The sequence below is a fragment of the Kitasatospora sp. NPDC048298 genome, assembly GCF_043201465.1.
In the GTDB taxonomy this organism is placed as follows: domain Bacteria; phylum Actinomycetota; class Actinomycetes; order Streptomycetales; family Streptomycetaceae; genus Kitasatospora.
Genome location: NZ_JBICYZ010000003.1, coordinates 115,344 through 171,235 on the forward strand (window position 1 = coordinate 115,344; position 55,892 = coordinate 171,235).

General features: G+C 73.8%; 49 protein-coding genes (2 of these 49 cut by a window edge). 21 read left to right on the top strand and 28 right to left on the bottom strand.

All coding sequences use genetic code 11. The features are described from left to right. Together ACGF0D_RS03425 and ACGF0D_RS03430 are read right to left on the bottom strand one after the other, a co-directional pair. Positions 1–1,527, bottom strand: partial view of a sensor histidine kinase gene (locus ACGF0D_RS03425; RefSeq protein ID WP_392913799.1) — the 5' portion only. Its footprint begins 225 nt before the window's first position; the window shows 1,527 of its 1,752 coding nt (coding positions 1–1,527); it begins with the start codon at positions 1,525–1,527; the stop codon falls past the left edge of the window. 407 nt (positions 1,528–1,934) lie between these two features. Next, positions 1,935–3,212 carry an acyl-CoA dehydrogenase family protein gene (locus ACGF0D_RS03430; RefSeq protein WP_392872152.1) on the bottom strand — a complete coding sequence of 426 codons (1,278 nt, stop codon included), beginning with the start codon at positions 3,210–3,212 and terminating at the stop codon, positions 1,935–1,937. Between the two features lie 413 nt (positions 3,213–3,625). On the opposite strand from ACGF0D_RS03430, the gene ACGF0D_RS03435 reads away from it, so the two are divergent. The 3 genes from ACGF0D_RS03435 to ACGF0D_RS03445 all read left to right on the top strand — a co-directional run bounded on the left by ACGF0D_RS03435 (position 3,626) and on the right by ACGF0D_RS03445 (position 9,437). Further along, complete coding sequence (locus ACGF0D_RS03435; protein WP_392913800.1) at positions 3,626–4,699, top strand: GAF domain-containing protein; 1,074 nt, start codon at positions 3,626–3,628, stop codon at positions 4,697–4,699. A 369-nt stretch (positions 4,700–5,068) separates the two neighbouring features. Beyond that, the gene (locus ACGF0D_RS03440) at positions 5,069–6,661 is read left to right on the top strand and encodes a lipase maturation factor family protein (RefSeq protein ID WP_392913931.1); all 1,593 of its coding nucleotides are present in this window, start codon (positions 5,069–5,071) and stop codon (positions 6,659–6,661) included. A gap of 289 nt (positions 6,662–6,950) precedes the next feature. Further along, positions 6,951–9,437, top strand: a complete 2,487-nt coding sequence (locus tag ACGF0D_RS03445; protein WP_392913801.1) for a hypothetical protein — start codon at positions 6,951–6,953, stop codon at positions 9,435–9,437. A gap of 87 nt (positions 9,438–9,524) precedes the next feature. On the opposite strand, the gene ACGF0D_RS03450 is transcribed toward ACGF0D_RS03445, so the two are convergent. Next, positions 9,525–10,352 (bottom strand): M55 family metallopeptidase, encoded by an 828-nt coding sequence (locus ACGF0D_RS03450; protein ID WP_392913802.1) that lies wholly within the window; start codon positions 10,350–10,352, stop codon positions 9,525–9,527. A 12-nt stretch (positions 10,353–10,364) separates the two neighbouring features. Further along, positions 10,365–11,186: a helical backbone metal receptor gene (locus tag ACGF0D_RS03455; protein WP_392913803.1), complete on the bottom strand. Its 822-nt coding sequence runs from the start codon at positions 11,184–11,186 to the stop codon at positions 10,365–10,367. Positions 11,187–11,431: 245 nt separating this feature from the next. Here ACGF0D_RS03455 and ACGF0D_RS03460 point away from each other — a divergent pair, with 245 nt between their 5' ends. The 4 genes from ACGF0D_RS03460 to ACGF0D_RS03475 all read left to right on the top strand — a co-directional run bounded on the left by ACGF0D_RS03460 (position 11,432) and on the right by ACGF0D_RS03475 (position 14,944). Further along, positions 11,432–12,532 carry an ABC transporter substrate-binding protein gene (locus ACGF0D_RS03460; RefSeq protein ID WP_392913804.1) on the top strand — a complete coding sequence of 367 codons (1,101 nt, stop codon included), beginning with the start codon at positions 11,432–11,434 and terminating at the stop codon, positions 12,530–12,532. 3 nt (positions 12,533–12,535) lie between these two features. Next, entirely contained in the window at positions 12,536–13,624 is a 1,089-nt protein-coding gene (locus ACGF0D_RS03465) for a FecCD family ABC transporter permease (RefSeq protein ID WP_392913805.1), read from the top strand. Further along, positions 13,621–14,421: an ABC transporter ATP-binding protein gene (locus ACGF0D_RS03470; protein ID WP_392872134.1), complete on the top strand. Its 801-nt coding sequence runs from the start codon at positions 13,621–13,623 to the stop codon at positions 14,419–14,421. Before ACGF0D_RS03465 ends, ACGF0D_RS03470 begins: the two co-directional genes overlap by 4 nt. A 91-nt stretch (positions 14,422–14,512) precedes the next feature. Then, entirely contained in the window at positions 14,513–14,944 is a 432-nt protein-coding gene (locus tag ACGF0D_RS03475) for a hypothetical protein (RefSeq protein ID WP_392913806.1), read from the top strand. Between the two features lie 53 nt (positions 14,945–14,997). Here ACGF0D_RS03475 and ACGF0D_RS03480 read toward each other — a convergent pair whose 3' ends face one another. From ACGF0D_RS03480 to ACGF0D_RS03495, 4 genes are all read right to left on the bottom strand, one after another. Next, positions 14,998–15,975 carry an L-tyrosine/L-tryptophan isonitrile synthase family protein gene (locus tag ACGF0D_RS03480; RefSeq protein WP_392872129.1) on the bottom strand — a complete coding sequence of 326 codons (978 nt, stop codon included), beginning with the start codon at positions 15,973–15,975 and terminating at the stop codon, positions 14,998–15,000. 109 nt (positions 15,976–16,084) lie between these two features. After that, on the bottom strand, positions 16,085–17,419 hold the full coding sequence (locus ACGF0D_RS03485) for a cytochrome P450 (RefSeq protein WP_392913807.1): 1,335 nt from the start codon (positions 17,417–17,419) through the stop codon (positions 16,085–16,087). An 87-nt stretch (positions 17,420–17,506) separates the two neighbouring features. After that, complete coding sequence (locus ACGF0D_RS03490; RefSeq protein WP_392913808.1) at positions 17,507–18,877, bottom strand: MFS transporter; 1,371 nt, start codon at positions 18,875–18,877, stop codon at positions 17,507–17,509. Between the two features lie 221 nt (positions 18,878–19,098). Beyond that, complete coding sequence (locus tag ACGF0D_RS03495) at positions 19,099–19,701, bottom strand: sigma-70 family RNA polymerase sigma factor (protein ID WP_392913809.1); 603 nt, start codon at positions 19,699–19,701, stop codon at positions 19,099–19,101. A gap of 16 nt (positions 19,702–19,717) precedes the next feature. Between ACGF0D_RS03495 and ACGF0D_RS03500 the strand changes: the two genes are divergently transcribed. After that, positions 19,718–19,984, top strand: a complete 267-nt coding sequence (locus tag ACGF0D_RS03500) for a zf-HC2 domain-containing protein (RefSeq protein WP_392913810.1) — start codon at positions 19,718–19,720, stop codon at positions 19,982–19,984. Between the two features lie 325 nt (positions 19,985–20,309). Here the strand turns inward: ACGF0D_RS03500 and ACGF0D_RS03505 are convergent, their stop codons facing one another. After that, positions 20,310–21,245, bottom strand: a complete 936-nt coding sequence (locus ACGF0D_RS03505; protein ID WP_392913811.1) for a hypothetical protein — start codon at positions 21,243–21,245, stop codon at positions 20,310–20,312. An 813-nt stretch (positions 21,246–22,058) separates the two neighbouring features. On the opposite strand from ACGF0D_RS03505, the gene ACGF0D_RS03510 reads away from it, so the two are divergent. Next, on the top strand, positions 22,059–23,246 hold the full coding sequence (locus tag ACGF0D_RS03510; protein WP_392913932.1) for a cytochrome P450: 1,188 nt from the start codon (positions 22,059–22,061) through the stop codon (positions 23,244–23,246). A 108-nt stretch (positions 23,247–23,354) separates the two neighbouring features. On the opposite strand, the gene ACGF0D_RS03515 is transcribed toward ACGF0D_RS03510, so the two are convergent. Both ACGF0D_RS03515 and ACGF0D_RS03520 read right to left on the bottom strand, forming a co-directional pair. Continuing rightward, a complete protein-coding gene (locus tag ACGF0D_RS03515) occupies positions 23,355–24,062 on the bottom strand; it encodes an N-acyl homoserine lactonase family protein (protein WP_392872111.1) in 708 nt (235 codons plus the stop codon). A gap of 57 nt (positions 24,063–24,119) precedes the next feature. Beyond that, complete coding sequence (locus ACGF0D_RS03520) at positions 24,120–24,578, bottom strand: Lrp/AsnC family transcriptional regulator (protein ID WP_392913812.1); 459 nt, start codon at positions 24,576–24,578, stop codon at positions 24,120–24,122. A 141-nt stretch (positions 24,579–24,719) separates the two neighbouring features. Here ACGF0D_RS03520 and ACGF0D_RS03525 point away from each other — a divergent pair, with 141 nt between their 5' ends. The 3 genes from ACGF0D_RS03525 to ACGF0D_RS03535 all read left to right on the top strand — a co-directional run bounded on the left by ACGF0D_RS03525 (position 24,720) and on the right by ACGF0D_RS03535 (position 27,649). Further along, positions 24,720–25,349 (top strand): LysE family translocator, encoded by a 630-nt coding sequence (locus tag ACGF0D_RS03525; protein ID WP_392872105.1) that lies wholly within the window; start codon positions 24,720–24,722, stop codon positions 25,347–25,349. Between the two features lie 103 nt (positions 25,350–25,452). Then, the gene (locus tag ACGF0D_RS03530) at positions 25,453–26,931 is read left to right on the top strand and encodes a CoA transferase (protein WP_392913813.1); all 1,479 of its coding nucleotides are present in this window, start codon (positions 25,453–25,455) and stop codon (positions 26,929–26,931) included. Between the two features lie 46 nt (positions 26,932–26,977). Next, positions 26,978–27,649, top strand: coding sequence for a DUF6461 domain-containing protein (locus ACGF0D_RS03535; protein WP_392913814.1), 672 nt, complete (start codon positions 26,978–26,980; stop codon positions 27,647–27,649). An 84-nt stretch (positions 27,650–27,733) separates the two neighbouring features. Here the strand turns inward: ACGF0D_RS03535 and ACGF0D_RS03540 are convergent, their stop codons facing one another. Continuing rightward, the gene (locus tag ACGF0D_RS03540; protein ID WP_392913815.1) at positions 27,734–28,333 is read right to left on the bottom strand and encodes an HdeD family acid-resistance protein; all 600 of its coding nucleotides are present in this window, start codon (positions 28,331–28,333) and stop codon (positions 27,734–27,736) included. Between the two features lie 254 nt (positions 28,334–28,587). Between ACGF0D_RS03540 and ACGF0D_RS03545 the strand changes: the two genes are divergently transcribed. Next, positions 28,588–30,408 (top strand): NAD-binding protein, encoded by a 1,821-nt coding sequence (locus ACGF0D_RS03545; RefSeq protein WP_392913816.1) that lies wholly within the window; start codon positions 28,588–28,590, stop codon positions 30,406–30,408. Positions 30,409–30,613: 205 nt separating this feature from the next. Here ACGF0D_RS03545 and ACGF0D_RS03550 read toward each other — a convergent pair whose 3' ends face one another. From ACGF0D_RS03550 to ACGF0D_RS03570, 5 genes are all read right to left on the bottom strand, one after another. Further along, on the bottom strand, positions 30,614–31,393 hold the full coding sequence (locus ACGF0D_RS03550; protein WP_392913817.1) for an enoyl-CoA hydratase: 780 nt from the start codon (positions 31,391–31,393) through the stop codon (positions 30,614–30,616). Positions 31,394–31,532: 139 nt separating this feature from the next. After that, complete coding sequence (locus ACGF0D_RS03555) at positions 31,533–31,724, bottom strand: hypothetical protein (protein WP_392913818.1); 192 nt, start codon at positions 31,722–31,724, stop codon at positions 31,533–31,535. A 132-nt stretch (positions 31,725–31,856) separates the two neighbouring features. Beyond that, positions 31,857–32,012 carry a GntR family transcriptional regulator gene (locus ACGF0D_RS03560; RefSeq protein ID WP_392913819.1) on the bottom strand — a complete coding sequence of 52 codons (156 nt, stop codon included), beginning with the start codon at positions 32,010–32,012 and terminating at the stop codon, positions 31,857–31,859. A gap of 111 nt (positions 32,013–32,123) precedes the next feature. After that, the gene (locus ACGF0D_RS03565; RefSeq protein WP_392913820.1) at positions 32,124–33,206 is read right to left on the bottom strand and encodes an enoyl-CoA hydratase/isomerase family protein; all 1,083 of its coding nucleotides are present in this window, start codon (positions 33,204–33,206) and stop codon (positions 32,124–32,126) included. 129 nt (positions 33,207–33,335) lie between these two features. Further along, the gene (locus tag ACGF0D_RS03570) at positions 33,336–33,989 is read right to left on the bottom strand and encodes a TetR/AcrR family transcriptional regulator (RefSeq protein ID WP_392913821.1); all 654 of its coding nucleotides are present in this window, start codon (positions 33,987–33,989) and stop codon (positions 33,336–33,338) included. 95 nt (positions 33,990–34,084) lie between these two features. Here ACGF0D_RS03570 and ACGF0D_RS03575 point away from each other — a divergent pair, with 95 nt between their 5' ends. Further along, a complete protein-coding gene (locus ACGF0D_RS03575) occupies positions 34,085–34,855 on the top strand; it encodes an SDR family oxidoreductase (RefSeq protein ID WP_392913822.1) in 771 nt (256 codons plus the stop codon). 175 nt (positions 34,856–35,030) lie between these two features. Here ACGF0D_RS03575 and fahA read toward each other — a convergent pair whose 3' ends face one another. The 5 genes from fahA to ACGF0D_RS03600 all read right to left on the bottom strand — a co-directional run bounded on the left by fahA (position 35,031) and on the right by ACGF0D_RS03600 (position 41,391). Then, complete coding sequence (fahA, locus tag ACGF0D_RS03580) at positions 35,031–36,263, bottom strand: fumarylacetoacetase (protein WP_392913823.1); 1,233 nt, start codon at positions 36,261–36,263, stop codon at positions 35,031–35,033. Continuing rightward, entirely contained in the window at positions 36,260–37,246 is a 987-nt protein-coding gene (locus ACGF0D_RS03585) for a hypothetical protein (protein WP_392913824.1), read from the bottom strand. Before ACGF0D_RS03585 ends, fahA begins: the two co-directional genes overlap by 4 nt. Then, complete coding sequence (locus ACGF0D_RS03590; protein WP_392913825.1) at positions 37,243–38,445, bottom strand: homogentisate 1,2-dioxygenase; 1,203 nt, start codon at positions 38,443–38,445, stop codon at positions 37,243–37,245. Before ACGF0D_RS03590 ends, ACGF0D_RS03585 begins: the two co-directional genes overlap by 4 nt. A 51-nt stretch (positions 38,446–38,496) precedes the next feature. Continuing rightward, entirely contained in the window at positions 38,497–39,711 is a 1,215-nt protein-coding gene (gene hppD / locus ACGF0D_RS03595; RefSeq protein WP_392913826.1) for a 4-hydroxyphenylpyruvate dioxygenase, read from the bottom strand. A 231-nt stretch (positions 39,712–39,942) separates the two neighbouring features. Further along, entirely contained in the window at positions 39,943–41,391 is a 1,449-nt protein-coding gene (locus ACGF0D_RS03600; RefSeq protein WP_392913827.1) for a phosphoribosyltransferase family protein, read from the bottom strand. Between the two features lie 376 nt (positions 41,392–41,767). Between ACGF0D_RS03600 and ACGF0D_RS03605 the strand changes: the two genes are divergently transcribed. The 3 genes from ACGF0D_RS03605 to ACGF0D_RS03615 are packed head-to-tail and all read left to right on the top strand — an operon-like array spanning position 41,768 to position 43,243. Then, on the top strand, positions 41,768–42,136 hold the full coding sequence (locus ACGF0D_RS03605; RefSeq protein WP_392913828.1) for a hypothetical protein: 369 nt from the start codon (positions 41,768–41,770) through the stop codon (positions 42,134–42,136). Beyond that, positions 42,133–42,543, top strand: coding sequence for a hypothetical protein (locus tag ACGF0D_RS03610; RefSeq protein ID WP_392872055.1), 411 nt, complete (start codon positions 42,133–42,135; stop codon positions 42,541–42,543). Before ACGF0D_RS03605 ends, ACGF0D_RS03610 begins: the two co-directional genes overlap by 4 nt. Positions 42,544–42,577: 34 nt before the next feature. Beyond that, complete coding sequence (locus ACGF0D_RS03615) at positions 42,578–43,243, top strand: hypothetical protein (RefSeq protein ID WP_392913829.1); 666 nt, start codon at positions 42,578–42,580, stop codon at positions 43,241–43,243. A 92-nt stretch (positions 43,244–43,335) separates the two neighbouring features. Here ACGF0D_RS03615 and ACGF0D_RS03620 read toward each other — a convergent pair whose 3' ends face one another. Continuing rightward, positions 43,336–45,552: a sensor histidine kinase gene (locus tag ACGF0D_RS03620; RefSeq protein WP_392913830.1), complete on the bottom strand. Its 2,217-nt coding sequence runs from the start codon at positions 45,550–45,552 to the stop codon at positions 43,336–43,338. 119 nt (positions 45,553–45,671) lie between these two features. On the opposite strand from ACGF0D_RS03620, the gene ACGF0D_RS03625 reads away from it, so the two are divergent. Beyond that, a complete protein-coding gene (locus ACGF0D_RS03625) occupies positions 45,672–46,325 on the top strand; it encodes a response regulator (RefSeq protein WP_392913831.1) in 654 nt (217 codons plus the stop codon). A gap of 116 nt (positions 46,326–46,441) precedes the next feature. On the opposite strand, the gene ACGF0D_RS03630 is transcribed toward ACGF0D_RS03625, so the two are convergent. Both ACGF0D_RS03630 and ACGF0D_RS03635 read right to left on the bottom strand, forming a co-directional pair. Then, positions 46,442–48,142: an acyl-CoA dehydrogenase family protein gene (locus ACGF0D_RS03630; RefSeq protein WP_392913832.1), complete on the bottom strand. Its 1,701-nt coding sequence runs from the start codon at positions 48,140–48,142 to the stop codon at positions 46,442–46,444. Positions 48,143–48,226: 84 nt separating this feature from the next. Further along, on the bottom strand, positions 48,227–48,790 hold the full coding sequence (locus tag ACGF0D_RS03635) for a PadR family transcriptional regulator (RefSeq protein WP_392913833.1): 564 nt from the start codon (positions 48,788–48,790) through the stop codon (positions 48,227–48,229). A gap of 185 nt (positions 48,791–48,975) precedes the next feature. Between ACGF0D_RS03635 and ACGF0D_RS03640 the strand changes: the two genes are divergently transcribed. Continuing rightward, a complete protein-coding gene (locus tag ACGF0D_RS03640) occupies positions 48,976–49,449 on the top strand; it encodes an SPW repeat protein (protein WP_392872037.1) in 474 nt (157 codons plus the stop codon). A 158-nt stretch (positions 49,450–49,607) separates the two neighbouring features. Here ACGF0D_RS03640 and ACGF0D_RS03645 read toward each other — a convergent pair whose 3' ends face one another. Both ACGF0D_RS03645 and ACGF0D_RS03650 read right to left on the bottom strand, forming a co-directional pair. Next, positions 49,608–51,014 (bottom strand): class II fumarate hydratase, encoded by a 1,407-nt coding sequence (locus ACGF0D_RS03645; RefSeq protein ID WP_392913834.1) that lies wholly within the window; start codon positions 51,012–51,014, stop codon positions 49,608–49,610. A gap of 200 nt (positions 51,015–51,214) precedes the next feature. After that, complete coding sequence (locus ACGF0D_RS03650) at positions 51,215–51,964, bottom strand: carbon-nitrogen hydrolase family protein (RefSeq protein ID WP_392913835.1); 750 nt, start codon at positions 51,962–51,964, stop codon at positions 51,215–51,217. 356 nt (positions 51,965–52,320) lie between these two features. On the opposite strand from ACGF0D_RS03650, the gene ACGF0D_RS03655 reads away from it, so the two are divergent. Beyond that, positions 52,321–54,360, top strand: coding sequence for a cholesterol oxidase substrate-binding domain-containing protein (locus ACGF0D_RS03655; protein ID WP_392913836.1), 2,040 nt, complete (start codon positions 52,321–52,323; stop codon positions 54,358–54,360). Between the two features lie 33 nt (positions 54,361–54,393). On the opposite strand, the gene ACGF0D_RS03660 is transcribed toward ACGF0D_RS03655, so the two are convergent. Then, positions 54,394–55,032 carry a helix-turn-helix domain-containing protein gene (locus tag ACGF0D_RS03660; protein WP_392913933.1) on the bottom strand — a complete coding sequence of 213 codons (639 nt, stop codon included), beginning with the start codon at positions 55,030–55,032 and terminating at the stop codon, positions 54,394–54,396. 159 nt (positions 55,033–55,191) lie between these two features. Here ACGF0D_RS03660 and ACGF0D_RS03665 point away from each other — a divergent pair, with 159 nt between their 5' ends. After that, positions 55,192–55,892: the 5' portion of an AzlC family ABC transporter permease gene (locus ACGF0D_RS03665; RefSeq protein WP_392913837.1), read on the top strand. Its footprint extends 37 nt past the window's final position; the window shows 701 of its 738 coding nt (coding positions 1–701); it begins with the start codon at positions 55,192–55,194; its stop codon lies off the right edge, out of view.

Genomic DNA, 55,892 nt, shown 5'->3' on the forward strand with positions numbered 1-55,892 from the left:
ATCGGCACGCACGACGTCGACAGCGGCGGTCCCGCCGCCGTCCGTGGCGTACGGGGCGCCGAAGGGCCCCGGAGCCCCCTGGCCCCCGTCCGGCCGTCCGCCCGTCCCCACGGTCGTCGCGTCCGACGGATCCCGCCCGAGGCCGTCGTGCCCGGAACCCGCCCCCGCCCCCGCCCCGGAACCCGCCCCCGAACCGGAAGCCGACCCCCAACCGGAACCCGAACCGACACCAGCCCCGGCTCCAGGACCGGCCCCAGACCCGGCCCCAGACCCGACTCCATGCCGGAAGCCGCCCCCCGCACTGCCGCCCCCCGCCCCTGGACGCGCGTCGGACGCCGGAGCCCGGGTGATCCGGGCCCCCGACGGCAGCCCCGGCACCGCGGCCGACTGCGGCGGCTGCCCGGCCCGCTCCAGCAGCGCCGAGGGCACCAGCACCACGGCCCGGGTGCCGCCGTACGGGGACGGCCGCAGGGAGACCCGGACGTCGTGCCGGGCGGCCAGGCGCGCGACGACGAACAGGCCGAGCCGCAGGTCGTCGCCGAGCGCGGAGACGTCCAGCTCGGGAGGGTCGGCCAGGTACTCGTTGAGCCGCCGGTGCTCCTCCTCGGTCATGCCGAGCCCGCGGTCCTCGACCTCGACGGCCAGACCCGTCGGGACCTCCTGCGCGGAGACCTGCACCTGGGTGTACGGCGGGGAGAAGGTGGTGCCGTTCTCGATCAGCTCGGCGACCAGGTGGATGACGTCGGCGACGGCCTGCCCGTCGAGCGAGACGCGCGGCACGCTCTGGACGACGACCCGGGAGTAGCTCTCGGTCTCCGAGACGGCGCTGCGCAGCACGTTGACCACGGGCACGGCGGTCCGCCAGCGCCGGGCGGGCAGGGCGCCGCCGAGGATGACCAGGTTCTCGGCGTTGCGCCGCATCCTGGTGGCCAGGTGGTCGACGGCGAACAGTTCGCGCAGCAGTTCCGGGTCCTCGTGCTCGCGTTCCAGCGCGTCCAGCATGCTGATCTGCCGGTGGATCAGGATCTGGGTGCGCCGGGCGATGTTGAGGAAGACCTTCTTCGTCCCCTCGCGGCCCTGGGCCTGGTGGATGATGGCGGCGACCGCGGCCTGCCGGGCGGTGGCCAGGCCCTCCGAGGCCTGCTGGAGGTCGTCGCCGCCGCGCCGGGAGGGTGCCCAGGCGGTCGGGGCGGCCACCTGCTCCCCGGCGCGCAGCCGTTCGACGACCTCGGGGATCTCCTGCCGGGCGAGCGCGACGGTGTCGGCCCGCAGGTCGGACAGCCGCGCGGACAGCGTCCAGGCGGTCCGGACGCCGCGGAACAGGCTGATCAGCACCACCGCGGCGACGGCCGCGCTGCCGGCCAGCAGCGCGGTGCGCTGTCCGGAGTCGCGCAGCAGGTAGACGGCGTAGCCCCAGGCGGCTGCGAGGCCCAGGCTGGGGACCAGCGCGAGGGAGAGGAGCGGGCCGCGGAGTGAGCCGGACCGGCCGGCGCGGTGGCCCGTGCGGCGGGCCGGTATGCCTGGCATCTGATTCCTTGCTGCAGGGCCGCGTCGCGGGAACCGGGACGCCGGTCCGGACCGGTGGGTCCGAGCGGCGGTTCGACCCCGTACGGCGCGGCCGGGCTTCAGGGCGTCGAGGCCTGGGCTGCCGGAGCCGGTGACGTGCTGTCACTGGCCCGGCGGGGTGCAGCGCGGCCGCCGACGGCACGGAACGCTATCAGCCCGAGTGTCGTCGATGAACATCAACTGGCCCGGTACGAGGGCCTGATGGCGCCGTGGCGGCGCTCGTGCCGGACGCTCCGCCGACGCGACGCCGCAGCTCACGGCCATCGGCCCGGTCGAAGCGGCGGTCCCCGGAGGTCGGGTGAGGCCCCCGGGGAGAGGCCGTCAGGAACAGGTCAAGTACCGCTCGTGGCGGGACGGGCGGACGGGTCTCAGCCCGCGAGTGGCATCGGCAGCACCCGTCCGCCCTGTCCCGGCGGCTTCTCCACCGGGGCGTCCCGCTGGGCGGCGAGTTCGCTCCAGGCCCAGCTGGTCAGGTCGGACAGCTCCGCCGACCACTGCTTGCCGTACGTGCCCGAGGCGAACTGCCCGAGCCGCAGCCGCTGGACGTCGGAGGTGCCGGCCGGCGGGTAGACGTGGGTGGCGTCCCTCAGGTAGCGCTCGATGCCGAACTCGGGCTGGAGTCCGCGGGCGGCGTGGATCTCCATGGCGTTGCGCGCGGAGTCCAGCGCGTACTCGGTGTTGATGAGCTTGGCGTTCATCAGCTCGGCGTCGCAGGCGCGGCCGTGGTCGAGCAGGTGGGAGGCGTGGTAGGCGGCGAGTCTGGCGGTCATCAGCCGGGACTGCATCTCGCCCAACTTGAGCATGATGTTGGGAAGTTGGTTGATCGGCTGGCCGTACAGGACGCGCCCCTCGGCGAACCGGACGGTGTCCTCGACGATCGCGGTGTGGATGCCGAGCGCGACGGCGGCGAGGTTGATCCGCCCGTAGAGGGTGGAGGAGGAGTAGGCGACGTCCAGGCCCTGCCCCTCCCGGCCGAGCCGGTTGGCGGCCGGGACTCGGCAGTCCTCCAGGAGGATCTCGCCGAAGCTGAAGCCGTGCAGCCCGCTCTGCGACCCGGGGGAGCCGGTGCGGAACCCCACGCGGTCGCTCTCGACCAGGAAGGCGGACAGGCCCCGGCTGCCCCGGCCGGTGCGCAGGACCACGCCGTGCACGTCCCCGATGTGGGAGTTGCCGACGAAGCACTTGCGGCCGTTGAGCACGTACTCGTCGCCGTCGCGGACCGCGGTGCCGGTCATCCCGAGCACGTGCCCGCCGGACTCCGGCTCGGTGACGGCGATGGTCGGCAGGCACTCTCCGGAGGCGAACTTCGGCAGCCACTTGCGGCGTTGGGCCTGGGAGCCGTAGTGGAGGACCTTGGCCACGCCCAGCTGGGAGGCCTGCGCGATCGAGCCCGCAGCCCCGCTGACCCGGGCCAGCTCCTCGATGATCACGGTCTTGGCGACGTGCCCCAGGCCGAGGCCGCCGAACTCCCGCGGGATGGTCACGCCGATCCAGCCCTGGCGGGCGATCTCCCGGGCCAGCTCGAACTCGATCTTCCGTTCGGACTCCATCCTGGTCACCCTCGGACGCACCTCCTTCTCCGCGAAGTCACGGACCTCGGCGCGAAGGTCCTCGTGACGGTCGTCGGTGAAGTAGTCCATCGCCATTGCTCCGGTCCTCTCGATGCGTGTGGTGCCGTGCCTCCGTCCGTGCCGTCGATGCCGCTCCGGCGACGCCCTCGGGGGGCGGTGGGGGTGCGGGAGTTCCGGCCGGTCGCCCCGGTGCGATCGGCGCATGCGTCACGGGGCGGTGTCCCGGCGACGGGCGCCGTCCGTGTCTTCGGCAGGGCTCATTGTTGTATGGGGCACCGGGGCATCCCAGAGTCGATCTTGGATTGGCGGGATTCGGTCCGTCCCCGCCGGGAGGGGTTTCGCCCGGACCTCGGACGGGAATCGAACTTCGCTTCCGTGACGGTCCGTCGACCTGTCGTTCACGTGCGGTTTTGACAAGCCATCGGCAAGGCCCAGGAACGCCCGATCGAAGCGGTCCAGCCGTTCTGATGTCTGGTTACATGTGCGCCATGACTGATGTGATGAGCACTCAAGGCCAGTTCCCGGGTGCCTCCGGGGAGTCCGCGCGAACCCGCAGGCTGCGCGGCCTTGGGCTCAACGACCCGTCCGCGGACGAGGCCTTCGACCGCTTCGCCCACCTGGCAGCCAGTATCACGCGCGCTCCCATCGCGATGGTCAACTTCATCAACGACGAGCGCCAGATGTTCCGGGGGCTCTACATCCCGCCAAGTTCGGCCGACGCCCCGGCCGAGGACGGGTCGTCCTGGGCGGACCGTGGCATCGCCTTCGACCTCCCCAGCCGCGAGATGCCGCTGAGTCACGGCTTCTGCCCGCACGTGGTCGCCCAGCGTTCCCCCCTCGCCCTCGACGACATCCTCGCCTACCCCCGGTTCGCCGGGAACCCGGTGGTGGACGAACTCGGCGTCCGCGCCTACCTCGGCGCCCCCCTCGTCGACGACACCAACACCGTCATCGGCACCGTCTGCGTCCTCGACCGGGAACCCCGGCAGTGGGGGCGCGAGCGGCTGCGCGACATCCAGCACCTCGCCGAGGCGCTGCTCTCCGAGATCCGGCTGCGCGACAGCCTGCTCGCCCAGCGCCAGGAGATGTTCGCCGCCTTCGACGGCTCGCCGTTCCCCATCATGCTCACCGAGGGCCCGGGCCAGGAGATCCGGTACGCCAACGCCCAGCACGCCGACACCTTCGGCGCGCCGACGGCCTACGGGACGATCGGCGCCGCGTACCCGCTGCTCGGCGCGGCAGGCCTCGAACAGACCGTCGTCGAGGCCTACCACACCGGTCGCACCGCCGTCCTCGACGACGTCCGGATCCAGTCCGCCCGCCCGGACGCCCAGCGCGGCCCACAGGTCTTCAGCTTCACCTGCACCCCGCTGCGGGCCGCGCTCACCGGCCGGATCAACGGTGTCCTCACCGTCGGCATGGACATCACCGCCCGCTCCCGCACCGAGGAGGAGCTCGGCACGCTGGCCGCCCTGCTCGTCGACCGGCTCCAGCAGAGCGGCGCCTCCGTGCCCGGCCGCTCGGCCATCGCCGGCGAGGCCGGACCCCGCCTGCCCGGCTGAACCCCGGCCGGTGCGGACCGTCCACCACCGTGGCGGGCTCCTCTCACCCCCGTGGAGAGGACCCCGCCACGGTGCCGCCATGATGTCGTCCGGGGCCGGGAGTTCACCGGGAGCCCGTCGGAGCCGAACCCCGCCTGATCCCGTCGGAGCCGAACCCCGCCTGATCCCGTCGGAGCCGAACCCCGCCTGATCCCGCCCGAGCCGAACCCCGCCTGAGCCCGCCCGAGCCGAACCCCGCCTGAGCCCGCCTGAGTCGGAGCCCGTCCGAGCCCGCCGGGCCCGCCGTCCGGGCCGAGCGGGTGAACCGACCCCGTACCGCCGCCCCGACCGGCCCCGCGCCCGGGGTCCCGGGTGGTAGGCATGGGCCGCATGGACTGGTTCGCCGCCCCCGACTACTGGCTGAGCCGACTGCTCGTCCAACGCCTGCTCGCCGCCCTCTACCTGATCGGATTCCTGGCCGCCGCCGCGCAGTTCCGCGCCCTGATCGGCGCCGACGGCATGCTGCCCGTGCCCCGGTTCACCGCCCGCGTCCCGTTCCGACGGTCACCCGGCCTGTTCCACCTCCACTACAGCGACCGGTTCTTCGCCGCCGTCGCCTGGAGCGGCGCCGCCCTCGCCGCCGCCGTGGTGGCCGGGCTCGGCGACGCCGTCCCGCTCTGGGCGTCCGTCCTGCTGTGGACGGCGCTCTGGAGCCTCTACCTCTCCATCGTCAACGTCGGGCAGACCTGGTACTCCTTCGGCTGGGAGTCCCTGCTGCTCGAAGCCGGCTTCCTCGCCGCGTTCCTCGGCAACGCCGACACCGCCCCGCCCGCCCCGGTGCTCTGGCTGATGCGATGGCTGGTCTTCCGGGTCGAGTTCGGCGCCGGACTGATCAAGCTGCGCGGCGACAGCTGCTGGCGTGACCTGACCTGCCTCCAGTACCACCACGAGACCCAGCCGATGCCCGGACCGCTCAGCTGGTTCTTCCACCACCTGCCCGCCCCGCTGCACCGGGTCGAGGCCGCCGCCAACCACGTCGTCCAACTCGTCGTACCGGTCTGCCTGCTGCTGCCGCAGCCGGTCGCGAGCTACGCGGCCTGCGCCGTCCTCGCCACCCAGCTCTGGCTGGTCGCCTCCGGCAACTTCGCCTGGCTCAACTGGCTGACCATCGCCCTCGCCCTCGCCGCCGTGCAGCCCGCCCGCCTCGGCCTGCCCGTCCACGCCCGCGCGTACCCCGGCGCGCCGGTCTGGTACGAGGCGCTGGTGATCGCGCTGACCGCCGCCGTCGTCGTGCTCAGCTACTGGCCGGTGCGCAACATGCTGTCCCGCGGCCAGGCCATGAACCGCTCCTTCAACCGGCTGCACCTCGTCAACACCTACGGCGCCTTCGGCAGCGTCAACCGGCTCCGCCAGGAGGTGGTGGTCGAGGGCACCGACGAGGCGGTGCTCACCCCGCACACCGTCTGGCGCGAGTACGGCTTCAAGGGCAAGCCCGGTGACGTCCGCCGACGCCCGCGCCAGTTCGCGCCCTACCACCTGCGGCTCGACTGGCTGATGTGGTTCGCCGGCATCTCGCCCGCCTACGCCCGCCCCTGGTTCCTGCCCTTCGTCGCCCGCCTGCTCGCCGGCGACCGGGCCACCCTGCGCCTGCTGCGCCACAACCCCTTCCCGGATGCCCCGCCGACCCACGTCCGGGCGACCCTCTACCTGTACCGGTTCACCGATTGGCGCGAACTGCGGGAAACCGGCGCGTGGTGGCACCGAACCGCGCTCAGCGAGTACCTCGCGCCGGTCGATCTGCGGGCCCTCGGCCGCGCCGGGTACAGGCCGCCGCCCGGCCGGCGGGGCCCGGCGGGAGGCCGGGGCGTCCGGGAGGTGCCGCTGGAACGGTTCCAGCGGCCCGGCCGCCGGTCCGGCCGCCGGTCCGGGCCGTCCGGGCCGTCCGGCGGGGGACGGCGCGGGTCCCGCGGAGAGAAGCCGTGAGCAGCACGGACACCCGTCCGGAGCAAGGACGGACCAAGGACGGACCGCCGTGCGGACCACCCGTACGGACCGCCCGAGTGGCGGCCAGGCGAGCGGTATGGCATACGACACCCGCCCATCCGGGCGGTGGGTGCGTGCAAGGCTCGAACGGGCACCCGTATTCTGGGCGTCCACAACCGGCAGCCCGACCGCGCGCCCCCCTTGCCCCGCCTCAGGGGCGACCCCGCGCACCCGGTCCGCCGCCCCCTCGCCGCCAGCCCCGCCGTCGTCGCCCAGAACCGGACCTCACATGACAGTGCTTCACTCGCGCAACGCCGACGCAGCCGACCCGGCGGACGTCGCCGACGCCGCAGACGTCAAGGACCCCCAGGACGCCGCCGCGGAGCCCGACCTCCGCGAGGACCTCGGCCGCTACGCGGAGCTCGGGGCCTTCACGCTCACCGCCGAGACCCACGCCTGGTACGCGGCCGTCGACACCGTCGCCACCCCCGAGGACGCCCGCGCCGCCTCCACGGCCCTCGCCGAGCTGCGCGGCAGCGACCTCCAGCAGACCTGGGAGGCCGTCGCCGCCCTCGCCGCCGACGCCAAGCTCGAAGAGCCCGACACCGTCGCCAAGACCGCGCTCCTGGTCGAGATGCTCCAGCGGGTGCACCGCACCTCCGGGACTCTCTTCCCCGCCGCGTACGACGCCGACCTCGGCGCCCTCGCCGCCGCCACCGCCGACAGCACCTGGCGCCGCGAGAACGGCGTCAAGCTCTCCTGGCTGCGCGGCCGCTCGCTGCGCAAGCAGGCCGTCGCGCTCGCTACCGACCGCCGCATCCGCCGGGAGGACCTGCACGAGGCCCTCACCTCCGCGGAGATCGAGCGCCGCGCCTGGGCCGCGCTCGCCCCGGTCGGCACCCTCCCGCGGGTGCCCGCCGACGGCGCCCTGGTCGACCGCACCGCCCAGGCCTTCGAGGCGATCAACACCGGCCTGCGCGGCCTCGCCCGCCTGCTGCCCGACCACGACCTGGACGGGCTGCCCTTCGCCGAGCTGATCGACCTGGTCGAGCGGCTCGCCGCCGACGAGGGCACCCTCTACCGCCTGCCCACCATCCGCGGCCTGCGCGCCGGGCTGGAGGAGGCCGGCCTCGCCGACCTGCTCGCCGAACTCGCCGCCGCCAAGGCCGACCGCCGCGCCGCCGAGGCCGCCTACACGGCCCGCCAGGCGCTCGCCGGCGGGCAGCGGGACGGGCTTGCCGAGCAGGCGGCCGCTGCTGCGGTCGAGGAGACGGTGGTCGAGGAGCAGCCGGGTACCGAGGAGACCGCGGAGGCGGCGGCCGAGACCGTGGTTGAGGTCAAGGTCGAGGCCGAGGTCGGCGCCGAGGTCGACGGTGGGACCGGTGCCGAGGAGGCTGCGGCCGAGCAGTCCGGGACCGACGAGCCGGGGATTGAGGAGCCGGTCGCCCGGGCTGACGCCGAGGCGGCTGCCCTGCAGGCGCTGGCCGCCGGGCAGCGGGACGGCCTCGTGGAGGAGGTCCCGGTCCTGGTGACGCCTGTGGCGGAGTCGGCCGACGACGCTGCTGCGGCGACTGTGACCGAGGCTGCCGAGGCCGACGTCGTGGCGGAGGTCGAGGTAGAGGCCGGGGCAGAGACGGCGTCGGACGCGGGTGCCGCTGATGACGAGCCGTCGGCGGCGCAGGCCGAGGAGGAGACGCCGGTCGGCGTGGTCTCCCTCCCCGCGCCCTCCCCGGCGGCCGACGACCTGGTGGCCGCCGCGACCGCCGCTCTGGCCGAGGCCGCGGACGAGCCGGCGGCGGAGATGGAGCCGGAGGGCGCCCCGGTCACCGAGACCGCCGAGGTCGTTGAGGTCGTAGAGGTCGAGGAGACCGCTGCCGAGGTCACGGTCGAGGAGCCGGCCGTCGAGGACACGGTCGAGCCGGTGGTCGAGAACGAGCCTGAGGCTGTCGTCGCGGAGCCCGCCGTGGACGAGCCCGCCGTCGCGGTCGAGGAACCGGTCGTTGAGGTCGAGGAGGCCGCTGCTGAGGTCGCGCCGGCGGCCGAGACCGAGGCCGAGCCTGAGGCCGTAGCGGCGGATCCTGTCGCTGAGGAGTCGGCCGAGGTCGAGGTTGCCGATGCGGCTGTCGAAGCCGTCGAGGCTGAGGTTGAGTCGGTCGTTGAGATCGGGGCCGAGGTCGTTGTCGAGGCTGATGAGGCTGCGACCGAGGCCGCTGAGGTAGTCGCCGAGGTCGAGCCCGAGGTCGTCGTGGTGGAGCCTGCGGTCGAGGAGCCGGCGGTTGAGGTCGAGGAGGTCGCGCCGGCGGCCGAGACCGAGGCCGAGCCTGAGGCCGTAGCGGCGGATCCTGTCGCTGAGGAGTCGGCCGAGGTCGAGGTTGCCGATGCGGCTGTCGAAGCCGTCGAGGCTGAGGTTGAGCCGGTCGTCGAGACCGAGCCCGAGACCGTTGTCGAGGAGCCCGTCGCCGAGCCCGAGGCTGTTGCCGTAGAGGTGGCGGAGCCGGTCGTCGAGGCAGAGGAGCCGGTCGTCGAGGCCGAGGCTCCCGCCGCCGAGCCGGAGGCCGAGGCCCGTCCCGCGAAGCCGGACTTCACGCCCGGTCGCCCCGTGACCGCCTACTCCGCCGAGGAACTGCTCGCCGTCGTGCGGTGGGTGGACGGTGACGGTGTCGAGCGGAGCGACGAGGAGCTGCTGCGGGCGGCCATGAAGGAGCTGGGCTTCGCCCGCCTCGGCCCCCGGATCAAGGAGGCGCTGGGCGCCGCCGTCGCCGCCGCGCGCGGCTGACGACGTACGGCCGCAGGGCCGGGGGCCCGGGACGCGAGCACGCGTCCCGGGCCCCGTCGTGTTCCGGGGGTGAAGCGGTGCCCTCCGTCAGCCGGGCTTGATGGTCGCGAGCTGTGCGAGCAGCAGCACCAGCCGGTACGCCTCACCGAAGTCGGCGGCGCCGAAGGCGACCGTCCGGCCGCCGCCGGCGCGTGAGACACCCGGCACAAGTGTCGCGAGGTCGACCATGAACGGCGCGGAGAGGTCGACCTCGACGTCGAGCGGTCCGACGAGGGCCAGCGGGGGAACGTCCGCGCGCCGTGTGACGGCCTCGGCGGCCGCACGGCGCAGCCGTTCCCGTGCCTCCTCGGGATGGAGGGCGACGGCGGCGCTCTGGCCCAGGGCCTGCTTGACCGCGACGGTGACCGCGGAGGGGAGTAGATCACGCAGTTCGGCGCAGGCGCGGTCGTCGCCGCTGAGCAGGACGACCGGTACGCCCAGGTGCCCGGCCATGGCGGTGTTGAGACCGATCTCGCCCATGGAATGCCCGGTCACGCGCACGTCGAGGATGCCGTCGTTCATGGTGTGTGCCAGTACGGCCGGGCCGCAGCCGGCCCGGGCGTGGTAGCCGACGAGCAGAACCGCGTCGGTCCGGTCGTCGAGCCCACCGAGCATGCCCAGCGGACGTGGCTTGCCACGCACCAGGCAGGCTCGTCGGTCGAGTTGCTCCGGCAGCAGGTTGCGGAACGGCCCGTGCGCGTCGGCGACCCACACCTCGGCCGCGGGGTCGGCGTCCAGCACCCCGGCGATCACGCTGTTCGCCTCGGCCGTCGCCATTGCGCGACCGCGTACATAGTCGTAGTGATCCGGATTCGTCTCGGTGGGATGCACGATCCCCGAGATGCCCTCCATGTCGACGGAGATGAGAACCTTCATGCCTCGGGGAGTCTAGGCGCCGCCCGTGCCACCAGGACCGAGCGGGTGGTCGAGGGCCCGCCGAAGCACGGCCGGGGCGGTCACCAGCGACGGCCCGTACCAGGTCAGGTGCCGTCCGCTGACCAGTGCCGCCGGTGTGTCCGGGAAGGCCTCCGGTCCGTCCTCGGCCGTGAACCGGTACGGCTCGTCCGGTAGGACCACCAACTCCGGCCGACAGGCGATCAGTTCGGGAAGCGGGACGGCGGGGTAGCGCTCGGGGTGGTCGGCGTGGACGAGCCGCAGGCCCAGCCGGCGCAGCAGGTCCCCGGCGAAGGTGTCGCTCCCGAGGACCATCCACGGGCGGCGCCAGATCGGCACGACGGCCCGCGGGCCGTCGGCGTCCGGAGGAGTGCCGCCGCTGCCGACGGGGGCCCAGGCCGCCTCCGCCTCGTCCAGCCAGGCCGGGCGGGGCAGCCCGCAGGCGGTGGTCAGCAGCCGGTCCAGGGAGCGGAAGGCGTCGTCCAGGGTGCGGATGTCGGTGACCCAGACCGGGACGCCGGCCGCCCGCAGCGCGTCCAGGTCGGGGCGCCGGTTCTCCTCGTCGTTGGCGAGGACGAGGTCGGGTGCGAGCGCGAGGATGCGCGGGACGTCCGGGTTCTTGGTGCCGCCGATCCGGGTGACGGACAGGTCGGCGGGGTGGCTGCACCAGTTCGTGGCGCCGATCAGCAGCCCGGGTGCGGTGGCGGCGACCGCCTCGGTCAGCGAGGGCACCAGCGAGACCACCCGGCGGGGCGGGCGCGGCCCGAGCCGGACGGGGAGGTCGAGGTCGTCGCGCGGGGCGGTGGGGGCGGCCATCCGGCCAGCCTACGTCCGGCTCCCCGGCGAGGGGGCGCGCCGCCGACGACCGGTCGCGAATCGCGGGGAACCGGCCGCCCGGGCCGTCCGACTACCTGGTCCGGGTCCGCAGCACGGGCCCTGGCACGCACGAGCACCGAGTGCCAACGCTGAGCACCAAGCACCAAGCACCAAGCACGCAAGCACCAAGCACCAAGCACCGAACACGATCGCCGAGCGCGATCACCGACCAGGAGAGAGTTGTCATGCGCCCTCGCGTCGTCTGCGGAATCGCGGCCGCCGTCGCCCTGTTCGCCACGGCCTGCGGAAGCGGGACCGGGGGCGGGCAGAGCGCCTCCGTCACCGTCCAGCCCGCCCCCGGTGGTGGATTCCCCGTCAAGGTCGCCGACTGCGCGGGCAAGGAGACCACCATCGCCAAGGCGCCCGCCAGGATCGTCACCAGCAACGCCTCCAGCCTGGAGCTGCTGCTCCGACTCGGCGCGGGGGAGCGGGTGATCGGCACCGGCTTCCCGCCCGGCAAGGGCACCCTGCCCGCCGACCTCGCCGAGCAGGGCGCCAAGGTGCCGGCGCTCGGGGACAAGGGCATAGCCAAGGAGAAGCTGCTCGGTTCCGGAGCCGACCTCTACGTGGACACCTTCGGCGCGATGCCGATGATGGGCGGCGGCGCCACCGGACCGAGCGAGGAGGAGTACGCGGCGGCCGGCATCCAGCACGTCTACCTGCTCTCCACCGCCTGCGCCGGGACACCGAAGGCCGCCAAGGCGCCGCGCACCGACCTCGCCGGGATCGAGGAGGACGTCCGCCGGCTCGGCGCCGTCACCGGAACCGCCGCGCGCGCGGAGGAACTGGTCGCCGGGATGGAGAAGCAACTCGGCGAGGTCCGCACCGCGCTCGCCGCCGTACCGGAGGCACAGCGGCCGAGCTACTTCGTCTTCGACTTCGACGCCGGCACCAAGCAGCCGGTGGCGGTCTGCGGCCGACAGGTCGCCAACGCCGTGATCAGCCAGGCCGGGGCGCGCAACGTGTTCGCCGACTGCGACGCCGACTTCAAGCCCGGCTCCTGGGAGGACGTGGTCGCCAAGAACCCGGACTGGATCCAGCTGGCCGTGCGCAACCGGGGCAGCGAGGAGGCCACCCGCAAGGCCTTCGACGAGGCCGAGGCCTTCCTGAAGAGCTTTCCCGCGACCCAGGGCCTGAAGGCCGTCCAGGAGGGGCACTTCGTCCGGCTCGGCTCCGAGGTGACCACCATCGCGGGGGTCCGCAACGCCGACGCCGTCCGGCAGATCGCCGCCACCGTCCACCCGGACCTGGTCAAGAGCTCCGACCTCGCCAAGAACGGGCAGTAGCCGGTGACTTCGGCCACCGCCCGGAAGGAGCGCGGCGACACCCGCCCGGCCCGCACCCTGCGGGCCGGGCCGCTGGCCGCCGTCCTCACCGCCGCCCTGGTACTCGCGCTGACCGCCGCCGTCTCACTCGGCTCGGTGGACGTCCCGCCCGGCGAGGTCTGGTCGGTGGTCGCCCGCCGACTCACCGGCCGGGCCCCCGAACCCGGCACCCGCGACCTCATCGTCTGGCAACTGCGCGTCCCACGCGCCCTGTTGGCCGCCGTGGTCGGCGCCGGACTCGGCCTGGTCGGCACCGCCGTACAGGCCCTGGTCCGCAACCCGCTCGCCGACCCCTACCTGCTCGGCATCTCCTCCGGCGCCTCGCTCGGCGCGGTCGCCGCCATCGTCCTCGGCACCACCCTCGGTCTCCAGCTCTCCTTCGGCAGCGCGCTCGGCCTCACCGTCTCCCTGGCGGCGTTCGCCGGCGCGCTCGCCGCGTTCTCACTGGTCTGGCTGATGGCCCGCCGCGGCGGCGGCTTCTCCCCGCTGCGCCTGGTCCTCGCGGGCATCGGCATCGCCCAGTTCCTCGGCGGCATCACCAGCTACCTCGTCCTGCAGACCCGCGACGAGCAGCAGACCAGAGGCGTGCTGTTCTGGCTGATGGGCAGCCTCGGCGGCGCCGTCTGGGCCCAACTCGCCCTCCCCACCGTCGCTGTGGCGCTCGGACTGGCGCTGCTCCAGGCCCGCGCCCGGGGGCTCAACGCGATGCTGATGGGCGACGAGACGGCCGCCGGGCTCGGCGTGGACGTCGCCCGGCTGCGCCGCGAGGTCTTCGTCGTCACCAGCGTGCTCACCGGGGTGCTGGTCGCCGTCTCCGGGGCGATCGGCTTCGTCGGACTGATGGTGCCGCACGTGTGCCGACTGCTGCTCGGCGGCGACCACCGGCGGCTGCTCCCGCTGTCCGCGCTGACCGGGGCGCTGCTGCTGGTCGTCGTCGACACCGTGGCCCGCACCGCCCTGGACGGTCAGGAACTGCCGATCGGCGTGGTCACCGCCGTCCTCGGCGCCCCCACCCTGCTCTACCTGCTGGACCGACGACTGGAGCGCAGTTGAGGATCGCCGTCGAGGACCTGAGCGTCGCCCTGGCCGGCCGGACGGTGCTGGCCGGGGCCAACCTGATCGCCGAGGAGGGAGAGATCGCCGGGCTGGTCGGGCCCAACGGCAGCGGCAAGTCCAGCCTGCTGCGCACCGTCTACCGGCACCTGCGGCCCAGCGCGGGTCGGGTGCTGCTGGCCGGGCGGGACCTGGCGGAGCTGCGGCCCGCGCAGTCCGCCCGGCACATCGGGGCGCTGCCCCAGGAGCGCGGCGGGGACTTCGAGTTGAGCGTCCGCGAGGTGGTCGCGATGGGCCGCACGCCCTACAAGCGGGCCTTCGCGGCGGACGACGCCGAGGACCACCGGATCACCGCCGAGGCGCTGGAACGGGTCGGCATGGCCGAGGCCGGCGACCGCCGCTTCGCCCAACTGTCCGGCGGCGAGAGGCAACGGGTACTGCTGGCCCGGGCGCTCGCCCAGCAGCCGGACGTCCTGGTGCTGGACGAGCCGACCAACCACCTGGACGTCAGGCACCAGGTCGAACTGCTGGCCCTGCTCCGGGAGCAGCGCCGCACGACCCTGGTGGCCCTGCACGACCTCAACGCCGCCGCCTCGGTCTGCGACCGGCTGCACGTCCTGCACCGCGGCGCCCTGGTGGCCTCCGGGGCGCCGCGCGAGGTGCTGACCTCCGGGCTGCTGGCCGAGGTCTTCGGGGTACGGGCGGCGGTGGTGGAACACCCGCTCACCGGCGACCCGTTGATCGCCTTCGACCACCGTGCCCCGGCGGCGGACCCGGCCACCGCTCCCATTCGCTGACCTGCGATGAGCCACCTGCGATGAGCCGACCTGCGACGGGGTGACCTGCGACGGTGTGACCTGCTTCGAGCTGACCTGCGATGATGAGCCCATGGCCGTCATCCCCGTCGAACCCCGTCCGCTCGACGACTCCGAGCGGGCCGTGCTGGAACACCTCCTGGCCGCGGACTTCGCCGGGGCGCCGGCGCTGCGCGCCCAGCTGGACCGGACGGAGGTGACGGCCGTCTGGGGCGCCGGGTCGGTGAGCGTCGACCTGCGGGTGCGCGGGCTGGAGCGTGACCCCGCTCCGGCGTTCGTGCCCCTGCCGGTCGACGCGCCCGTCCACGACGACTCCGGTGAATACGTCGGCGAGCTGCTGGTGTGGGCCGAGGGCGGCGTGACCCTGTCGGCGCTGGAGTACGCCTGGGTCACGGACGAGATGCCGACCGTCCTGCCGACCGTCGACCGGATCCGCGTCAGGGCCGTGGGTGGGGCCGTGGGCGGGGCCATGGGGAGCGGCGGGGCCGACGGCAGGGCCGGGTAGCGCAGGGGCCGCCCCCGGTGCCACCCGGCCCGCGCGGGCCGGCGAGGCGTGCCTCAGCAGCCCTCGTAGTGGCTCGGCCTGCCGTCCCGCAGCACCAGTCGGCCGAGTCGGGCGGCCTCGTCGTTGCGCAGCAACTCCCGGTCGCCGCCGGTGCGGTGGAGCACCGCGGAGTGCCAGGGGGTGGTCCAGGCGTCGGCGGACGCCAGCAGTCGGATGCCGAACTTGGACGCCCCGGCCGGCTGCGGGTGGATGGAGAGCCGGACGGCGCGCGGGTGGTGCTCGGCGATCAACTCGCCCCAGGCACGGCTGCGTTGGATCACCCCGTAGGCGCGGCGGCGGCACTCCCGCTGGAGGGCGGAACGGGTGCCGGTGAAGCCGATGGTGTCCTCGGTGAGGAAGCGGGTGATGCCCCGGTAGAGCCGCAGGGTCTCCTCCTCGGTCAGCACCTGCTCGCGCAACTCCTCGACGCTCGGCGCGTACTGGGCGTGCACCCGGGCGCGCTTCTCGTCGTACGGGAGGTCGTCGAGGACGGCCCGCAGGTCGAAGGTGTCGAGGTGGGAGAGGCCCTCGTGGGTGATCATCGCGGTCAGGGCGTCCGAGTAGGCGTCTATGTGGTCGTCCGGGACGTTGATCAGATCGCCGAAGATGTGCCCGTCCGAGCAGATCAGGATGCGGGCGCCGGGCGCGTGCAGGCGGCCGATCTCGGCGCAGAGCCCGTCGAGGAAGGTCAGCGACAGCCGTTCGCCCTCGTCCGGCAGGTGGCCGAGCACCTTCGCCGGGTTCGGCGACTTGCAGGGGAAGCCGGGCAGGGTGAGGACGATCGGCTCGCCGGCGGTGATGAAGTCCGCCAACTGTGCCAGCTGGAGCGGGAAGTGCTCCGGGCCGGCGTCGAACTCCGGGTCCGAGGCGCGACGGTGTGGCAGCAGCAGGCCGAGGACGCGGGCGGCGAGGGCGGTGGCGCCGGCGCGGGTGCCGGGGCCGTCGGGGGCGTCGGGGGTGATGACGGCAGGGGCGGTGCCGACGGGCGGCATGGCGGGTCCTCCAGGGAAGGTCGTGCGGGGTGCGGGGTGCGGGGTGCGGGGTGCGGGGTGCGGGGCGCGGCTCCGGGCGGGTGGAGCCGGGTGGCGGGACGCGTCCGGGTCAGCGGCGGTGGTCGTAGGCGACCGGCAGCCGGCTCACCCCGCGCGCCAGGACGGCGGGGACCCAGGTCAGGTCAGCCAGACCGTCGCCGGGCGCCTCGGCCGGGCGCAGGCCGGGCAGTCGGGTGAGCAGGGTGGCGAGGGCGATCTGGAGTTCGGCCCGGGCCAGCGCGGCGCCCGGGCAGAAGTGGATGCCGTGGCCGAAGGCCAGGTGGGCGTTGGGCGTGCGGTCGAGGTCGAGGCGGTCGGGCCCGGGGAACTGCGCCTCGTCGCGGTTGGCGGCGCAGAGCGAGACGATCACCGAGTCGCCCGCCGGGACGGTGGTACCGAACAGGTCGCTGTCCTCGGCGAAGAACCGCCAGGTGGTGAGCTCGAACGCGGCGTCGTGGCGCAGCAGTTCCTCCACCGCCCGGGCGAGCAGGCCGGGCTCGTCGACGCCCTCGCGCAGCCGGGCGAGCTGCTCGGGGTGGCGCAGCAGGGTGACCAGCATGGTGGTGATCTGGTTGGTCACCGGCTCCTGCCCGGCGACGAGCAGCTGGAACACCATGGAGTCGAGTTCGGCGCGGCTCAACTCGCCCGCGTCATGGGCGGCGACGAGTCGGCCCAGCAGGTCCTCCTGCGCCGCCCAGCCGGGCTCCCGGCAGTCGGCGCGCTTGCGGGCGACGACGTCGGCGATGTACGTCTGGAGGCCGCGCAGCCGCGCCTCGTACGCCGGACGGCCGGGGTCCTGCGGGCCGACCGGCGCGACCACCTTGCCCCAGTCCCGGTCGAAGCGCTCCGCCAACTCGGCTGGCAGTCCGATGACTTCGGCGAGCACCCGGAAGGGGTAGTGGGCCGCGAAGCCGGCCACCAGGTCCACGCCGCCGGACTCCGGCAGCTCGTCCACCAGCGCGTCGGCCAGCTCCCGGAACCGGGGGCGCAGCGACTCCACCCGGCGCGGGGCGAAGGCGTCCAGCACGAGCCGTCGCATCGAGGTGTGCTTGGGCGGGTCCTGGTGGAGCAGGTGGACCTGGAGCTGGGAGTGCTGCGGCTCGGGCATGATCGACGCGAGCCGGCGCCAGTTGTCGTTGCCCAGTGCGTGGTTCTTGCCGAGACGGGGGTCGTTGAGGGCCGCGTGGGCGGCCCGGTAGCCGGTGACCAGCCAGGCGTGGATGCCGCTCGGGAACTCCACCCGGTGCACCGGCCCGGCCTCGCGCATCCGCTGGTAGAGGGGGTACGGGTCGCGCTTGTACGCCTGGCCGTACAGCGGGACGGGGGAGGGGAACCGGTCGTACCCGTACGGGCAGCCCGGGACGTCGTCGGCGGCGGAGGCCGGGCCGGGGATCGTTTCGGTCATCGGGGATCCTTCGGTGCGGTGCGGGTCGGGGGTGGTGCGGGGCGCTGTGTCGCGGTGTGGGTCGGGGGGTGGTGTGGCGTGGGGCGGTCAGGGCGTGGGGCGGCGGTGCAGCGCGAGCAGGGCGACGGCGGTGGCCGCGACCAGTGCGGCCAGCGCGATCCCGGCGCGGGTCCCGGTGACGGTGCGGTCGCCGGCCAGCGCGGCGGCGGTGGCGAGGGCCGGGCCGAGGGCGAAGCCGAGGCTGCGGGCGAGCTGGACGGCGGAGCCGGCGGTGGCGAGCTTCCCGGGCGGGGAGGCGGACATCACCAGGGCCTGGGTGGGGCCGCCGTTGAGGCCCATCCCGGCACCGGCGAGGGCGAGTCGCGCGGCGATCTCGGCGGCGGACCAACCGGCGTCCAGCGGGACGAGCAGGGCCAGGCCGAGGGTCGTGACGGCGGCGCCGGTGAGCGCGGTCGGGCGGGCGCCCCAGCGGTCGGCCAGCCGGCCGCCGACCCGGCCGGCCAGCACCATGCCGAGCGGGAACGCCAGCATGGTGAGCGCGGTGGCGGTGGCGCTCTCGCCCCGGGGGCCGCGCAGATGCTGGGCGAGCAGGTAGTGGCAGGCCGCGAAGCCGGCGGCGAGCGCCAGTACCGAGGCGTTGACCCCGGCGGTCCCGGCGGCCCGCAGCACCTCGGCCACCGGCCGCCCGCCCGGGCGGCGCAGCCAGAGCAGCACCAGCGGCACGGCGGGCAGGGCGAGCAGCAGCCACCCCGGCGCCTGTGGGGCCAGGGTGAGCCCGAGCAGGACGGCGGCCACGGCGGCGCCGATCAGCCCGGCGTCGCCGAGCGAGGACCGGTCGGGCGGCCGCAGCCCGCCGCGACGCGGGGCACGGCGCCACACGATCAGGACGGCGGCCAGGCAGACCGGCAGCTTCACCAGGAAGATCGCCCGCCAGCCCAGGTGGTCCAGCAGCAGACCGCCGACCACCGGCCCGGTGACGGCGCCGAGCGGACCGAGCGTCGCGGGCACGCTCATCGCCCGGCCGCGCAGCTCGGGCCGGACGGAGGTCGCGGCGAGCACCGGCATCAGGACGAAGAGCACGGCCCCGAAGGCGCCTTGGAGCATCCGGGCCGCGATCAGCCAACCGGCCCACGGGGCGCAGGCGGCCAGCACGCTGCACAGGGCGAAGCAGCCGACGGCGAACAGCAGGGCCGAGCGGGTGCCGACCTGATCGAGCCACCGCCCGGCGGGCAACAGCAGGGCGACGAGCGGGAGCTGGTACCCGAGGACGGCCCACTGGGCGACCCCGGGGGAGACGTGCAGGCCGGCCGAGATGTCGGTGAGCGCGAGGTTGACCACGTTCATGTCGAGCATCGCGACGAACGACAGCAGGCCGGCGGCTACGACCAGGCTCCAGCGGTCGACCTGTGGTTGACGCTCCGTCAGGGATGGGGCGGCCGGGGTTGGTTGTGCTGTCACGAAGTCCCTCCGTCTCCCGTGCTGCTGTAGCGGACACCGCCTCGGCGGCGGGGTCCGGTACAGCAGTCGGTGGCGCGGGGGCTCCAGTTCCGAACACTTGGGGGATTTCTTCCCCGGGGGTCGACAGCCGACGGCTTTCAGCGAACAGATGACAGATAACAGATTTCGAAAGTTGTCATCTGTTATCTGCCATCTGCCATCTGTTCTCCGTCGGTCCCCGCTCAGCAGGCGGTCGCGAGCTCCCCGGCCTCGGCGGCGCGCAGGCGCGCCACCAGTTCCTCCCGCGCCCGGGCGACCCGGGAGCGGACGGTCCCGACGGGACAGCCGGCGACCTCGGCCGCCTCGGCGTAGCTCAGGCCGACCACCTGCGTCAGCACGAAGGCCTCCCGCCGCTGGGCGGGCACCCGGTCGAGCAGGTCGCCGAGCGCGATGCCGTCCTCGAACCCGGCCGTCGGCACGCCGATCTGCCGCTCCGCCGCCTCCTGCCAGTCCGGCAGCGCGGCGCAACGCGGCCGGGCGGCGGCCATCCGGTACCGGTCGATCACCGTGCGCCGGGCGATCGACAGCAGCCACGTACGGGCCGAGGAGCGCCCCGCGAACGCGGGCAGGCCGCGCAGTGCGCGCAGGAAGGTCTCCTGCGCGAGGTCGTCGGCGGACTGCACGTCCGTCAGGTGGGCGACGAAGCGCCAGACGTCCCGCTGGGTCGCCCGGACGAAGGCCTCGACGTCCGCCGCCCGTCCGGAGCGGGCGGTCAGCGCCAGGGCGGTGAGCTGTTCGTCATCCACGGTGGCCCCCCACCTGGCTGGTCCCGGCGCCACGGCCATGCGGGACGATGGTCCTATGAGATGCGCGCAGTTTCGTACGGCTCTGTCCGCCCGGCTCGACGGCGAACCGGGCGGCCTGTCGGAGATCCGGCTGGACAAGCACGTCGCGCGCTGTGCCGGCTGCCGGGAGTGGCTGGACCGGGCCGAACGGCTGCGCGGTCGGGTACGGGCGGGCACCGGCGACGGCCCCTCGCCCGAGTGGTCGGCCCGACTGCTGGCCCGGCTGGGCGAGGACCGGCCGGGAGGTCGCGCTCCGGACGGCCCGCAGATCGCCGAGCAGTAGGCGCGGTCGGCGAGGCCGGCGAGCCCGGGGGAGCGGCAAGGGCGGGACGGTGGCGCCGGCCGCAGCCGGTCCGCCGTGGAAGTCAGGCATGGAAGGTCCCGAGGGGAAGGCGGGGAGCGGTGCCGCGCAGCGCGGCACCGTCGGCGTCCATGGGCAGCCGCGCGGCGCGCCGGGTCCCCTGGGGAGGCACGGCGGCGGACGCGGGCCCGCACCCTGGCGGCACGACGGCACGAGGCGCGGCCGTACGGCAGGGCGACCTGCCCGTCGCGAGAGTTTTCCGGCGACCGGAAGCGGCCGGGAGCGGGAAGAGGGAGCGGCGGGCGCGTCAGCAGGCGAGGGCGAACGCCGGCGGCCCGCGCCGGACCACGGCATGCGTCAGCAGCACCGAGCGGGGTGGCCGGGCCCGGTCGTCGGCCGGGCGCGGCGGAGCCGGGGCCCGGTAGCCGAAGGGGTGCGCGAAGAGCGCCAGCAGCGGGAGCAGCAGAGCCCCTGCGACCACAGCGCCGAGCGCGCCGAGCAGCTCGAAGAGCCGGACCAGCGCCGCGTCACCGCGCCAGAGCAGGAGCGCACACGCCAGCGCGGCGAGCACGTGGGCGGCGGTCATCCCCGGCGACATGCCGTGGGACATCCCGTGCGCCATGTCGTGCGCCGGTCCGTGCGCGGGCGTGCTCACCAGATCCTGCGCCGGGCCGTACGACCCGGCGCCGTGGAACGTGCCGTCGGGCATCACGTGCTGCCCGTCGGGCATCCCCGGCATCCCGGCCATCCCGGTCATCCCTGGCAGGTCGGTGTCCGTGCCCGTGGCCCCGGGGGCTCCGTGGCGCGGCACCGCCGTCGGCCGCAGGCTGCCGGCGGTTGGTGGGACGTCCGGGTCGATGCCCGCCATCCGCGCCAGTTCGACCGGGGAGAGCCCGCCGGGCGCCCGGTCGGGATTGCAGAGCAGAAGCGCGGCCCAGTCCGTGGTGGCGAGCCGGCCCAGACTGCCGCCTCCTCGGGAGATCGCCCCGGCCTGTTCGAACAGCTGGTGCAGCGCGGTTTGCGCCACGACCATCCAGAGGCTGATCACTCCGAGCCCGCGCCGCTTCCCGGCGAGCAGCCAGGTCAGTCCGAGGACCGCCCCGAAGCCGCCGGCCAGTGCCGTCGGCGAGACCCCGGATCCGGCCATGGCGACGTGCGCGGTGGCGGCCATCGCCACGCACAGCGCGGCGAAGACCACGGCGCGCAGCAGGCGGATCCGGTCGGTCATCACGATGGCACTCATCGTCGCACCCGCCCTGCCCGGTCCGTACCGCACCCTCCGGTGATGGCTGGTTCTATGCCGTGAGACCATGCCCGGCCGCCGCCCCGCGACCCGTCCGCGACCCGTCCGCGACCCCGTCCGCGACTCCGCCCGACCACGGCCAGGCCCGGCCCGTCGGCTCGGCAGGCTGAACCGAACAGCTGCTCGTACGACCATCGGGACGGTTTGACAGCACGTATCCCCATGCTCACTTAATGTGCTCAGTCCAGCACGGTGTGTATGTGAACGATGCCGTCCAGCAAGCAGGGAGGTCCGGTCTTGGAGACCCCGACGGATACAACGGATGCCTCGGCGCCCATTGCCGACAGTGCCGAGTCCGCTGCCCCCGCGGAGCCGACCGTCCCGCAGCGGGCGAAGGTCCCGGAACAGGCGAAGGCCCCGGTCGAAGCGGCGGACCGCGGGGAGCGGGCCGTGGCCGCCGAACCGGCCGCAACTGTCGGGGCCGCCGGGTCGGCCGACCCTGTCGGGACGACCGAAGCCGCCGGGACGGCCGATGCCGCCGGGACGACCGACGCCGCGGAGACGGTCGAAGCCAAGGAGTCGGCCGAGCCCGCAGAGCAGGCCGACTCACCCGAGTCCACCGTGCCCGCCGACGCGGCTGCCCCCGCCGACGAGGCCGAGTCCACGGATCCTGCCGACGCGGCCGAGCCAGCCGCCGACGCGGCTGCCCCCGCCGACACAGCCGACCCGTCCGCCGCGCTCGCGTCCGCGAACCCGGAGGAGGCCCCCGCCCCGCCCGAGGGCGCCGACCTCGCCGACCCCCGTTTCTGGCAGCTGCCCGCCCCCGCCCGCGCCGCCGCCTTCGCCGAGCTGCGCAGCCGCCCCGCCCCGGTGTTCTTCGGCGACCGCGCCACCGGCCGGGGCTTCCACGCACTGGTCCGCCACGCCGACGTGGTCGAGGCCAGCCGCACCCCCGCTGTCTTCCTCAGCGGCCCCGGCGTGACCACCCCGGTCCCGGCGCGCTGGGTCCGGCTGCTGTTCGGCGACTCGATGGTCAACCTGGACGACCCCCGTCACGCCCAGCTGCGCCGGATCGTCTCGCGCGCGTTCACCCCGCGGCTGCTCGACCGGGTCGAGGAGGACGTCCGACGGATCAGCAGCGAGCTGGTCGACCGGATCGAGCGGGAACGGCCGGAGGACTTCGTGGCCGCGGTCGCCGCCGAGCTCCCGTTCCAGGTGATCTGCACCATGATGGGCATCCCGGAGCGGCAGCGCCGCGTCATCCTCGACCTGGTCAACCGCAGCTCCGAGGACATCGGTGTGGCCCGCCCGCTGCGCCGTCGGCTCCGGGTGCCCGGGCGCGGACTGCGGGCGCTGGCCCGGATGCAGGGCATCGTCGCCCGGATCGGCCGCCGGCGCCGCCGCCGGCCGGAGGACGACCTGATCTCCGCGCTGGTCACGGCGGACGTGGACGGCCGCCGGCTCACCGGTCGGGAGCTGGGCGCCTTCTTCAGCCTGCTGCTGGTCGCCGGGGTCGAGACCACCCGCAACGCGCTGGCCCACGGCCTGCACCTGCTGACCGTCCATCCCGAGCAGCGCGCCCTGCTGCTCGAGGACCTCGACGGGCGGCTCGAAGGCGCGGTGGACGAGATCGTCCGCCACGCCGCGCCGATCATCCAGTTCAACCGGACCCTCGCCGTCGACCACGAGCTGGGCGGCCCCGGCGGCCCGCTGCTGCGCGCGGGCGAGAAGGTCGCGCTGTTCTACGGCTCGGCCAACCGTGACGAGGAGGTGTTCCCCGAGCCGGACGCCTTCGACCTCACCCGCACGCCCAACTCCCACCTCGGCTTCGGCGGCGGGGGCCCGCACTACTGCCTCGGCGCGCACCTGGCCCGGCAGGAGATGACGGCGCTGTTCCGCGAGCTCTTCACCCGCCTGCCCGAGGTGCGGTCGGTCGGCGAGCCGCAGATCGTCCCGTCCAGCTTCGACCACCGGGTCCGCTCGCTGCGCTTCACCTTCTGAGGTTCGGCGGGCGGGACGAAGCCGCTCCGGGCGCCGATCAGGACGAAGCCGTTCGGAGCTCAGAGCAGCACGACGTCGTTCCGAGCCCCGGGCAGGACGAAGCCGCCGCTAGTCGGTCGGCTCGCAGACGGCGTGGTCGTGTGCGAACAGCACCCGGTGTGGCGCGTGCTCCGCCATCCGGTCGAGCCAGGCCCGGTACCCGGGCAGCGGCGCGGCCACGCCGTCGCGGGCCGCCCGCCGGGCCAGCACCGCCTGCCCGTACTCGGAGGCGAAGTCGTACGCCTGCCCGGCCAGCAGGACCGGCCCGCTGCCCGGGCGGTCGACCAGCAGCGACTGGTGGCCCCCGGTGTGGCCGGGGGTGGGCAGCACCCGGACGCCGGGCCAGACCTCGGCCTCGCCGTCGAGCTCGCGGTACTCGGCGCCGGGGAAGTCGACCAGCGCGTCGATGGTGTACCCGCCGCGCCGGGCGGCGGCCAGCTCGCCCGCCTGGACCAGGACGGGCGTGCCGGCGAACAGCGGGTTCCCGCCGCAGTGGTCGAAGTGCAGGTGGCAGTTGACTACCAGGTCGATGTCGGCGACGGAGACCCCGGCCGCGGCGAGCGCCTCCGGCAGCGGTCGGCGGACCGGGCGGTAGTGCGCCTCGGTCTCCGGCTCACCGCCGCCGATCCCGGTGTCGAACAGCAGCAGCCCCTCCGGGCGCCGGACCAGGTACGCGAGCACCGGCTCCACGCGCGGCTCCGGGCCGCCCACCTCGGCGGCCGGCCGGACGATGTACCCCAGGTCGAGACGGCGGATCACGCGCAATTCAGCCCCCATGTCGCAGTGCGTCGCTCGGCCCCGTACGTGCGGCCGCACGGGCCCCCGGTTCGCACCCTACCCGCCGACCGGCAGCCCCCGGTCGGCCTTCACCTGCTTCATCGTCAGGTGGGAGTTGACCTGCGCGATGCCCGGCAGACCGGACAGCACGTCGGTGATGAAGCGCTCGTACGAGGCTATGTCGGCCACCGCGATCCGCAGCAGGTAGTCCGGCTCGCCGAAGAGCCGGTGCGCTTCCACCACCTCCGGCAGCTCGGCCACCCGGCGCTCGAACTCGGCGACCGTCACCTGATCCTCGTGACGCATGGTGATCGTGACGAAGGGCTGGAAGCCGCGCCCGACCGCCGCGCCGTCCAGCATCGCCCGGTAGCCGCGGATCACTCCGTCCTGCTCCAGCTGGCGGACCCTGCGCAGGCAGGGGGAGGGGGTGAGGTCCACCCGGGAGGCCAGCTCGGCGTTGGTCAGGCGCCCGTCCTGCTGGAGCTCGCGGAGGATTCTGCGGTCGATTCGGTCCATGGCGCAACATTCTGCCAAAACACCGCTCCTACCAGCGCGAAGTCGCCATCGCGTGCCAGCCCGATCCGGCTACCTTCAGTGACCGCACCGGCCGACCGCCGGGCCGAACCGCGACGAGCACGACAGGCCACGCCCACGCCCATGGACACCCACGCCCTCCTCCTCTTCCTCGGAGTCGACCTCCTGCTGGTCTGCACCCCGGGCCCCGACTGGCTCTACATCGCCGCCCGCGGCCTCGGCCAGGGACGCCGTGCCGCGCTGACCGCGGTCGGCGGGGTCTGCGCCGGGTACGCCGTCCACACCCTGCTGTCCAGCGCCGGCCTCGCCGCCGCGCTGCGCGCCGTCCCGGCCGCCCTGCCCGTACTGCGCCTCACCGGCGCCGCGTACCTGCTGGTGCTGGCCGTCATGATGCTGCTGGCGCTGCGCAGGGGCGGGGGCTCCTCCGCCCTGGCCGAGCCCAAGCCACAGCCCACCGCGACGGTGCTGCGCCAGAGCATGCTGACCGCGCTGCTCAACCCCAAGGGCCTGCTGCTCTACCTCTCCCTGGTGCCGCAGTTCGTCGACCCGGACGCCGCGCTGCCGGTCGGCGGGCAGGTGCTCGCGCTCGGCTCGCTCAACGTGCTGGCCTGCGCCGTGGTGTACGGGCTGGTCGCGCACGCCAGCGGGCGGCTCGGCGGCCGCTTCGGCGGCAGCCCGCGGGCGGCCCGCCGGATGACCGTGGTCTCGGCGGTGCTGCTGATGCTGGTGGCGGGCGTCACGGCGACCGCCTGAGAACGGGAGCACAATTCCCGGCATGACTGATCGTCCGTTGCCAGAGGGAACCGCCGGAGCGACCGGAGCGACCGGAGCGACCGGAGCGACCGGAACCGCCGGAGTGCCTGGAACCACCGGAACGACCGGACCTGCCGGAACGACCGGAGCCGCCGGAGCGGCCGGAACCACCGGGTCCGTCGACCGCCCGACCGCCCACGCCTGGGCGGCTCTCGGCGGACCGCCCGAGCTGTTGGCGCGGGTGGCCTTCCGCGGACCGGAGGACGTCCTGCCCTCCGGTCTCCCGGTGCGCCGGCTCGCCCGGACCACCGTGGCCGTCTGCTCGCTGGCCGCCGCCGAACTCGCGGCCCACCGCACCGGCGCACCCGTCCCCGCCGTCCGGGTGGACCAGGGGGCGGTCGCCACCGCCTTCGTCAGCGAGCGGCACCTGACGGTCGACGGCCGCACGCCCGTCACCTTCGCCCCGCACTCCGGCTTCTGGCGCACCGCCGACGGCTGGGTGCGCACCCACGCCAACTACCCGCACCACCGCACCCGGCTGCTCTCCGCCCTCGGCCTCGCCGCCGACGCCGGGCCCGAGCAGCTCGCCGAGGTGCTCGGCAGGCTGCCGGCCGAGCGGATCCAGGAGCGCGCGTACGAGGCGGGAGCGCTCGCGGTGGCCGTCGCGCCGGTGAGCCCGACCGTGCACCCCCTCGTGGAGCATCTGGAGGTCGAAGCCACCGCCGGGGTCGGGACCACGGCAGGGGCCGTACCGGCCCGCCCGCTCGGCACGGCCCCGCTGGACCGGCCCGCCGCCGGGATCCGGGTCCTCGACCTCACCCGGGTGATCGCCGGACCGGTCGCCACCCGCACCCTCGCCCTGCTCGGCGCCGACGTCCTGCGCGTCGACTCGCCACGGCTGCCCGAGGCCGATGACGCCCACGCCGACACCGGCTTCGGCAAGCGCTCCACCCGCCTCGACCTCGCCACGCCGGCCGACCGCGCCGTCTTCGAGGACCTGCTCGCCACCGCCGACGTCGTCGTCACCGGCTACCGCCCCGGCGCCCTCGCCGCCCACGGCCTCAGCCCCGAGGCGCTGTTCGCCCGCCGCCCGGACCTGGTCCTCGCCCAGCTCTGCGCCTGGGGCTGGACCGGCCCCTGGGCGGGACGGCGTGGCTTCGACAGCCTGGTCCAGGTGGGCGTCGGCATCGCCGCCCACGAGGCCGTCGACGATGCCGCCGGGCCCGACCCCGACGGCCGTCCCGGCGTGCTGCCCGCCCAGGCCCTCGACCACGGCACCGGCTACCTCATCGCCGCCGGCGTCCTGCGCTCCCTCGTCGACCAGCGCACCCGCCGCCCCGGCGGCCGCCACCTGCGCTTCTCCCTCGCCGGCACGGCCTCCTGGCTGCTCCACGGCATCGAACCGGAAGCACCGCACACCGCCTCGCCCGAGCCGTACGACCCCTCCCGGTGGCTCGCCGAGACCGACTCCGCGTACGGGCGGCTGCGCCACGCCCTGCCGCCGATCGGGTACGAGGGGGCTCCCGCCGACTGGTCGCGCCCGCCCGGGCGCTGGGGGACGGACGAGCCGGTCTGGCTCTGACGGCCGCGGGCGAACACTGTCCGAGGCGTCTGGCAGCATCGCCGTCATGACCGCACACGCCACCGACTACACCTGGTTCGGGCAGCACTATCCCGTCCTGCGGGAGGCCTACTGCCTCACCGAGGTCCAGGGGATCTCCGCCGAGGAACTGCTGCGCCGCTTCGACGCGGTGCCCGGCGGGGAGGTGACCGGGCTGGACGCGGCGATCGAGGCCTGGTGTGCCTTCGAGGACGGCGAGGACGGCGAGGACGAGGACGAGGAGGACTGTGGGGGCGAGGAGGACGGTGGGGGTGAAGGCGAAGACGACCGGCTGTTCGTCGCCGTCACCGAACTCGACGGCTGGGCCGTCGCCATCGAGCCGAACGGCTACCTCGGCTGCCTGCACGAGGTGATCGCCCGGCTCGGTGCGGGCGTCCGGCTGGTCTCGCACTTCCGCAACGTCAACGCGGTGGACAAGTTCCACTGGTGGGAGCACGGCATCCAGCGCCTCCACTTCGAGCCGCTCTTCCCCGACCAGCGGAACGGCTCGGATGCCGAGGCCCCGGGCATCCCCCAGCTGCTGGCCGACTGCGGCTTCCAGCTGGAGTCGCAGGAGTTCAAACTGCACACCGAGGCCGCGTTTGCGCTTGCCGAGCGGCTCACCGACGTCCGGCTCGACCCGCACCGGCTGGAGGCCGCGACCTTCCGGATTGGCTACGCCCCGCACCCGCACCCCTGAGCCGCTCCGCACCCCTGAGCCGCTCCGCCCGGCGCCGGGGCCGTGCCCCCGTGGGACACGGCCCCGGCGCACCGGTGTGTGCGGTCAGACCCCCGACGGGATCTCCTTGGCCCGGTGGCGGACCTGGAACGCCGTCACGATCTCGATCAGGCCGAGGATCACCAGCCAGCACCCGGCCAGCACGGCCAGTGCGGTGATCGACCCGGTGGGCCACACCATCAGCAGCACGCCGGCCAGGGTGTTGGCCACGCCCGCGAAGGCCTGCCAGCCGCGGGCGGGCATCAGCGGGTCGGAGATCGCGGCGGCGATCTGGGTGATGCCGCGGAACAGCCAGCCGATCCCGATCCAGAGCGCGAGCAGCAGCAGCGACTGCGCCGCGCTGCGGAAGCAGAGCAGCCCCAGCAGGACGCAGATCGCACCGCTGATGAAGGCCAGCACCCGTAGCGCGGTGGTGGTGTGGGTGCCGAAGGCGGCGACCAGCTGCACGATGCCGATCACCAGCAGGTAGACGCCGAACAGCACGCCCACCACCAGGAGCGTCTCCCGGGGCCAGGCGAAGACCACGATCCCGAGGGCGAGGGAGACGAGCCCGGCGACCAGCAGGACCTGCCAGGCGGCCTTGGCGAGTAGTCCGAGCGGACCCTGGACCGGGGTGCCGTCGGGGGTGACGATCGGAGGGGCCACGGTGGTGTCCTCCTCGGGCTGACGCCGGGCGACGGGTGACGCGTGACGGGCACCGTGCTGGTCGGGTGACACGTTGGTCGGGTGACGCAGGGCGGGCAGGTCGGGTCGGGTCGGCCGGCTGGCGGGCAGGGAACGTACCCCAGCCTCTCCGCCGCCACGGTCGGACCGCGCGCCGGATACGGCCGTTCGGGGGATCCGCCTCGGTCGCCGGAACGTCATCCCCCGGACACTTTCCGTAGATATTGTCTGTCGGTATGACTTCTGAAGGGTGGGGGACCCCTCCGGTCGAGCCGATCAGTCAGCACTACATCGTCTGCGGGGGCAACGCGCTGGCACACCGGCTGGTCCTGGAACTCGTCGAGCACTATGAGGTCCCGGTCGTCGTCCTGGTCGCCGACCGAACCCGCGACCACGCGCCGCAGATCGAGCAACTCGCGGGCGTCGCCGCGGTCGTGGAGTACGCCAGCGTCACCGAGGAGGCACTGCGCGCGGTGTCCATCGGCACCGCGCGCGGTCTCGCCCTGGTCGAAGGGAGCGACCAGGAGAACATCCACGCCGCGCTCAGCGCCCAGAACCACAATCCGGACATCCGCATCGTGTTCCGGATGTTCAACCAGCGCCTCGGTGAGAACATCGAACGACTGCTCAAGAACGGTGCCGCGCTCTCCGGTTCCGCCACCGCCGCTCCGGCCTTCGCCTCCGCGGCGCTCGACCGGCCCAACTCGGTGGAGATCGAAGGGCGTTACCTGCACATCGCGTTCGACGACGACATCACCTCCGACCGGATCTGCGTGGTCGCCGACCAGATCGACCGGCAGGACCTCGGCAGGATCCGGCTGCTGCCCGAACAGCAGGGCGACTCGGCCGAATTCGTCCGTCTCGCCAGCGAGTTCGGAGGCGACGGGCCGATCCGGCCCGGTGGCGTACGGCGCGAACCGGCGCCGACGGACGACCCCGCCGCGGCGCCGGAACCGGGCGGCCGGGCGGCGCTCCAGGTGCTGCGGATCGAACCCCGGGAGCCGATCGACTGGATGCGACGGCTGCGCTGGCGGCTGCTCGACACCATGCGCTTCTTCACCAGCGCCCGGATGCGGCTGGTGCTGCTCACCGCCCTCGTGGCGGTGCTGCTGGCCTTCGGCGTGCTCTGGTACCTCAACCGGAACTTCGGCTGGACCGTCTACATCGCGCTGCTCGACCTGGCCGGCGCCGCCCAGCCGGACCAGCTCGCCGACATCTCCGCCGGGACGGGCACCGGCGGGTTCTGGCAGCGGGTCGCCCAGGTGGTGATCACCATCTGCGGGATCACCTTCGCGCCGGTCGCCACCGCCATCGCGGTCGAGGTGCTGGGCTCCGGTCGGCGCGGACAGCCGCGCAACCCCGGGGCGGGCACCCGGGACCACGTGATCGTCGTCGGCCTCGGCAACGTCGGCACCCGGGTCGCGGCCCAACTGCACGACATGGGCGTGCCGGTGGTCTGCATGGAACGGGACCCGCAGGCGCGCGGCATCGCCGCCGTACGGGCGCTCGGCATCCCGGTGGTGATGGGCGACGGGCCGTTCGAGCAGCAGCTGCGCCGGGCCCGGCTGAAGCACAGCCGGGCGCTGGTCGCGGTCAGCGGGGACGACGCCACCAACCTGGAGGCGGCCCTGGAGGCGCGCCACGGCAACCCCGAGATCCGGGTGGTGGTGCGGCTGTTCGAGGACGACTTCGCCGGCCACTTCTACAAGACGCTGGACAACGCGGCCTCCCGGTCGGTGTCCTACCTGGCCGCGCCCGCCTTCGCAGCGGCGCTGATGGGACGCGAGGTGCGCGGGACGCTGTCGGTGCTCCGGCACGTGCTGCTGATCGCCGAGCTGAAGGTGGAGGACGGCAGCGGGCTGATCGGGCTCAACCGGCACGACCTGGAGGACCCGGGCGGCGTCCGGGTGATCGCCGTGCGCTTCGCCCATGGCGGGCAGCTGCAGTGGAACTTCCCCGACCGCACCCGGCGGCTCGCCCCGGGTGACCAGATCGTCGTTGCCGCCACCCGCAGCGGACTGGCCCGGCTGAACACGGTGGCGGTGGAGGAGGACTGAGCGCGGCGACGGCGACGAAGGCGGGGGCCGGCGGACGGATGACAGCCGACAGCTGTCAGCGGACGGAGTTCAGCTGACAGATTTCAACATCTGAAATCTGTCAGCTGTCATCCGTCATCCGTCCGTCACCCGCCCCTTGCGCTCCCCGGCCGCCCCCGGCCGCCCCCGGCCGCCCCCGGCCGCTCCCCGCGGCCGCCCCTCGCCGTCAGCGGTTCTGGAACTCCGGCGGGCGCTTCTCGGCGAAGGCCGCCATGCCCTCCTTCTGGTCCGCCGTGGCGAAGGCCGCGTGGAAGAGCCGGCGCTCGAAGCGCACGCCCTCGGCGAGCGTGGTCTCGAAGGCGCGGTTGACGCTCTCCTTCATCATGATCGCCGCCGGGGCGGACATCGCCGCGACCGTCTCGGCGGTGGCCAGCGCCTCGGACAGCAGCTGGTCCGCCGGGACGATCCGGGAGACCAGGCCGGCCCGCTCGGCCTCCTCGGCGCCCATCATCCGGCCGGTCAGGCACAGTTCCATGGCCTTCGCCTTGCCGACCGCCCGGGTCAGCCGCTGCGAGCCGCCGATGCCCGGGATCACGCCGAGCTTGATCTCCGGCTGCCCGAACTTCGCGGTGTCCGCCGCCAGCAGGATGTCGCACAGCATCGCCAGCTCGCAGCCGCCGCCCAGCGCGAACCCGGCCACCGCCGCGATCACCGGCTTGCGCAGAGCACCGAGCCGGTCCCACGGGCCCAGCCAGTCGTCCAGGTAGACGTCCGGGAAGCGGTTGCCCTGCATCTCCTTGATGTCGGCGCCGGCCGCGAAGGCCTTCTCCGAGCCGGTGATCACCAGACAGCCGATCTCCGGGTCCCGGTCGAAGGCGGTCGCGGCGGCGACCACCTCGTTCATGAGTCGGGTGTTGAGCGCGTTGAGCGCCTTGGGCCGGTTGAGCGTGATCAGCCCCACCCGCCCCTTGCGCTCGACCAGGATCGTCTCGTAGGTCTCGGTCATCGCCGTCGACTCCCATTTCCGCTGCTCGGCGCCCGTGGGCGCGCCTGACCACCCAACGATCTACGACGCGCCCCGCCTCGCGCCAGTCTTGGTATGCGAGACGCCGGTCACCAGTCGGTGGAGGGGTGTGCGCGTGCCGTCAGAAGCGGACGCCGTGGCGCTCCGCGGCCCGCCGTACGGGACACGGGCAGCCGCTCTCGATCAGCGGGCGGTGGTCGGAGGCGTTCTCGTGCAGCTCCGGCCGGACGTGGTGCAGCGACGGCACCGTCCACACCTCGACCCCGAGGCTCTCCCGGCTCCGCAACAGCGTCCCGTCGCCGGAGGCGGCCACGATCTCGCGGTGGATGCCACCCCGTGCCGGGCCTGACCGAGCGCGTCGCCCGCGGCCGCGGCCCCCGCCATCCTGCCAGACCTCGCGCAGCTCGGCCGGGCCGATCCCACGCACCCGCACACCCCGGTTGGGCTAGGCGTCGAGCAGTCCGAGGGTCTGGAGCGCGCGCAGCGCCTCGCGGAGCGGCGCCTGACCGGCGTTCAACTCGGCCGCCAGGCACCGCTCGACGATCCGCTCCCCGGGTTGCCGACGGCCGTTCGGCAGGCCCTTCGGCAGCAGTTCGCGCACCTGCTCGCCCAGCGGTACCCGGGACAGCGGGTGGCGTCCCCGGCCGGGGTCGATGGCGGGACCCGGTGGTTCACGGCGGGCTCCAGGTGCGCGGGCGGCGGAGGGCCGGGGTCAGGCCAGGCCCAGTTCGTCGCCCTCGCGCGGGGCGAGGATGCGGGCGACGTCCGCCTCCGTCACCTCGGCGAGCGTGCCGGGCCGCCAGCGGGGGTTGCGGTCCTTGTCGATCACCTGTGCCCGGATGCCCTCGACCATGTCGTGGCCCTCCAGCACGGCGCAGGAGATCCGGTACTCCTGGTCGAGCACGGCCTCCAGCGAGGGGAGCGTGCGGGCGCGGCGCAGCGCGGCCAGGGTGGTCTTGACGGCGGTGGGGGAGTTCGACAGGACGGCTTCCGCGGCCTCCTTCGCCTCCGGGACACCGGAGTTCAGCAGCCGTTCGACGATCTCCTCGACCGTGTCGGCCGCGTAGCAGGCGTCGATCCAGGCGCGCTGGTCGGCCAGTGCGGCGGGCGGAGCGGGCTCGGCGTGCGCGGCGACGACGGCCGCCACCTCGGCGGTGCCGCTCCCGGTCGCCGCGGCGGTGCTCCGGCCCAGGGCGTCCAGCAGGTCCGCGATGCGCGACGAGGGCACGAAGTGGTCCGCGAACCCGCACAGCAGGGCGTCGCCCGGGCCCATCGCGGCCGCGGTGAGACCGAGGTGGGTGCCCAACTCGCCCGGGGCGTGGGCCAGCAGCCGACTGCCGCCGACGTCCGGGGCGATGCCGATCCGGGTCTCGGGCATCGCGACGGTGGAACGCTCGGTGACGATCCGCACCGCGCCGTGGGCGGACACGCCGACGCCCCCGCCCATGGTGATGCCGTCCATCACCGCGACGTACGGCTTCGGGTAGCGGGCGATCAGCGCGTTCAGCCGGTACTCGTCGCGAAAGAACGCCCGGGTGCCGGCCCCGCCCGCCTTGGCGTCGTCGTGCATCGCGCGGATGTCGCCGCCCGCGCACAGGCCGCGCTCGCCCGCGCCGGTCAGCACGACGGCGCGTATCCGGTCGTCCGCGGCCCAGTCGTCCAGGGTGGCGCGCAGGGCGGTGACCATGCCGTGGGTCAGCGAGTTGAGCGCCCGTGGACGGTTCAGCACCAGCCGTCCGACATCGCCGTCCAGGAACGCCCGGACCTCCGTCGTCTGCGCCACCTCTGTGTCCATCGGGTCCGCTCCCGTCCCTCGGCGATGTCGACCTGGTCCCTGTCGGAATCCTGGCGTCCACCGTACCGGGGGCGGTGGGGAGTCCTGATCACCGGGCCGAACGGGCCGGGGCGGGTGCGCGGTCGCGGCTCAGGGCCAGGCGCGCAGGGCGAGTTCGGCGGTGCGGGCCAGGTCGGCGGCGGTGGCGCCGTCCCTGGCCTGCTGGGACATGCCCTGGAGGACCGCGCCGAAGTAGCCGGCCAGGGCCTTCGGGTCGGCCTCGGGCGGCAGTTCGCCGTCCTGCCGCGCTCGGCGCAGCCGCTCCTCGAAGGTCCGCAGGTTCCCGTTGCGCCGCTCGCGCAGCTGGTCCTGGATGCCGACGTCCTGCGGGGTGACGTTGGTGGCCGCGGAGATCACCAGGCAGCCCGCCGGATGCGACGGGTCGGCGTAGACGGCGGCGGCCTCGCGCAGGATGCGGGCGAAGGCGCCGTACGCGGTGGGCTCCTCCGCGAGGGCGACGGTCGCGAACGCGCCGACGGGGGAGTGCCCGTACTCGCGGACCACCTCCTCGAACAGCGACCGCTTGTCGCCGAAGGCCGCGTAGAGGCTGCCGGGGCGGATGCCCATGGCGGTGGTGAGGTCGCTGACCGAGGTGGCCTCGTAGCCGAGCTGCCAGAACAGCCGGGTGGCCGCGGCGAGCGCCTCGGCGCGATCGAAGGCCGGCGGGCGGCCGCGCCGCGGGGGTGGCGTGGGGCCCGTCGTCCCGCCTCCGGACGCCGCTGTCGCCGTGTGCTCCTCTGCCATGCGCCGAATTTTAGAGCACCCACTCAAGAAATGTGTGCTAGCTTCTTTTTTGAGCGGTCGCTCAACAATTATTCGGGGCAGCAGGGGGGCTCGACATGGGCGAGGACAGGCTTCAGGGCAGGACGGCGCTGGTCACGGGTGCCAGCAGGGGGATCGGCCGGGCCATCGCCCGCCGGCTCGGGCGGGACGGCGCCACCGTCGCCGTCGGCTACGCCCGGGACGTGGCGGCGGCGGAGGAGGTGGTGGCGGGCATCCGCGCGGACGGCGGGCGGGCCTTCGCGCTGCCCGCCGCGCTCGGGCGACGCGGCGACGCCGTCGCGCTGTGGGAGGCCTTCGACGCGCGGATCGGCGAGCACGCGCCCGCCGGGGGCGTCGACATCATCGTGAACAACGCCGGGATCGGGCGCAGCTCCGACCTCGCCGGCCTGACCGAGGAGGAGTTCGACGAGGTCTTCGCGGTCAACGTCCGCGCGCCGTTCTTCATCGTCAAGCACGGGCTGGAGCGGCTGCGCGACGGCGGCCGGATCATCAACGTCTCCAGCGGCCTGGCCCGGCTCGCCATGCCGGAGATCATGGCCTACGGCGCCACCAAGGGGGCGCTGGACACCTTCTCGCTCAACCTCGCCCAGCAGCTCGGGCCGCGCGGGATCACCGTCAACTCCGTGGCGCCCGGGATCATCGACACCGACCTCAACGCGGAGTGGCTGCGCGATCCGGAGGCGAGGGCCCAGGCGGCCTCGCTCGCCGCGCTCGGCCGGGTCGGGGCGCCGGAGGACATCGCGGACATCGTCGCGTTCATCGCCTCGGACGACGCGCGGTGGATGACCGGGCGGGTGGTCGACGCCACCGGCGGCTCGCGGCTGTAGGCGGGGCGGGTCGCGGGCGGGCCGCAGGCAGGGCGGACCGTCCGGTCGGAGACGGGCGAACGACTGACAGCTGACAGATGATGAAATCTGTCAGCTGTCAGTCGTCGGCTGCTATCCGTTATCCGTCAGCTGTTGCCCGTCAGCTGTGCCCCGGTGGCCGCAGCCCCGCGGACTCTCAGCCCCGGACCCGCCCCGTGACCTCGCCGAAGCCGATCACGGCGCCGTCCGGCCCCGGCGCGGTGGCGGTGATGGTCACCTCGTCGCCGTCCTCCAGGAACGTACGGGTCGTCCCGTCCGGGAGCTTCAGCGGCTCCTCGCCGTTCCAGGTCAGCTCGATCAGCGCGCCCCGGGTGTCCCGCTCAGGCCCGCTGACCGTCCCCGAAGCGAACAGGTCGCCGGTGCGCAGCGAAGCGCCGTTGACGGTCATGTGGGCCAGCTGCTGTTGCGCCGTCCAGTACATGGTGGCGAACGGCGGCCGGGAGACCGGGTGCCCGTTCAGCCGGACCTCCATCGCCAGGTCCAGGCCCCACGGCTCGCCGCCCCGGTCGTCCAGGTACGGCAGCGGCTCGACGTCGCGCTCCGGCGGCGTGACCCGGGCGTGCTCCAGCGCGTCCAGCGGCACGATCCACGGCGAGACCGAGGTCGCGAAGGACTTGCCGAGGAACGGGCCGAGCGGCACGTACTCCCAGGCCTGGATGTCGCGCGCCGACCAGTCGTTGAGCAGGCAGACGCCGAACACGTGCTCGCGGAAGTCGTCCAGCGCGACCGGCCGGCCCAGCTCGGACGGCGCGCCGACGACGAAGCCGACCTCGGCCTCGATGTCCAGCCGCCGCGACGGCCCGAAGGCCGGTGCGGCGTCGGCGGGCGCCTTGCGCTGCCCGTGCGGTCGCACCACCGGCGTGCCGGAGACCACGACCGTGCCCGCCCGCCCGTGGTAACCGATCGGCAGGTGCTTCCAGTTGGGGGTGAGCGGCTCCGAGCCCGGGCGGAAGATCCGGCCCAGGTTGGTGGCGTGGTGCTCCGAGGCGTAGAAGTCGACGTAGTCGGCGACCTCGAACGGCAGGTGCAGCTCCACCTCGTCGGCCGGCAGCAGCGCCGGCGACAGCGCCTCGCGGAAGGACTCGTCCGTGAGCCAGGTGGTGAGGTCCGCCCGCACCCGGGTCCAGACCGGACGCCCCGCCGCCATCAGCGGGTTGAGCGAGTCCGCGTCCAGCAGCGCCGACGGCGCCCCGGCCGCCCGGGCGGCCGCCCCGGCGTCCAGCACGAAGTCCCCGACGCGCACGCCGATCCGGCGCCGCCCGGGCCGGTCGGCGGCGGTGAAGACGCCGTACGGCAGGTTGTGCACGCCGAACGGCGAGTCCTGGGCGCTGGCGAGCCAGCTGCCGGTGCTGCTGGGGGTGGTGCTCAACGGTCCTCCTGGTGCAGTGGACTGGGCGAGGACAGCAGGCCGAGCGCGGCCAGGTCGCCCAGGGGCTCGGCGATGCTACACGTGCCGAACGCGGTGAACGAGTTGCGGATCACCGTGATCTGATGCTCCGTCAGTTCGCGCACCGCCTTGGCCAGCACCTCGCCGTCGCGCTCCGCCAGCACCGCGGCGGCCGCGGCCCGGTCGGTCTCCTGCGCGGCCAGCAGCACGTTCAGGAAGCCGTGGTGCTCGAAGCCGGTCTCCGGGTCGGTGTGCCGGACGGCGTTGTGCAGCCCGGCCGTGCACTTGTACGGCAGCCCCCGCCGCGCGCAGCCGGTGAGGAAGGCGGCCAGCTCGTCCTCGTCAGGGAACGCCTCGGCGACCAGCCCGCCGGTTCGGAACTTCGCCCGGTACGGGCTGTCCACCAGCGCGTCCAGGACGGCGTCCAGCCCGTCCCCGCGCAGGAGTTCGCGCGGCAGCTCGACGGCGGCCGGGACGTGCGGCGGCAGCAGCCGGTCCAGCGCGGCCACCGCCTCGGCGGCGTCCCGGACGGCCAGCTCGACGCCGGCCAGCTCGAACGACGCGGCGGCGGCGAGCGCCGGGGCGAGTTCGGCGCTGCCCCCCGGCAGCACCAGCCCGACCTTGAGCGGCCGGTCGCCCGCCGCCGCCGCGTCGTCCGCCCCCGCCGAGCCCCCCGCCGCCTCGGCGGGCGTACCCACCGCGGCAGCCGTATCCGCGACCACCGCGGCCAGTTCGCCCAGCCGGCCCGCCCCGCAGAGGAACGGCCCGACCGCCTCGGCGTACCAGGCCGCGCGGTGCGCCCGGTGCGCGGGCACCGCCTCGGCGACCGGCAGGTTCCCCGGGGGGAACACCGCCGCGTCGTCGAACAGCCCGCGGAACAGCTCAGGGATCGCCGCGGGGCCCGGTGCGGGAAGCGGTGCGGAAACCGGTTCGGGCAGCGCGCCCCCCGTGTCCGGCGCGCTCATCGGCCCGGCCCCCGTCCGGCCCAGGTCCAGGCGTAGCCGGCGTCCTCGCCGGCCCGGCCGCCCTCGCCGAGCTCCAGCGGGCGGAAGGTGTCCACCATGACGGCCAACTCGTCGAAGAACTCCGCGCCGATGCTGCGCTCGTACGCCCCCGGCTGCGGCCCGTGGGTGTGCCCGCCCGGGTGCAGCGAGATCGAGCCCTGGCCGATGCCGGAGCCCTTGCGGGCCGCGTAGTCGCCGCCGCAGTAGAACATGACCTCGTCGCTGTCCACGTTGGCGTGGTAGTAGGGCACCGGGATCGCCAGCGGGTGGTAGTCCACCTTGCGCGGAACGAAGTTGCAGATCACGAAGCCGTTGCCCTCGAAGACCTGGTGGGCCGGCGGCGGCTGGTGGATCCGGCCGGTGATCGGCTCGAAGTCCTTGATGTTGAAGGCGTACGGGTACAGGCAGCCGTCCCAGCCGACCACGTCGAACGGGTGGTGCGGCACGGTGTAGCGGGTGCCCGCGATCCCGTTCGGGCCGCGGTGCTTGACCAGCACGTCGACGTCCCCGGGGGCGTCGACGACCAGCGGGCCGACCGGTCCGCGGAAGTCCCGCTCGCAGTACGGCGCGTGCTCCAGCAGCTGCCCGTACTTGGACAGGTAGCGCTTGACCGGGGTGATGTGGCTGTTCGCCTCGATGCAGTACGCGCGCAGCGGCTCGTCGCCCGCCGGCACCCAGCGGTGGGTGGTGGCGCGCGGGATGATCACGTAGTCGCCCTGGTCGACCTCGATCGAGCCGAACACCGTCTCGACCGTGCCGGAGCCGGACTCCACGTACACGCACTCGTCGCCGAGCCCGTTGCGGTAGAGCTCGCTCGGGGCCCCGGCGGCGACGTACGAGATCCGCACGTCGCCGTTGCCGAGGACCAGCCGGCGGCTGCCGACGACGTCCGCGGACTTCCAGTCCTGGTCCGCGAACAGCTCGTGCAGCTTGAAGTGGCGGGGGAGGAGCGGGTGGTTGGGCACCGTGGACTGGTCCGGCAGCTCCCAGGGCACCGCGTTGACCACCGCCGAGGGGATGCCCCGGTGGTAGAGCAGCGAGGAGTCCGAGGAGAACCCCTCCTCGCCCATCAACTCCTCGTAGTAGAGCCCGCCTTCGGGGGTGCGGTGCTGGGTGTGCCGCTTGGGCGGGATGCTGCCCAGCTGCCGGTAGTACGCCATCTCCGTGGTCCTCCTCGACCGTTCGTCAGAGCTCTCCGACGCTCAAGACGCTCACAGGTTGCCGCGGCGGTCCTGCTCGCGCTCGATCGACTCGAAGAGCGCCTTGAAGTTGCCCTTGCCGAAGCCGAGCGAACCGTGCCGCTCGATGAACTCGTAGAAGACGGTGGGACGGTCGCCGATCGGCTTGGTGAAGATCTGCAGCAGGTAGCCGTCCTCGTCGCGGTCGACCAGGATGCCGCGCTTCTTCAGCTCCTCGATCGGCACCCGGACCTTGCCGATCCGCTCGCGCAGCTCCGGGTCGTCGTAGTAGGCGTCCGGGGTGTTGAGGAACTCCACGCCCCGTGCGCGCAGCACGTCCACGGTGGTGAGGATGTCGTTGGTGGCGAGCGCCATGTGCTGGCAGCCGGGGCCGGTGTAGAACTCCAGGTACTCGTCGATCTGGGACTTCTTCTTGGCGACGGCCGGCTCGTTGAGCGGGAACTTCACCCGGTGGTTGCCGCTGGCGACGACCTTGGACATCAGCGCGGAGTACTCGGTGGCGATGTCGTCGCCGACGAACTCGGCCATGTTCACGAAGCCCATGACGCGGTTGTAGAACGACACCCACTCGTCCATCCGGCCCAACTCGACGTTGCCGACGGCGTGGTCGAGGGCCTGGAAGAGGCGCTTGGGCGAGCCCTCCGGGTGGGTGACCCTGCTCTCCGCGACGACGTAGCCCGGCAGGTACGGGCCGTGGTAGCGGGAGCGGTCGATCAGGGTGTGGCGGGTCTCGCCGTAGGTGGCGATGGCCGCGCGGCGCACGGTGCCGTTCTCGTCCGAGACGTCGTTCGGCTCCTCCAGGACGGTGGCACCGGACGCGCGGGCGTGCTCGATGCACTTGTCGACGTCCGGGACCTCCAGGGCGAGGTCGACGACGCCGTCGCCGTGGCGGCGGTGGTGGTCCAGCAGCGGGCTGTCCGGCTGGACGCCGCCCTTGATCACGAAGCGGCAGGAGCCGGAGCGCAGCACGTACGCCTTGCGGTCCCGGCGGCCGGTCTCCGGGCCGGAGTAGGCGACCAGCTCCATGCCGAAGACGACCTGGTAGAACTGGGCCGTCTGGGTGGCGTTGCCGACCACGAAGACGACCGCGTCCTGGGCGGTCACCGGGAACGGGTCGGCGGCGGCGTCGTGCTCGACGAGGCCGACGAGGCGGCGCAGCTGGTCGGCGTCAAGACCGGCCTCGCGCTCCTCGGGGGTCAGCTCAAGGGCGTGGGTCTGCGGGGTCATCGCTCGTTCCTCCACTTCGGGCCTCGCCGTCGAGGCTTCCGCTGGATCGCGACCGCACCGCGAACGGGTGGGCGGTGTGGTTGCGGAGAGCTTGCTACTGTCGGGGGTCTTGGGCAACAGGTCGGATTTTGACTGCTCAATGTGTACAAGCTGATCAGAAAATCCCGCTGTCGGCTGCGCAAAATGTGCTGCTGATCGGGGGTGATGCCCGAAGTCTGTGCAATGGGGCGTTCACGTACTTCCGGGGCCGACGGGGCGCGGGAGGTGCCGGAGGAACCAGTCCGCGGCCAGCTCGGCGACCCGGTCCAGCGTCCCCGGCTCCTCGAACAGGTGGCTCGCGTGCGGCACCACCGCGAGCCCGGTCTCGCAGCGCAGACGGCTGCGGGCCTGCCGGTTGAGGTCGAGCACGGTCGGGTCCAGGGAGCCCACGACGAGCAGCGTCGGGGCGCGGACCCGGGCCAGCGTGTCGGGCCCGGCGAGGTCGGGGCGACCGCCCCGGGAGACCACGGCGCGCACCGCCGGGCCCAGTTCGGCGGCGGTGTGCAGCGCGGCCGCGGCACCGGTGCTGGCGCCGAACAGGCCGAGCGGCAGCGACCGGGTCTCGGGCACGACGGCGCCCGGGCCGGCTCGTTCGGCGCCGTGCTCCCCGCCGGCTCGTTCCGGGCCGTCGTGCTGCGGACCGTCGTGCCCCGCGCGGTCGTGCCCCGCGCGGTCGCGCTCCGCGCCCAGCTGCCGGGCGACGGCCGTCAGCCGGCCGCCCAGCAGCGCCACGTCGAACACGTTCCGCCGGTCGGGCTCCTCGGCCTCGGTGAGCAGGTCGAACAGCAGCGTGGCCAGCCCGGTCCGGTTCAGGTACTCGGCGACGTGCCGGTTGCGCGGGCTGTGCCGGCCGCTTCCGCTGCCGTGCGCGAACAGGACGACCCCGCGCGCTCCGGCCGGGACGGTCAGCCGGCCCGCGAGGCGGGCCCCGGCGACGGGCAGCTGCAGTTCGCGGTCGACCCCGGCGGAGGCGGCGGGCCGGTCGTTACCGGCCGCGGCCAGCAGCCGCAGCACCTCCTCGTCCTCGGTCTGCGAGAAGTCGGCGTAGAACTCGCCGATCGCGTAGAACGGGGACGGCGTGTCGACGCAGACCAGCTCGTCGGCGACCTCGTCGAGCCGCTCGGCCCAGTCCACGGGCGCGACGGGCACCGCGAGCACCACCCGGCCCGCGCCGCGCTCGCGGACGATCCGGCAGGCCGCCCGGGCGGTGGACCCGGTGGCGATGCCGTCGTCCACCACGACCACCGTCCGTCCGCGCAGGTCGGCAGGCGGTCGGTCGCCCCGGTAGCGACGGGCGCGGCGCGCCAGCTCGGCGCGCTCACGCCGCTCCACCTCGGCCAGCTGCCCGTCCGTGACCGACGAGAACCGGATGACCTGGTCGTTCAGCACCCGGACCCCGTCCTCGCCGATCGCCCCCATGCCGAGCTCGGGCTGGTACGGCACGCCGAGCTTGCGGATCACGCAGATGTCCAGCGGGGCGCCGAGCGCCGCGGCGACCTCGGCGGCCACCGGCACACCGCCCCTCGGCAGCGCCACGACCACGGTGTCGGGGCCGGCCAGGTGGCCCAGGCGGGCGGCCAGCCGACGGCCCGCCTCGGTCCGGTCGGCGAAGCGGGTGAAGTGGGTTCCGGTGACGTGCATGACACGGCCTCCGGTTCCACCGTACGTCGTTCCGCTCGGCTCGGGGCGGTCACGGGCAGGGGGCTTGCGGGGTGCGCGCGAGGGGGGAAACCGGTCCGGACCGGGGCGGCCCTCCTGGCGGGGAGGACCGGGAGCGGGCCGGGAACCGGGGGTGGGAGCGGGTCGGGAACGAGGGCGGGAGCGGGCCGGGAACCGGAGATGGGAGCGGGCCCGGGATCGAACCGGGATCCCGGCCGGGATCGCGTCGGGAGCCGTCCGGGATCAGGTCGGGAGCCGGACGGGACGACACGCCCGTGCGGCCGGGACAGTGGGCGGCGCACGGTGGATCGCGTAGGCGGGCCGCAGAGCCCGCCCACGAGCGGAAGGAGCGCCCGTCATGTCGGGCACCGTCATCACCGACCTGCGCCGCCGAGGCACCGTCGACCCCGGCCGCCTGCTCGCCGGACCGCTGCGCGGCGTCGGCCTGCAACGGCTCGACCCGGGCTGGTGCACCGAGCTGGTCGCCGACGGCATCGAGCACGCGATCTACGTCACCGCCGGCTCCGGGCTCGCCGAACTGCCCGAGAACGCCGTGCACCCGGACCACCCGGAGCGCGCCGGGGCCGGCCTGCCGCTGGTCGAGGGCACCGCGGTCGTGCTGCCGCTCGGCTCGCGGACCGTCCTGACCGCCGGAACGGCCGGGCTGGAGTTCTTCCACGCCCTGCTCGCCGTCCCGCTCCCCTCCCGAGGAGGTGACCCCAGGTGATCGTCACCACCGACACCGGCGCGGCCATGGTCCTCATCGGCCCGAACGGCGAGCGCGTACGGATCCGCTCCCTGGCCCGGAGCCCGATGCTCGCCAGCGCCTGCGAGGCCTTCGACCACCTGCGCCTGAGCCCGGGCGCCCACCACGTCCTCCCGGGCCGGCCCGACACCGAGACCGTCCTGCACGTGCTGCGCGGCGCCGTCGTCGTCGGCCGACTCTCCGACGAGCCCGAGCACCTGGCCTCCGAAGGAGACCTGCTGCTGGCCCGCCGCGGCCGCGCCCTGCACCTCGAAGCCGGGCCGCTCGGTGCGGAGCTGCTCTGCCTGACCCTCGCCGTACCCCGGCACTCCGCCGGCACCCGGGCCGCCCTGGCCCGGCGCCGCGCCACCCGCCGGGACCGGCCCTGACCGGTCCCACCAGTCCTCGTCGGAGGAACCCCTCGTGATACTCGTCCCCGCCGCCGTTCCCCGCACCGCGCCCGCGTTCCAGCGGCTGATCGACCCCGAGCAGCGGCCGGCCGTCCGCGCCGGACTCACTGTCGAGGCGCTGCCGCCGGGCGTCCGGGTCGAACAACTCCCTTACGAGTCCGTCGAGTCGGTGACCGTGGTGCTCTCCGGCCGGCTGTTCGCGGCCGGCCGGATCCTCTCCCCGGGTGAGGCCCTGCACCACCGGCCCGGCACCTCCTACCGGCTCACCGCCGTCCGCGGCACACCGACCGCCGTGCTCACCGTCCGCCCCAACCCCACCCGGGCCGCCATCCCGGCCCAGCGATCGGACTCGGCGCCCGCCCGGGACTGGCGCCAGGTCGACGTGGGCACCGTCCGCCTCGACCCGGGCACCACCTGCGGCCCGTACACGGACCGCTCGGCCGACACCTTCCTGCTGCTCCTCTCCGGGGCCGCCGTCTTCCTGGGCGAACTCGGTGAAGTACCGCTGATCCCCGGCGACCTGGTCTACGCCAGGGCGGGCGAGCGGTACGGCCTGCGGGCCGGTCGGCGCGGACCGGCCACCGCCGTCCTCGGCCGCGTCGGCGCCCCCGGCGCCGGAGCGGCACCGGAGCGGGAGGGCGGGCCCACGCGCCTGGGGCAGGCCGATCCGCAGAGTTGAGAGAACAGGGCGACCCGCAAGTCGTCGAGACGGATGACAGATGACGGATGACAGATTTCAAAATCTGTCATCCGTCATCTGTCATCCGTCATTCAGCTGTTCCTGGTCATCGCAGAGCACGGCAGTACTGCCGCCACCTGGGTTCCCCCGTCATCCGGCAGCGACCGGATAGTGCACCGGCCGCCGACCTCCGCCGCCCGTTCCGCCATCGACCGCGTTCCGACTCCGCCGCCACCCGTTCGCAGACGCTGCTCGGCCTGGTACCCCACGCCGTCGTCATGCACGATCAGTGTCAGTTCCTCCGCGTCCACCCGCAGCGTCACCCGCGCTGTTCGAGCTCGGGCATGCCGCAACACGTTGTTGAGCGCCTCTGCCGTGATGCGGTACGCCGTGTTCTCCACTGCCCCCGGCAGGTCCGGTAGTGGATCCGGTGACAGCTCCACCGTCACGGTCAGCCCGGTCCCGCTGAAGGTCTCCGCGAGTCGGCGTACCGCTCGCGTCAGGCCGAACTCGCAGACCGGCGCGGGCCCGAGCCGGTCGGTGATCCGGCGGACCTCCTTGATCGCCAGCCCTAGGCCGTCCGACACCCCGTGCAGTGTGCCCGCGAGCCTGCCGTCGGCCTCGGAGCCCGCACTGTCCACCTGCAGTCGCAGTCCGGCCAGGGCGGGCCCGAGCCCGTCATGGATGTCCCGCCTCAGCCACCGCCGTTCCTCCTCCCGCGCGGAGACGATCTGTTCCCGGCTGGCTCGAAGGTCCTCCTGGAGCCGTAGTGAGGCGACTGCCGGCGAGGCCTGGTCGGCGAGCGAACGCAGGATGTCGACGTCGCTGGCGTCCAGTCGCTGCTCGCCCGAGCGCAGTCCCACGGTCAATGTGCCGATCTTCATCCCGTTATGGAACAGCAGGAAGTCCTGGCCGAGCCCGCCCAGTCTTCCGGTCGTGGCCAGGGTGCGGCACCCGGACTGGGTGATGACGGAGAGGGCGACTCCGGGCAGTCGTAGTTCCTCGGCGACCGTTGAGCACAGTGTCTCCGGAATGTGCTCCGGATCGACCACCTGCCGCAACCTCCCGGCGAGCGTTCGCAGCACCTGGTACGGCTGTGCGCGCTTGCCGAAGTACAGCCGGTCGACCAGGGCGACGGCTCCCCGCGCCGCACGGGGCAGCGCCGCGCCGAGCGCGTACACCAGGGCGATCAACACCAGGGCTGCCGCGCCGTGGCCAGGGACCAGCCAGTTGGACAGCACGGCGGCGGCCACCACGAACAGCCCGGTGACCCCTGTGCCCAGCAACAGCCCGATCAGTACATTGCGGGCCGCTCTGTCGAGCCGCCAGCCGTGATGCTGCACGACCAGGAAACCTACGAGGGCCCACACCAGACCCGCGACGGCGTAGAGCACATAGGTGAGCCAGAAGTGCACACTCGACAGCCGGGCGTACAGGGCCTCGGTCGCAGCGAAGAGCGAATACGTTCCGAGCATCACCAGCACCCGGAACCGGCGCCTGCGAGTCACTTCCGCGTCGCTGCCCCGGCTGCGACGTCGCAGCAGTCGAGTCAACAGGACGACCGCCACGAACCCGAGGAGGCAGTCGTTGATCAGCCGGTCGTGGTCGGCCCAGGTGCCGGCGATGGTGCTGAAGAAGCGTGCCGGAGGGGTGCCCGCCAGCGGATTCGGCCGTCCGAAGGAATGTGGACGGTCGAGCAGCGCAGCCGCGGCCGGAACCGTGTACAGCGAGACGGCCGCGATGTACCACCACCATCGTCGTGTCGTCAGCCGACCGTTCGGTAGCCATAGTGGTAGCGCGTAGATGATCGTCGAGCTGACCGAGAAGCCGATCACCTCGACGACCAGGATGGCGCCGATGAGGCCAGGGGCAGTGACCTCGACCCAGGCCGGTGCGGTCGGGGCGAGGGCCAGGACGAAGCTCAGGGCCCACATCAGGAAGACCCAGCCGAGCGGGCTGCCGGGGCGGTGGGCGTGCAACAGCATGCCCGAGGCGGCGGCCGGAAGGATGGCGAGCAGGTTGAGGAGTGCGTCCCGGGGGACGGACACTCCCGGATCGCCCAAGTGCACGAGCACGTAGCAGATCCACAGCGTCGCGACGATGAAGCAGAGCGCCGTGACGACCGCCGCGGCGGTCAGTTGCCGCTCGGCCCGCGTGCGGTGCGGGTGAGAGATCGCCGTGGCCATGGCACCACCTCTTGGACGGGCTCGGTCGACAGGGCACCGGTCCCGGGGACCCAAGCCTCGGCGGCCCGGTGTCCCGGGTGCCTGAGGCACCGGTCTCGGATCCTGGCGCAGGCGGGCCGACACGCCGAGGTGTTCACGAGCATGTCACGGAAAGTCACGCTATCGCCGCTGATAGTGTCGCCCGCGTGGATGAGGAGCAGCCAGTGGAACCTCCGGGCCCCAGTACGGAAAGGACCGTCCGTGTGCTGATCGTCGATGACCACCCCCTCTTCCGGGAGGGCCTCCGGGCGGCCCTGGAGAGCGCGGACGACATCTCGGTCGTCGCCGAGGCCGAGCGGGTCGCCGACGTTCCGCGGGCGGTCGCCGGGCACCGCCCGACCGTGGTGATCATGGACCTCTCGCTGCCCGACGGCTCCGGACTGGAGGCCGTCCGGCAGCTCGCGACCCAGGAAGCCCCGCCGCCGGTGCTGATGCTGACCATGTCGGACGACGACGGGAACCTGCTCGCCGCCCTCCAGGCGGGCGCGCGCGGCTACCTGGTCAAGGGCGCGGGCCGGGAGGAGGTGCTGCACGCGGTGCGGACGGTCGCGGCGGGCGGCGCGGTGTTCGGCGGCGAGGTGGCCGGGCGGATCACCGCCCTGCTGGCCGGGGCGAGGATGCGGGAGGCGGGACAGCTCTTTCCCGAGCTCACCGCCCGCGAGGCCGAGGTGCTGGACCTGGTCGCGCGCGGCCTGGACAACCGGCGGATCGCCCGGGAGCTGGTGGTCGCCGAGAAGACCGTCCGCAACCACATCACCCACATCTTCGAGAAGCTGCACGTCGCGACGCGCGCCGAGGCGGTCGCCCGGGCCCGCGACATGGGCCTCGGGGACGGCCGGCCCTCCCCCGAGAGGTGAACCGGGGGTGCCGGCTCTCCCCCGAGAGGTGAACCGGGGGTGCCGGCTCTCCCCGGAGAGGTGAACCGGGGGTGCCGGCCCGCCGACCGGCACCCCCGGGGTCCTGCCGCGCAGCCCTACGGCTGCATCTCGTACGCGCCGGAGAGCGCCTCCACCCGCGCCCACACCCGCGCGTCCCGCGCCGGGTCGGCGACCGGGCGGCGCACGTTCGCCAGAGCCCAGGCGGCCTGCTCCTCGGTGGCGGAAGCCTTGCCGTGCAGCTCGGTGGCGTGCGCGGAGAAGTCGCGGACCAGCGCGTCGAAGATCCGGTCCAGGACGTCCGCGTCCAGGCCGGTCAGCTCGGCCTGCTCCAGCACCAGCTGCCCGTAGACGATCAGCGCGAACAGCTGGCCGATCTCCAGCAGGAAGTCCAGGTCCGCCTGCTGCTCCTTGCTCGGCGCGTTCTCGAGCAGCAACGCGCAGAAGCCGTCGGCCTGTTCGCGGAAGCGGGCGACGTTGGGCAGCTCGGCGTGGCGGTCGTAGGCGGTGCGCCAGTCGTGGAACCGGATCGCGCCGAGGCCGCGGGCGGGCCCCTGCCGGAACAGGAAGGCGTCGTCGGCGGCGTCCAGGCGGGTCGGCACCGGGGCGTAGTCGGCGGGCGCGAACAGGTAGTTGCCCATGAACTTGAGGATCAGCGCCAGGTTGACGTGGACGGTGCCCTCCAGCTTCGGCAGGCCGCGGATGTCCTTCGCGGCCTTGTCGAAGTAGGTGTCCGCCTCGAAGCCCTTGGCCGCGATGACGTCCCACATCAGGTCGATGACCTTCTCGCCCTCGGTGGTGACCTTCATCTTGGTCATCGGGTTGAACAGCAGGTAGCGGCGGTCCTCGGGGGAGGCGCCGCGGAAGTAGTCCACGGCCCGCGCGCTGAACAGCTTCATCGCCGCCAGGCGGACGTACGCGTCGGCCAACTCTCGCTTGACGTGCGGGAAGTCGGTGACCCGCCGGCCGTACAGCACCCGGTTGTGGGCGTGCGTGACGGCCTCGTACATCGCGTGCTCGCAGATGCCGACCGAGGCGGTGCAGAGGTTGAACTTGCCGACGTTGACGGTGTTCAGCGCGGCGTCGAAGGCGGCCTGGCCGGTGTGCAGCACGTCCTCGGCGCGCACCGGGTAGTCCTCCAGGCGGAACTCGCTGACGTACATCTGCGCGTTCACCACGTTCTTGACCAGGTGGTACGCGTCGTGGCGGCTGTCGGCGGCGAAGAAGACGTAGCCCTCCGGGCCCTCGACGTCCGAGCGGCGGCCGAACACCGAGACCAGGCCGGCCACGTTGCCGTTGCCGATGTAGTACTTGGAGCCGCTCGCGGTGAAGCCGCCCTCGCCGTCCGGGGTGAGGACCATGTCGGTGGAGTAGATGTCGGCGCCGTGGGTGCGCTCGGAGAGGCCGAAGGCCATCACGTGGCCGTCGGCAAGGAGCTTGGCGGCGCGGGCGCGGACGGCCTCGTTCTCGCTCTGCCAGACCGGGCCGAGGCCCAGGATGGTGACCTGCCAGGTGTACCAGTAGCCGAGGCCGTAGAAGCCGAGGATCTCGTTGAGCTCGGCGATCCGCGCGGTGTCCCAGCGCTTGTCGGAGTCGGCCGCGGCGGGGGTCAGGAACTCCGCGAACAGGCCCTCCTTCGCGGCGAAGTCCAGGAAGTCCGCGTACCAGCTGCGGTCGATGTAGGTGTCGATCAGCGCCTTCTTGCCGCGGGACTCGAACCAGTCCACCGTCGCGCGCAGCAGTCGGCGGGTCGGCTCGTCGAACTGTGCGGGGTCGTAGCTTCGCGGGTTGAAGAGCATCGAGGGGCTCCCGGGGGTCGAGGGTGTGAGAGGTCGAGGGTGCGAAAGGGGGTGGGCCGGTCGACCGGCTGTCGGGACCGCCGGTCAGGCCGGTCGGTCAGGCCGGTCGGCGGCGAGGCGGCGCAGGGTGGCGAGCACGTCGTCGAGCCAGGCGAGGGTCATCCGCTCGTACTCGATGCCGCCGCGCAGCACCACGTGCTGGAGCTGCTCGCGGGCGTCGAGCGCGGTGGTGTCGGGGAAGTCCCGCTGCTCGCCGTGCAGGTAGCGGGCGAGCAGGGCGGCGTGGCTCTCGCGGTGCCGTTCGACCTCGGAGACCAGCGCGGCCGGGTCGTCGAAGGCGGCGGCCCGGATCTTGACCGCGAGCTCGTGCCGGACGCTCTCCGGCTCGACGGGCTCGCGCAGCCAGCCGGCCAGTGCGGCGCGTCCGGCCTCGGCCGCCGAGTAGACCTTCTTGTCCGGGCGCCCGTCCTGGGGGACCTCCTGCGCGGCCACCCAGCCGTCCGCCTCCATCCGCCGCAGCACCCGGTAGATCTGCTGGTGGGTGGCGGTCCAGAAGCGTCCGATCGAGCGGTCGAAGCGCCGGGCCAGCTCGTAGCCGGAGCCGGGCTGCTCCAGCAGCGAGACGAGGATCGCGTGCTCCAGTGCCATGGCCCGCATCCTGCTATGCAACGAGTTGCATAGGCAATGGCGGCCCGGGTGGTTGAGACGCAGGTCACCGGCGTGATCGGATGGTTATCCACCATTCCGGACCATCGGGTGCAAAACGGTGGATAAGGGCCAGAATGGGTACGGGGCAAGCGCCTTACCGGTTCCGACCACAGGAGGTGGTATCGGTGGCAACCCATATCCCGACGACGGGCATGGAGCACCATCCGGACATCGTCGAACTCCGCGAACGCTACGAGCGGGTCACTTCGACCCCCCGTGCCCAGGGCATCGAAGCCCTGGCCGTCCTGGCCGGTCTCTTCCTGGCGGCATCGCCGTGGATCGTCGGCTTCACCGCGTACAACACCCTGACCGTGACCTGCCTGATCGTGGGTCTGGCCTACACGGCCCTCATGGCCGGCTACGGATCGGCCTACGAACGCACCCACGCGCGGGCCTGGGCGGCCGCCGCGCTCGGTGTCTGGACGATCCTCTCCCCGTGGGTCGTCTCCGGGTCCGTCGCGCACGGCAAGAACATCGTGACCTGCATCATCGCGGGCGCCGTGATGTTCCTGCTCGGCCTCGCGGCGATCTCGATGGCGACCATGACGTCGAACGGAGCATCGATGCGGCGCGGCCGGGCCGGCCGTGCCAAGGGCTGATCTTCCCCACAGCCCGTGACCGGGGCACGGAGGGCGCAACCGCCCGCCGCGCCCCGGCGCGCGTCCCGACAAGCCTGCCGGGACGGGGGTCCACACGCCTGTCGGGACGTCGGCCGCGCCCCGGCGCGCGCCCGGGCACCGGCGCGGTCCGGCCCCCGTTACGGGTGCGTCATCCGCAGGACGTCCAGGGCCTCGTCCAGCTGCTCCCCGGTGAGCCTGCCCTGGTCGACGAAGCCGCGCTCCAGTACCACCTGACGGATCGTCTTGCGCTCGGCCAGCGCCTGCTTGGCGACCTTCGCCGCCTCCTCGTACCCGATGTAGCGGTTCAGCGGGGTCACCACCGAGGGCGAGGACTCCGCGTACTCCCGGGCCCGTTCGACGTTGGCGGTGACGCCGTCCACCGTCCGGTCGGCCAGCAGCCGGGCGCTGTTGGCGAGCAGCCGCACCGACTCCAGCACGTTGCGGGCGATCACCGGGAGCATCACGTTCAGCTCGAAGTTGCCGCTCGCGCCTGCCAGCGTGACCGTCGCGTCGTTGCCCACCACCTGGGCGGCCACCATCAGCACCACCTCGGGCAGCACCGGGTTCACCTTGCCCGGCATGATCGACGAACCCGGCTGGAGGTCCGGCAGGTTGATCTCGCCGAGCCCGGTGCGCGGACCGGAGCCCATCCACCGCAGGTCGTTCGCGATCTTCGTGAACCCGACCGCCACCGTGCGCAGTTGACCGCTCAGCTCGACCAGGGCGTCCCGCGCGCCCTGCGCCTCGAAGTGGTTGCGCGCCTCGGTGAGCGGCAGGCCGGTGGCGCGGGCGACCTCCGCGATGACGGCCGCCGGGAAGCCGGGCGGGGTGTTGATGCCGGTGCCCACCGCCGTTCCGCCGAGCGGGAGTTCGGCCACCCGGGGGAGGGAGGCCAGCAGTCGCTCCCGCCCGTTCCGCACCTGCGCCGCGTAGCCGCCGAACTCCTGGCCGAGCGTGACGGGCGTGGCGTCCATCAGGTGCGTGCGGCCCGACTTGACCACCCCGGCGAACTCGGTGGCCTTGCGCTCCAGCGCCTCCGCGAGGTGCTCCAGTGCCGGGACCAGGTCGTGGGTGACGGCGGCGGTCGCGGCGATGTGGATCGAGGACGGGAAGACGTCGTTGGACGACTGGCTGGCGTTGACGTGGTCGTTCGGGTGGACCGGCCGGCCCAGCCGCTCCCCGGCCAGGGTGGCGATCACCTCGTTGGTGTTCATGTTGGAGGAGGTGCCCGAGCCGGTCTGGAACACGTCCACCGGGAACTGGTCGTCCCAGCGCCCCTCCGCGACCTCCTCGGCGGCCCCCGCGATCGCCTCCGCCGTCTCCTCGTCCAGCACCCCGAGCCGGGCGTTCACCCGGGCCGCGGCGGCCTTGATCCGGGCCAGCGCGGCGATGTGCGCCCGCTCCAGCCGCTGACCGGACACCGGGAAGTTCTCCACCGCCCGCTGCGTCTGCGCCTGCCACTTCGCGTCGACCGGCACCCGGACCTCGCCCATCGAGTCGTGCTCGATCCGGTACTCCTGCGGCTTCGCCTGCTCGCCACTCATCGCGCGCTGCACCTCCTGTACGGGCCGGAGCGGCCCGGAACGGATCTTCGGTCACCACAGCCGCGCGCGGGGCCCGGGTATTTCCTCCCGGGTCGGGTTCTTCCGCTCGGGGGACCCGGTTCCGGGCCCGGCGCCCACCGGGGAACAGGTCGAGGAGGGGCCTGTCCCCGAGGCCTACCGCCTGGGCCCACCGTCCGGGCTTACCGTCGGGGCAGCTCGGCGCGGACCAGCTCGCCCGGGGCAGTGCCGGCCTGGACGACGAGGCCCCCGCCCGGGGCCCAGACACCGGAGCCGCCCGAGCTGTCCGGGTACTCGCCGGTGGCCCCGGCGCAGGTCGCGAGCACGCACCACACCCCGTGGGCGGCGGCCCGGTCGCGGAAGTGGCCGTCCCGGCGCTCGGCCTGGGCGGTGCCGGGCCCGTAGAGGGTGGAGGCGACGTAGACGTCGATGCCGAGCGCGGCGGTCTCCTCGGCGTGCGCCGGGTCGGCGGCGTCCGCGCAGACGGCGAGGCCGAGCCGCAGGCCGTCCAGCTCCAGGACGACGGGCTTCTCGCCGGGGGCGAAGCGCTCCACCTCGGCACCGTGCAGGCGCGTCTTCCGGTAGACGACCTCGGCGCCCTCCCCGGTGACCGCCAGCGTGGCGATGGACTCGCGCCCGTCGGCCTCGAGGGCCGGCGCCCCGACCAGGGCGACGGCGCCGGTCGCGGCGCACGCCGCCACCAGCGGCGCGAGCCGGGCGTCCGCCGGATCGACGGCCGGTGCGGCCAGGTCGTAGCCCGTCAGCGACAGCTCGGGGAACACCACCAGCCGGGTGCCCGCCTCGCGCACCGCCTCGGCGTGCCGGGCGACGTTCTCGGACACGGTGTCCGGACGGCCGGCGGCGGCGCAGACGGGCTGGGCGACGGTGACGGTCAGCGCTCCGGGGGCGGCCAGTGCTCCGGCGACGGTCACTGCTCCGGGGACGGGACGCGCGGGCTGGGGACACGCGGGCTCGGGACGCGTGGGCACGGAAGAGTTCGCGGACGAGGGCATGGCGGAGCCTCCGGCGGGCGGGTGGGGTGATCGTGATCAACCTATGCGCCCGCCGAGCGGGCGGGCAACCGAGTCCGGGCGAGGAGCGGGGCAGGTGAAACGGGTCCCCTGGGGTCGATCGGGCCGATCTCACTCGAAGGAGTGAGATCCCGGTCGGGCGCTTCAAACTGCCGTGCGCCCCTCCATACGCTCCGAACCGGGCCGGGCGGACTCCGGCCGGACCCGGATCGCCGCAGCTCGGCCCGGGGGACCAGGACGAGGGGGCGGAGACGCGGATGACCACAGGACACGGCCCGACGGGCGGAACGGGCGGCGGGGCGACACCGGACGGGATGATCCCGATGAACGCCCGGACGGACGCACCGGTGAGGCCCCCGACGAGCACCTCCGGGGGCCTCACCCGTCGGCAGCTGCTGGGTGCCTCGGCGGCGCTCGGCGGCGCGGCGTGGCTGCTGCGCGGCACCGTCGGACCCGACAGCGCCGAGGCGGCCGCGCCCGTACCGCCCGGACTGCCCGCCGGCACCGAGCTCTACCAGCGGGTCTTCCAGAACTGGTCCGGCGAGATCCGCACCGACCAGCTGTGGACCTGCGCGCCCCGCGCCCCCGAGGAGGTCCCGGCGCTGGCCGACTGGGCGCACGCCAACGGCTGGCGGCTGCGCGCCTCCGGCTACCGGCACACCTGGGCGCCGCTCACCGTCGCCGCCGGGACCCCGGAGAGCGCCCGGGTCCTGCTCGTCGACACCAGCCGGTACCTGACCGCCATCAGTGCCGACTCGGCCGACACCGTCCGGGTGCAGACCGGCGCCACCATGGAAGCACTGCTCGCCCACCTGGCCGACCGCGGCCTCGGCCTGACCGCCTGCCCGGCCCCCGGCGAGATCACCATCGGAGGCGTGCTCGCCATCGGCGGCCACGGCACCGCCGTCCCGGCCGCCGGGGAGGTGCGGCCGCAGGGCCACGGCTACGGCTCGGTCAGCAACCAGGTCGTCCGGCTCACCGCCGTCGTCCTCGACCCGGCCACCGGCCGCTACACGCTGCGCACCTTCGAGCGCTCCGAGGCCGACAGCGCCGCCTTCCTGGTGCACCTGGGCCGCGCCTTCCTCACCGAGGTGGTGCTGCGGGCCGGCGCCGACCGACCGCTGCGCTGCGTCAGCCGGCTCGACATCCCGGCGAGCGAGCTCTTCGCCCGCCCGGTCGCCGGAACGGGAGTCGGGGCCGGAGCCGGAGCCGGGAGCGGCGTGGGGAGCGGAGCCGGGAGCGGCGAGGGCGGTGGGCTCGGGGGTGTGCTCGGCGGAGTCGTCGGCGGCGTGCTGGGTGGAGTCCTCGGGACCGGGGGAGGCCCGCGCACCCTCGCCGACTTCGTGGAACGCGACGGACGGGTCGAGGCGATCTGGTTCGCCTACACCGAGTACCCGTGGCTCAAGACCTGGACCGTCACCCCGAGGAAGCCACTGGCCTCGCTGTCCGTCGACCACCCGTACAACTACCCCTTCTCGGACAGCGTTCCGGAACCGGTCGCCCGGCTCGCCGGCGAGATCGTCACCGGCGCCTGGGCCTCGGCCCCGCTGTTCGGCCAACTCCAGTACCTGGTCGCGAAGGTGGCGCTCACCGGCGACATCACGGACGTGCTGCTCTCCGGCGACCTGCTGCGCCGGCTGCTGAGCGGCGAGGTGCTCACCCACCTGCTCGCGGGTGGACTGCGCTCCGACCTCTGGGGCCCCTCGCGCACCCTGCTCCAGTACGTCCGCCCGACCACCCTGCGGGTCACCGCCAACGGTTACGCGGTGCTCGTCAAGCGCGCCGACCTCCAGTGGGCGGTCAGCGAATTCGCCGCCCACTACCGGGAGGTGCTCGCCACCTACCAGGCCCGGGGCGAGTTCCCGGTGAACGGCGCGGTGGAGATCCGAGTCACCGGCCTGGACGACCCGGCCTCCTCCGGCGCCCCCGGCGCCCGGCCCCCGCTGCTGTCCGCGCTGCGCACGCGCGCCGACCGACCCGACTGGGACACGGCGATCTGGCTGGATGTCCTGGCCTTCCCCGGCACACCCGGACTGGAGCGCTTCGCCCGGGAGTTGGAGCAGTGGCTGCTGCGCACCTTCGACGGCACCAGGGCGGGCCTGCGGGTCGAGTGGTCCAAGGGCTGGGCGTACACCGACGAAGCCGCCTGGTCCGATCCCGACCTGCTCGGCCGGGTCATCCCCGACAGCCTGCGGGCGGGCGGTGGGCCGGGCTGGGACGAGGCGGTCGCCGTGCTGGACCGCCACGACCCGCACCGGGTGTTCGGGAACCCCTTCCTGGACGGCCTGTTGAAGTAGTCTCTCGCGCCCACTCCAGGCATTGACGGTGCGTCAGATATGTTCCATGACGATCACCGCGAGGGTGTCGGGAGACAGTGCGCGGAACACGTGCGGAGCGTCGCCCGGGTAGCTCACGTAGTCGCCCGGGCCCAGCTCGACCGGCGCCTCGGTCGGCCCGACCAGCGCCCGCCCGGCACCGATCATCACGTGCTCGACGGTGCCGGGCATGTGCGGGTCGGAGGCCCTGGTCTCGCCCGGCTGTGCCTCGATCCGGTAGATGTCGCGCCGGGCGTTGGGCGGGCAGGAGGAGAGCACGGTGGCGGCGTAGTCGGCGCGCTCGGAGTGGGTCACCGGGCCCTCGCCGGCCCGGATCACCTTGACGACCGGGCGCGGCGGGTCGACGAGCCGGCTGAACGGCACGTTCAGCGCGACCCCGAGCGCCCACAGCGTCTCCACGCTGGGGTTGCCCGAGCCCGACTCCAGCTGGGACAGCGTGGACTTGGCGATGCCCGCGCGCCGGGCCAGCTCGGCCATCGACAGGCCGCTGCGCTCGCGCTCGCGCCGGATCGAGGCGGCGATCTGGCCGATCAGCTCGACACCGCCGGGTCCGCCGGGCCCGCCGGGGCTGCCAGTGCCGCTGGAGCCGCCGGCCCCGCCGGGGCTCGTGGCCGGGGTGGTCTGGTCACTCATGCTCGCCACTCACGCTTCCTCCTGGCCCCTTCCACGGCTCTCGGTGCGGCTGATGCCGCCGTTCATGCTGCCACGATCGGCCGAGTCGACCATCGTTCGCCCGATCGGTCTACCCGTTCGCCTTGACGAACGACGCCGAGGCGGTTCACTCTAATGAACATGCGTTCGCTAATCCGAACACTGGAGCGTGCCACCCTTCGGGACGTCGCTCTGGTCTGTCTGGCCGACGCCCTCGTCGGCGCCTCCTTCGGCGCGATCAGCGTCTCCGGCGGCCTGCCCCTCTGGGTGCCCGTCGCCCTCTCCGTCCTGGTGTTCGCCGGTGGCTCCCAGTTCGCGGCGGTCGGCGTGGTGCTCTCCGGCGGCGGCGCCCTCGCCGCGGTCGCCACCGGACTGGTCCTCAACGCCCGGCTGCTGCCCTTCGGCTTCACCGTGGCCGACGTGCTCGACGGCCCGTGGTGGCGACGCCTGCTGGGCGCGCAGCTGCTCACCGACGAGACCGCCGCCTTCGCCCTGCAGCAGGACGAACCGCGTCGCCGCCGGGCCGTCTACTGGCTCTGCGGGATCGCGCTGTTCGTGGTCTGGAACATCTCGGTGCTGCTTGGAGCGCTCGCGGGCGGGCTGATCGGCGACACGGACGCGCTCGGCCTGGACGCGGCCTTCCCCGCGGTACTGCTCGCACTCGTCCTGCCCTCGCTCGCGGACCGCCGCACCCGTACGGCGGCGCTGGTGGGCGCGGTGGTCGCGGTGGCGGCCACGCCGTTCGTCCCGGCCGGGCTGCCGGTGCTGCTCGCCCTCGTCGGGCTGCTGTTCGCCGGACGGCCGGCGGCGGGGAAGGCGGACCGGAAGGCGGCGGACGACGT

Bases quoted from the DNA above. Each gene is read 5' to 3' on its own strand.
- ACGF0D_RS03430 (WP_392872152.1), bottom strand. From the start codon at position 3,212: ATGGCGATGGACTACTTCACCGACGACCGTCACGAGGACCTTCGCGCC.
- ACGF0D_RS03435 (WP_392913800.1), top strand. From the start codon at position 3,626: ATGACTGATGTGATGAGCACTCAAGGCCAGTTCCCGGGTGCCTCCGGG.
- ACGF0D_RS03440 (WP_392913931.1), top strand. From the start codon at position 5,069: ATGGACTGGTTCGCCGCCCCCGACTACTGGCTGAGCCGACTGCTCGTC.
- ACGF0D_RS03445 (WP_392913801.1), top strand. From the start codon at position 6,951: ATGACAGTGCTTCACTCGCGCAACGCCGACGCAGCCGACCCGGCGGAC.
- ACGF0D_RS03450 (WP_392913802.1), bottom strand. From the start codon at position 10,352: ATGAAGGTTCTCATCTCCGTCGACATGGAGGGCATCTCGGGGATCGTG.
- ACGF0D_RS03455 (WP_392913803.1), bottom strand. From the start codon at position 11,186: ATGGCCGCCCCCACCGCCCCGCGCGACGACCTCGACCTCCCCGTCCGG.
- ACGF0D_RS03460 (WP_392913804.1), top strand. From the start codon at position 11,432: ATGCGCCCTCGCGTCGTCTGCGGAATCGCGGCCGCCGTCGCCCTGTTC.
- ACGF0D_RS03475 (WP_392913806.1), top strand. From the start codon at position 14,513: ATGGCCGTCATCCCCGTCGAACCCCGTCCGCTCGACGACTCCGAGCGG.
- ACGF0D_RS03480 (WP_392872129.1), bottom strand. From the start codon at position 15,975: ATGCCGCCCGTCGGCACCGCCCCTGCCGTCATCACCCCCGACGCCCCC.
- ACGF0D_RS03485 (WP_392913807.1), bottom strand. From the start codon at position 17,419: ATGACCGAAACGATCCCCGGCCCGGCCTCCGCCGCCGACGACGTCCCG.
- ACGF0D_RS03495 (WP_392913809.1), bottom strand. From the start codon at position 19,701: ATGGCCGTGGCGCCGGGACCAGCCAGGTGGGGGGCCACCGTGGATGAC.
- ACGF0D_RS03500 (WP_392913810.1), top strand. From the start codon at position 19,718: ATGAGATGCGCGCAGTTTCGTACGGCTCTGTCCGCCCGGCTCGACGGC.
- ACGF0D_RS03505 (WP_392913811.1), bottom strand. From the start codon at position 21,245: ATGAGTGCCATCGTGATGACCGACCGGATCCGCCTGCTGCGCGCCGTG.
- ACGF0D_RS03515 (WP_392872111.1), bottom strand. From the start codon at position 24,062: ATGGGGGCTGAATTGCGCGTGATCCGCCGTCTCGACCTGGGGTACATC.
- ACGF0D_RS03520 (WP_392913812.1), bottom strand. From the start codon at position 24,578: ATGGACCGAATCGACCGCAGAATCCTCCGCGAGCTCCAGCAGGACGGG.
- ACGF0D_RS03525 (WP_392872105.1), top strand. From the start codon at position 24,720: ATGGACACCCACGCCCTCCTCCTCTTCCTCGGAGTCGACCTCCTGCTG.
- ACGF0D_RS03535 (WP_392913814.1), top strand. From the start codon at position 26,978: ATGACCGCACACGCCACCGACTACACCTGGTTCGGGCAGCACTATCCC.
- ACGF0D_RS03545 (WP_392913816.1), top strand. From the start codon at position 28,588: ATGACTTCTGAAGGGTGGGGGACCCCTCCGGTCGAGCCGATCAGTCAG.
- ACGF0D_RS03550 (WP_392913817.1), bottom strand. From the start codon at position 31,393: ATGACCGAGACCTACGAGACGATCCTGGTCGAGCGCAAGGGGCGGGTG.
- ACGF0D_RS03565 (WP_392913820.1), bottom strand. From the start codon at position 33,206: ATGGACACAGAGGTGGCGCAGACGACGGAGGTCCGGGCGTTCCTGGAC.
- ACGF0D_RS03570 (WP_392913821.1), bottom strand. From the start codon at position 33,989: ATGGCAGAGGAGCACACGGCGACAGCGGCGTCCGGAGGCGGGACGACG.
- ACGF0D_RS03575 (WP_392913822.1), top strand. From the start codon at position 34,085: ATGGGCGAGGACAGGCTTCAGGGCAGGACGGCGCTGGTCACGGGTGCC.
- ACGF0D_RS03585 (WP_392913824.1), bottom strand. From the start codon at position 37,246: ATGAGCGCGCCGGACACGGGGGGCGCGCTGCCCGAACCGGTTTCCGCA.
- ACGF0D_RS03590 (WP_392913825.1), bottom strand. From the start codon at position 38,445: ATGGCGTACTACCGGCAGCTGGGCAGCATCCCGCCCAAGCGGCACACC.
- hppD (WP_392913826.1), bottom strand. From the start codon at position 39,711: ATGACCCCGCAGACCCACGCCCTTGAGCTGACCCCCGAGGAGCGCGAG.
- ACGF0D_RS03600 (WP_392913827.1), bottom strand. From the start codon at position 41,391: ATGCACGTCACCGGAACCCACTTCACCCGCTTCGCCGACCGGACCGAG.
- ACGF0D_RS03605 (WP_392913828.1), top strand. From the start codon at position 41,768: ATGTCGGGCACCGTCATCACCGACCTGCGCCGCCGAGGCACCGTCGAC.
- ACGF0D_RS03630 (WP_392913832.1), bottom strand. From the start codon at position 48,142: ATGCTCTTCAACCCGCGAAGCTACGACCCCGCACAGTTCGACGAGCCG.
- ACGF0D_RS03635 (WP_392913833.1), bottom strand. From the start codon at position 48,790: ATGGCACTGGAGCACGCGATCCTCGTCTCGCTGCTGGAGCAGCCCGGC.
- ACGF0D_RS03645 (WP_392913834.1), bottom strand. From the start codon at position 51,014: ATGAGTGGCGAGCAGGCGAAGCCGCAGGAGTACCGGATCGAGCACGAC.
- ACGF0D_RS03655 (WP_392913836.1), top strand. From the start codon at position 52,321: ATGACCACAGGACACGGCCCGACGGGCGGAACGGGCGGCGGGGCGACA.
- ACGF0D_RS03660 (WP_392913933.1), bottom strand. From the start codon at position 55,032: ATGAGTGACCAGACCACCCCGGCCACGAGCCCCGGCGGGGCCGGCGGC.